This is a genomic window from Pedobacter sp. SAFR-022, from assembly GCF_051965375.1.
Classification (GTDB): Bacteria; Bacteroidota; Bacteroidia; order Sphingobacteriales; family Sphingobacteriaceae; genus Pedobacter.
In genome coordinates, this window is the sequence record NZ_JBQCME010000001.1 from 576,715 (window position 1) to 634,385 (window position 57,671).

Genomic DNA, 57,671 nt, shown 5'->3' on the forward strand with positions numbered 1-57,671 from the left:
TTAGCCTGCTGGGCTTTCTCCCAGATCGGCTGTGCCCTTGCAGGCTCATCTTTTAATTTTGTATTCTGAAAAGCAGTGAATAATTGCTCTACACTTGTATTAACGTTGTTCTTTGAAGTTTCCAAACTGTCGTTGATGTTTTTGAAAGCATCCAGAATGGTATCTGACACGTTTAATGCAAGCATGGCAAGCAATACCAAATACATGATATTGATCATCCGCTGCCTTGTTGTTTCTTTTCCTCCGGCCATGTTTATTAAAGGTCTTTGTTATTAATTAATAATTAAGGACTAATTATACACGTGGCTGGTTCATAGCAGACAGCATATTGCCATAAATGGCATTTAATGAAGCTAGGTTTTTAGCAAGTTTCGCAACTTCGTCTTTAAACATTTTCGAATCTTCCATCGACTCGTTAAAGTTATGCATGGTGGTAGATAGGTTCTGGTAGAACGTATTCATCGATTTCAAATGTGCACTTGAATCCTGAAGTTCCAACTCGTATACGGCGTTCAATGCAGACAGGTTCTTCGCTAGTTTGTTCACCTGCTCATGGTAAGCTCTTGCCTCACCAGTGCTTTGGCCCATTTCAACCAACTGTGCAGTTGCTTTATCGAATGCAGTGTTCAGGTTATCAAAGCTGGCAGTTGCCGACTTGATTTTTGAAGTGTATTCTGTCGTTGCAGATGATGCATCAGCAACGTTCGAAATTGCGGCAACTTTATCGCCGAAAGTACGTAAGCCATTTCCAAGGCTTTCGATAAGATCTGGTCCAACGTTTGCGTTTCTAAGCATGTTGTCTAAAGCTGCAGTTGTAGGTGCACTCTGCGGGACGTTTACTGCTCTTGCAGATGCTTTAGGTAGCTCACCCGCATACTCTGGACTTAGTTCAGGATAAACCTTCTCCCATGCTGGCTCCGGTGTAGGTGGAAAGAAACCCGTTAAGAAGAATAAGAAAGCCTCTACGCCTAATCCTATCCCGATCATGTAATTTCCCCAGATTCCGCCAATGTGTAGGATTTTAAATAATGCGCCAATGATTACGATACTGGCTCCCCATGAAATTGCAGTATGTAACCAATCAAATTTTTTCTTTGCTGCCATGTTCTTGTTCTAGATGGTAATTTTAGTTGTGATGATTTGTGTTTTTACTTGTAGTTGATGTCAGTTCCTGCATAAGAAACCACACATCTGAAGCCAATGTAAGAAGTTGCGTTGTCCTGGTATTCGTAGGTACCTACGGAGTTCTGAAGGAAGAAACCTATGTCCTTCCATGAACCACCTCTAACCACTTTACGCTTAAGGTATTTGTTATCCTCAGGTCTTGCCACGTAAGTGTAGTTCGGGTTGAAGTCCAGGAGCATGGTGCCGGCCGACTTATTATAAGCGGTCAGTGTCCACTCCGACACGTTTCCGGCCATGTTATACAGGCCGTAATCGTTCGGGAAATAAGAATGTACGTTCACGGTATATAAACCGCCGTCGTCAGAATAATTACCACGACCAACTTTGAAGTTCGCCTGCATACATCCTTTAGCATTACGGATGTAAGGGCCACCCCAAGGGTATTTAGTTTTTACATTACCACCTCTTGCAGCATATTCAAACTGCGCTTCTGTAGGTAAGCTATAGCTTAATCGGGAATTGTAAGGCATATTGCGTTGCGCGGCAACAGACTGGAATAAGCGTGTGCGCCATACGCAGAAAGCGTTTGCCTGCTCCCAGGTTACCCCTACAACCGGGTACTCATCGTATGATGGGTGATTAAAGTAACCGATAACCATTGGGTCATTCTGCGAATAGGAGTAATCTGTTTTCCAAACCAAAGTATCCGGATAAACACTTACCGATGGAAACTCATTAGGTTTATTTGGATCTGGTGCATCTACATAACTTTCAATGAAGTCACTACGCTTAGCATTAGGGTTGTTTTTAGACTTCGCTGCAAGATCCATGTTCACCACCTTATAGGAATAGCGGAATTTCCTTACATCAAGTTCTGCCCTACCGAATAGTGCATCATCCCCGCTGTAATACATATCTGCAAGTTTGCTCGCATAACCGCCGTTTTTGTTGCTCCACAAGCGTGAACCATCGCCAACTTTCTTCCAGTTGATGTTGCGCTGACCATTGTTAGCGCCTTCACCTGCTGGTGCGGGCATATACAGATCAGGTGCACCTGAAGGACCTAAGCTGGTTATTGCGACAGAGTCACGTACATAATTCACAAACTGACGGTATTCTGCATTGGTGATCTCGGTTTCGTCCATGTAGAAGGCGCTGAACGATACCATGCGGCTTGCAGGAGCCTGGCTGCCGGTGATGTCTTCATCCGAGCCGCCGATTAGTGTGCGGCCCGGTGGAACATAGACCATTCCAAGTGGCACGCGGTTGTTTTTGAAATTCTTATTGTAAACCCCTACTAATTCGCCCTGCCCGCCTTTTCCGCAGCTGGTCATTAGCATGGTTAAAATAATAAAACCAAAGTAAAGTTTTCTCATATGTTACTGAAAGAGTAGATCGGGTTGATGATTTGGTAGTCGGTATATCTTATCAAACTTAACAAATCTTTTTATCAAAAAACAATAACACAAACAACCTGCCAAAAAGAAACCTTACTTATTAGACTTCTTGATGTAGTTTTCGATCGCCATGATCATAGATGGCGCTTCCGGTGTTGGTGCAGCGATATCCACAATTAGACCTGCCTCAGTTACAGCGCGATGCGTGTTGACGCCAAAAGCAGCGATTCGTGTATTGTTTTGTTTAAAATCTGGGAAATTTGTGAACAGGGATTGTATACTTGATGGACTGAAAAAGCCAATGATATCGTAAAATACTTCAGCAAGATCAGACAGGTCACTCACTACAGTTTTGAATAATACTGCAGGGGTGAAATCATATCCATTTTTCTGAAGAAAGTTCATGGTATCCTCCGTTGCAACGTCTGAACAAGGATAAAGGAACTTTTCAGATGCATGTTTCTTTAAAACTTCGGCTAAATCTGAAGCTGTTTGTTTACCAAAAAAGATTTTACGCTTGCGGTATTGGATGTATTTCTGCAGATATAATGCTGTAGATTCTGATATACAGAAGTACTTCAAATCTGCTGGCACATCATATCTCATTTCTTCACAAATACGGAAGAAGTGATCAACAGCATTTCTACTGGTAAACACGACCGCAGTGAAATCTGCAAGGTTAATTTTGTCTTTTCTAAAGTCTTTGGCTGGTACACCCTCAACATGAATAAATGATCTGAAATCAATTTTCACGTTGTACTTCTTCGCTAAATCAAAATAAGGAGATTTATCTGTTTCAGGTTTAGGCAAAGTGATCAAAATGCTCTTTACTTTACGTAACCGATCTTCTCTGTTTTCTTGCATGTGTATCTGGTTTCCTTATAGTCCAATTGCCTTGATTACTATTAATATAGGGCAAATTTCAAGGGCACAAAAGTACAAAAATAAATAGACTTTTGAAAAACGATTGTTTGATAATATGTTATATCCCGCACGGACAAACTGGAAAATAAAAGCAACCGTTACCAACATTGCCGCAGCAGAGATAAAGTACATACCATAACGTAGCGGTGCCAAAGCAAAGGCAACCACCAGTGGAATAAAGATCAACGAGATGTTAAAGTAACTGAGATATAGCACCGTAATGTACTCGTGAATCAGTTTTTGGATGAAAAACAGATGTCCGAGTCCACGTAGAATAAAGATCTTAAGGGCGAATAAAACAACGATCAGCACAGAGATCGTTACGAAAAATTGCAGCCCCCCGGCACCATACGAAATTTGGTAATACTGTGAAATCAGGTATAAAAACATTCCCAGTGTGAAGCCAAACTGTATAAATAAGAACAGAAATGGCCATGATGTAAACAGGTTATCTTCCTTATACAGGTTGTTCAAAACCCGGTTGCTATAGAAAGCCTGAATCATATCCCCCAGTTGTTTATGAAAGGAGATCCGGAGTATGCCGAAAAGCAGGAGCAAGAACAGCATGAAAGCAAGCACCCAGGGTTCGCCTTTGGGAACTGGCCGCCCAAGCTTATAAAAGCTTTCCGCCTTCCCTTTTCCCGTTAAGTCATACCAGGCTTCGCCTTTTTTGATGGGTCGGGCATTTGCCTTTAGGATACTGTCAATGATCATATGCCGGTCAAGCAGCGAATCTGGAAGAAGCCAGGTATGCCGCATGATGGAATCGGTAACAAAGCGCTGCCGCGCCAGCATCGCAGAGTCCCGCTGACGCTTCGGTATTACCTGGACCAAACTTACACTACTGTCGGGCCTGGATTGCTGCAACCGCTGCGGAACAGTTTGTTGAACCGGCGTTTCAACCTGTCCCATGGCTACAATGGAAGCGAATGCAAAAAACAAGAAAATAGCCAGCAGCGGTTTAAACATCGTACAAATCTAATTCTAAATCTACTATTAACTGAACAATTCTAATAATTCGGCTTTGCCGAGCGTTTGCAGCAAATTACCCTCGGTTTTAATGATATCTTCCACCAGGCGCTGTTTACGCTGCTGCAACTGCATGATTTTATCCTCAATGCTATCCGGACAGATCAACCGAACGGCAACCACATGTTTCTGCTGCCCGATCCGGTAAACACGGTCGATCGCCTGCTGCTCCGCAGCAGGGTTCCACCAAGGGTCGATGAGGTACACGTAATCTGCTTCAGTAAGGTTCAGCCCGGTACCGCCTGCCTTAAGACTGATCAGGAACACCCTTACCTCCGGATTTTCACTAAAGCGTTTCACTTCAGCCTCCCGCTTTGTGGTTTGTCCCGTTAGGTAGCTGTAGCCGATCTTCCGCTGCTGCAGCTCAGTTCTGACCAGGTCCAGCATCCCCACAAAAGAAGAAAACACCAGGATCTTGTGTTCCCCCGACTTGCCTTCAATTTCTTCCAGGAGCGTATCGATCTTTGCAGAGGCATTACCGTAAAAAACATCATTACTGATCAAGGCCGGGGAGTTACAGATCTGCCGCAAGAGCGTCATCCCTTTAAGAATGTGCATGGTTTGTCCGGCAAGCTCGTCCGACTTCTGCGACATCAGGTAGTTCCGGTATTCGAGCTTATAAGAATCATAAACCTTGCGTTGCTCCTCGCCCATCTCGCAGTAGATCACCATTTCTGTCTTCTCGGGCAGCTCTGTCGCCACCTGTTTTTTGGTGCGCCGCAGCAGAAATGGCCTGACCATCCGCTGCAGTTCATTCGCTTTACGGGTATCATTGAATTTATCGATCGGTATCACGTACTGATCTTTGAAATGCTTTCGCGTGCCCAGCAAGCCGGGGCAGGCTAAAGAAAACTGTGCATATAAATCGAAGGTATTGTTCTCCAATGGGGTACCCGTCAACATCACTTTGCTCCGAGACTTCAGCAAGGCAATTGCTTTATACCGCTGGGAATTTGGATTCTTGATGGTTTGGGATTCATCCAGAAAGATATAGTTGAAGCGGAAATGTTTCAGGTAGCGCACATCCTGAAGTATGGTGCCATAAGAGCTAAGTACCACATCATAGCTGTCGAACGCGTCGACATCTTTATCCCGGTCTGCACCATAAATGGTATGTACCCTCAGTGCGGGTGCAAATTTCCTTATTTCCGCTTGCCAGTTAAAGACCAGCGTTGCCGGTACTATGATCATGCTCGGTACCGAGGCACCCTTTTCCTTTTGCAGCAGCAGAAAAGCGATGATCTGGATGGTTTTCCCCAGGCCCATATCATCTGCCAGACAACCACCGAATCCAAACTCATCGAGGAAATTTAACCAGTTCAAGCCCTCTTGTTGATAGTGGCGCAAGCTGCCCTGAAATGTTTCCGGAACCTCTACCTGGCCGATCACGTTGAACTGCGCTAACTTGGTACGGAAGTTCTGAATTTCCATACGCAAAGGTGCCCTGAGCATTTCATCTTCATAGAGCGAATCAATACTCACGATGTTTACTTTCGGTGTACGAACCACCTCCTCCACAACTTCACCCGCTTCAAGATAGGCGGATAGTCGGGCTACCCATTCCTCCGGCAATACACCCATGGTGCCGTCACCAAGCTCTACGAACTTGCTCTTGTTGCGAAGTGCTTTTGCCAGATGTTTAAGGCTGACCTGCTGCTTACCATAACTGATCTTTATCCCTGTTTCAAACCAATCCAGACCGGAAATGACTTCTATAGAAATCTTTGCACTGTTGGGGTTCAGCTTATTGTCTTTGAGATCATTAAAGCCCAGAACCTTAATTTCCTGCTGCTGCCAATAGGCAAAAGCATTCAAAAACCAGCCTTCATCAAGAAAGCGTTTTTTATGCAGGTAATAACATTCCTGGGCCTCCTGCTCCAGGAAGAGTGGATGCTGGTGCCGCAGCATCTTGAGGAAAGCGTCTTCCATAACTTCATCCCGCTGTACGGTGAATGGAATACCGGTACTATCCAGGGCATATATCTGCTGTTGAGAAAGTACAGGCACTTCCACGTTGCCATAGCGGATCACGGGGGTGATCAGTACATAATCTCCTGAATCGGAAAGGTAGATCAGCCTTTCATTCCTGGTGTCGAAATTATTTTCCTGTAGCTGCTTCTTCGTAGCTGGTTTCAGGTAGGCATAGTTAACCTTCACCTTGCCTTCCAGCTTCGACAATATCGTTCGCTGAAACTCATCATAGGCTTCCTCGGGGAAGTAGAGCCGGTTGTTGTTCCGCTTAAAAACTTCAATCACCTGCAGGTAGTCGAGATTGTCGATCAGCTGCATCACCCCATTGTACAGGAAGAAATATTGAAATTTGATGTTCAGCAGATCCAGGTTATAGGCTTTTTCGCCTATATAAAGTCGTGCTCTAATCTCATAGAAGGCTTTTCTAAGCACTACTTCCAAGCGCAGATCGAGCTTATACATCCCCAGCTTAACCTTTACGATAGCGCGGATATTAACATTTGCCGATTGCTCTGGATCATGGTAGTAAACATCTAATCCCAGTGGATTTTTCACCAATGCTCTAAGCCCTTCCATGTCGGCTTCGGTATGCTCGGCATCATAGCTGCTCCGCAGTCTTGCAATCGCCGCATAAAACTTCAATTCGTCAGGATCATTGACCTTCCAAATGAAATCAAGTGGATCGATAAGTACCAGCGGATTTTTGAGTTTTCCATTACTGCCCAGCGTCGCTTCATAGATCTCTGCCACGAAGTGGGTGTAGTACTTGTGTTTGCGCAGCAGCAGGATACGCTGTTTACCCTCCGGCTGTTTATCCGTAAGCGGGGGTTGCCAGGCCGTTCGGGCCAGCAAGCGGGTTTTAAGGTTACTGAGTTCAGGGAGCAGTGGATCTTGTTCTGGCATAAGGTGTTGAGCAAAAGTAAGGATTCTCCAGATTATTGATCGCTTAAGCCTGAGCTGAATCGTCACAGTTTTTCTCTAAATCAGACACAAAGTATTAACTCTATATTAACAGAAGGTTAATTCTCGTTTTAGTTATTGAATTTGTAATGAATTAATCGCTTTTAATGGTTCAAAAACAAGGCTTTAGGCATGACATCAACGCCCTGCGGGCGCTTGCAGTAGTTTCGGTGTTATTTTACCACTTCAATGTACCTTTTTTCAATGGAGGCTTCTCCGGAGTGGATGTCTTCTATGTCATTTCGGGCTATCTGATGACTAAAATCATCCTGGAAGGTTTTGACCGGAATCAATTTTCATTATTAACTTTCTACAAGAAAAGAGTGCAGCGGATTGTTCCTGCGCTGACCTTTCTGGTTGTCGTAGTACTTGCCTGCTGCTTTTTCACCTATATGCCTGATGACTATCAGGAAGTTGCCAGGAATGGCTCGTTCAGCCTGTTATTCATCTCCAACATTGCCTATAGTTTTGTAGGCAGTTACTTTGGAAACTCTGCCGATAACAACATATTCTTACACACCTGGTCGCTGTCTGTGGAGTGGCAGTTCTACCTGCTCCTTCCCCTGGTGCTCCTGTACTGCAACAGGTATCTTAAGAACGACCGGAAAAAGTACTTTAACCTCTGCCTCATTGCTATCATAGTGATTTTTGCAGGCACGCTGGTCGTAACCAGGTACCGCCCGAACATGTCGTTCTACATGTTACCGACCAGATCATGGGCGATGCTGGCCGGTGGATTAGCATTTTTAACCCAGGTAAACCTGAGCAGTAGAGCCAGGAAAATGCTGTCGCTTTCAGGTTTTGTCGTGCTCCTGACCGGAATGATCTTCCTGCACAAGAGTATGAAATGGCCAGGTCTTTATACCCTGATTCCGGTTTTTGCCACCTATTTGATCATTATATGTAAAGTCAGCGACTTCAAATTGATCAGAACACCAGTGGTTCAGTTTATTGGCAAGATCTCCTATTCGCTGTACCTATGGCACTGGCCAGTCTTTGTAATTGGGAACTACCTGGGTGCTACCTCAACGCCTGCCAATGCCATTTACGGGATACTCCTATCCATTCTGCTGGGCTACCTGTCCTATCGTTACATTGAAACGATTAGCATTAGCAAAAACAGGTATATTCTGGCAACAACAGGCTCCTTTGCAGCAATCGCTTTTATAGCATCCCTGAATTATTTAAACCCGGTCGTTTTCAAAAAAGACACCGTGATTATTGCAGACTATGAAGCCATCAACAAATCAAAACACCAGAAGCAATTTGAAGTTGATTCCTGTTTTATCAGATCTGTATCCACTGGACTGAATACCTACAGTAAACAGAAATGTCTGCCCTTTCAGAAAGGAAGAAAAAACGTGCTGCTGCTGGGGGATAGTCACGCGGCCCAGTTCCACCAAGCGCTGAAAGCACACTTCGCAGCTAAAGGTATTAACCTCGGCCATGCCTCCGCGGCGAGCTGTTTACCATTAAAGACCAAGGAAGGACCGGGTCCGGGAAATTGCGAAGAGCTACTGAACTTCATCTATGACGAAATGTTACCTAGCCATGCAGGCGATATTGAAAGTGTAATCTTAAGCGCTAACTGGGTGGATAATCCCCATGGAAAAGAACAGTTATTGCAGGATCTGAAAGGTACCATTGCATACCTGGACAAGCTCGGAATAAAATCCATTGTACTTGGACAAACGGAAACCTATAAAATTGACTACTCCACCATTGCTGCGCGAGAGCATGAATACGGGATTCAGACCAGTGAAAATTATCTGGATAGGGAAACTCAGGAGATTAACAGCTACCTGAAAGCAGGCTTAAAACACAAATATATTGACCTGTTTCGCCTGAACTACTTTAAAAAAGTTTCTCCAGAACGCATCCCCTACATGTTTGATCAGAACCACCTCACCACTTATGGGGTTCAGCAGTTGCTTAATGGCACGGTGTACAGGAATAAAACTTTCATACAGGAAATTGATCATTGATCATCGAAACCTTTGTGGCGATCAGAAATGCTAAGCTGCGGCTTTATTTCTAAAAATCTGATTCGTATTAAATACGATAACGGCCAGGAAAATAAGTCCGTAGGCAGACAGTTGAAGAAGGCCCAATGGTTCATGATAAACCAGGCCTGATAATACAAATGCAATAATCGGATTGATGTTTAAAAGCATTCCGACCGTCGATGAACTCAGGCCGGTTAGCGCGTATAGATTTAGCAGCAACGGTACAATGGTGTACAACACCGCAATAATCTCCACATAAAAATAGAAATCAAACGCGGAAGGTATAGCGCCGGAGAACGATGAAAAGAATGGAAGCAGGATCAATGCCGAGAGCAGGATATGAAAATTCAGGATCAGAAACTTATCAAATCCCTCATTCCTTTTCTGGCTTACCAGGTAGCAGGCATAACTTAAACCGATGATGATACTGTAAAACATCGTTAGCAGACTATTATAAGACAGCAATAAGCATCCGATGCAACTCAATGCAACAGAGAGCCACTGTACGCGTGTTAATTTCTCCCGTAAGATGAAAAATGCAAGTAGCGTGGTTAGGATCGGACACACCAAATAGGCCAATGAAGTAGCCCGTACACTGACATGGTTCATTACATAGATGAAGGAAAACCAGTTAATTGCCAGGAAGACGCTGCAGGCAACATTCAGCCCAAGCATTTGCCTTTTTCGCTTTAGGGGTAATGCCCTAAACAGGGCAAGGTTATCATTGATCTTTTGCCTTTTAAAAAGCAGGGAGATCAACGACATGATCGCTGCACAACTGAATACCCTGTAAAAGAGAATATCTAATGAAGCATATGCATGCAAGGGTTTTAATACCAGCGCGAAAAAGCCCCAGATGGAGAATGCAAGTATAGCGGCTAAATAATGTTTGAGATTGATATTCGGCTTCATGTTATCCTCTCAATATTTCGATCAGGTCATTGTTGATATAGTACACATCTCTGCCGTCTTTCGAGTATCCAAGTATTTCGGCTTCTACAAGTTCTCCGAAGTATTTTGTCAAAGTGGTTCTGGATGTTACCCTCAAAAGATCCCCAATGAGTTTTGGCCTGATATAAGGTTGGCTGAAAATCATTTCATTCACTTCTTTGTTGTACCATTTCATTTTAGACCTTCCATGGACTAATGTCGCTTCCATTTGACTAGTGATACTTATTACCAGTTGGTTGGTGAGTTCTGCTGTCTTCTCCACAGCTTCCAGCATATAAAGAATCCATGGTTTCCAGGCCCCCCGTTGTGTCACACCGCTTAAGTGATGGTAATAATCATCCTTATGGGTCATGATATACTTAGACAGGTAAAGGACAGGCATCTCTAGCAATCCTTTGTCAACCAGGTATAATAGGTTAAGTACCCGGCCTGTCCTGCCATTACCGTCGGAAAAAGGATGTATGGCTTCAAACTGGTAATGTGCAATACACATTTTTAAAAGCGGGTCAGTTGAATATTTCGTATCGTCATTAAGGTACTCGATCATATTGTCCAGTTTTGCCTCTACCAATCCGGCACCTCTTGGTGGAGTATATATCACTTCACCAGACCTGAATTCACTTTGGCCCCTTCTTATTACCGTTAGCGTCTGCGCCGGCCTGATGCCCGATATTGAACCCTTGATCTGCCTGAAGGTACGAAGTATACAGTCCTTATCAATCCTTCTTTTTTCTTTAACGATTTTATAGCCCTCCCACAATGCTTCCCGATATCGAAGAACTTCTTTTGTTGCTGGCTTAATATGCTCCTCTCTTAGCGTCTCAGATACAGCTTTATATAGCTCGTCTTCCGTGGTAAAGATATTTTCTATTGCCGTAGACGTCTGCGCCTCCTGTAAAGCAATGGTGTTGACTAGCATGGTCGGATTAGGCAAACGGTGAATATTAGCGTTTGTGGTTGCAAGTGCACGAGTGGAGGTAACTAATTTTTTTAACACATCTATATCGTCTGCTATCTCTTTTTGAGGAGGTAAAAGCGGCAGGTCATTAAAGGGCTCTAGTCTATCGTATGCCATTTGTTCAAATTAAGGGTAGATGCTGGACATATCACTAAGGTATATCTTTTTACTGGACATAAATGCATCAAATGTTCATTTTCTTGAGAAAAACTGAACACATTGCCAATGGTTGACTAAATTTTACCAATCAATTAGATTGCCGCCCTTACCGCATAAGCTTTCCCGAGCCAATAGTCTTATCTTTGCAGCAACTCCAAAATACATGGCCGGAATCTACATCCACATCCCTTTCTGTAAAAAAGCTTGCACCTATTGCGACTTCCACTTCTCCACTTCCATGAAATACATGGATGAGATGGTCGACGCCATCTGTGCGGAGCTGCTCCTGAAAAAGGAACGCCTGGCCGGCGCACAAATCGGTAGCATTTATTTCGGCGGTGGAACACCTTCCGTGCTTACCGCTGCTGCCTTACATAAGATCTTCAACACCATCACCCAGCACTTTACTGTCGCCCACGATGCAGAGATCACGCTAGAAGCGAACCCTGATGATCTGGATGCTAAAAAGATTGCTGAGCTGCGCCAATTGCCGGTAAACCGCTTTAGTATTGGCATACAATCTTTCTTCAATGAAGACCTGATCTGGATGAACCGGGCACACAATGCGACTGAAGCAGAGACTTGCGTGAAACGCAGTCAGGATGCCGGATTTGAAAACCTGAGCATCGACCTGATCTACGGCTATCCGCTACTCACGAATGAAAAGTGGCAAAGCAACATCCAAAAAGCGCTTGAGCTGGAAAGCCCTCATATCTCAGCCTACTCGCTCACCGTTGAACCCAGAACTGCCCTGGCAAGTGCCATCAAACGCGGGAAGCAAGTTCCTTTAAACGATGAACAAAGTGCAGATCAGTTTGAAATGCTGATCAACAAAACCGCTGCAGGTGGTTTTGAACACTATGAAATATCGAACTTTGCCAAACCAGGCAAGTATGCCGTACACAATACCAATTACTGGCGTGGCGTGCCGTATCTGGGTATCGGTCCCTCGGCACATGGTTTTGACGGTACCAACCGCTACCTGAACATCGCCAATAACGCACAATACCTAACGGCGCTGAGCGACGGTAAACTTGCCGAAACGGTAGAAGAACTGGATCAGTACGACCGATTTAACGAGTACATGATGACTTCGCTGCGCACCATGTGGGGCGTGGACCTGAACAAGATCAAAAACCAATATGGGCCTGCCTATTTGCAGGACACCATGAAGAACATTCAGCCTTTTATGGAGCGCAACTGGCTGCAACTTGAAGCAGACACCGTAAAGCTTACCCATGATGGTAAGTATTTTGCGGATTACATTGCTTCCGAGCTATTTCTGATTCCCGAAGACCATTTATAATCTCTATAGACTAAGACCATGAAGAATACTGTTGTTTGGATTACAGGCGCATCCTCCGGCATCGGAGAAGCACTAGCATACAATTATAGCGCAAAGGGCGCCAAGCTGATCATCTCTGCCCGTAACCGCGATGAACTGTTCCGTGTAAAGATGGCTTGTAAGAACCCTGCGCTGGTGCATGTATTATCCTTCGACCTGGAAAACACGGAAATGCTGCCTCAAAAAGCAGCGGACGCGATCAGGATCTTTGGCCGTATAGACTTGTTGATCAATAGCGGTGGCATCAGTCAACGCAGCCTGGCTATCGACACAACCCTTGCCACGGAAGAAAGACTCATGCGTATTAACTTCTGGGGAACGGTTGCATTAAGTAAAGCTGTACTTCCAACGATGATCGCACAAGGGGGCGGACATATTGTATGCATCAGTAGCTTAGTCGGCAAGTTTGGTACCCGCCTTCGCTCTGCCTACTCCGCGTCTAAACATGCGCTGCATGGCTATTTTGACTCCTTACGTTCTGAGGTATTTGATAAAAATATTCACATTACCATTGCCTGCCCCGGCTACATCAAAACGAATGTCACCATTAACGCCTTAACTGCTGATGGCACACCACAAGGCAGCATGGATGAAGCACAGGCAAATGGCATGTCGCCGGAAGCATGTGCCGCAGAGATCGTGAAAGCCATAGATCAGAAGAAAGAAGAGGTCTATATCGGTGGCAAAGAAGTAAAAGGTGTTTTGTTCAAAAGATTACTCCCAGCACGCTTTTCAAAATACATCCGCAAAGCAAACGTTACCTAGCCTGCCAGATCAAAGGCCTTCTTCATGTAAAAGCGGACTTCTTCATTGATGTCCGCTACCTCCATAATTCGCACATGATGATTATAGGTGCTTTCTCCAGGTAAAGCGCTGATCTTCCGGAAACACAGGTTATCCTCATAGGGTTCCTTAAAAGGGAGCAGCAGGTCGATAAAGCCTTTCCCAAACTGAATGATGTAAGAAAAGTTCCTTCTTCGCCGAAAGCCGACCATCGTTTTCGTGGCATAAGCCTCTACCATCCCGATCTCATCAAAGGCTTCAAGCAAATGAAAGAACAGCATACGACTATGTGGCGACTTCCTGCTGAGGAATTCCGACAGTTGAGGGTCCTGAATGCTGATGTTTGCCATACCTGGTGATAAACTTTCCAACGAAGTTAAAGTTATTCCAGTTTTGTACAAGACCAAATGTTGAGCAGGCACAAACAAGGGCTTGGCAGGGGGTTGACCTGTCGCTAGCCTTGTCAAGGCCTTGTCAACCCCCTGTCAACCCCTTGTCAACGCCGCGATAAAGCTGGATCATTTTCAATCGCATTTTAATGATGTTTCATCAACATTTCCGCTGTTTACAGAAAAGATATTTAAGTTAACTTTGCCTTTACACACAGTTTTAAAATATGAGCTTTAAACTTAAGCCTGTTGATACGGTTGAACAGATCAGTCCGGCCGACTTCAAGAAAAACTATCTGGAAGCAGGCAAACCACTGATCATAAAGGGACTTACAAAATCCTGGCCTGCACGGGAAAAGTGGACGACAGCATACCTGAAGTCTATTGCAGGTGATGTTACGGTGAACCTGATGGACAATTCTAAAGCAGATCCAAGCAAGCCCATCAATGCCTCAGTAGCAAGCATGAAGTTCGGCGATTACCTCGATCTGATTAAATCTAAACCTACCGAACTTCGAATATTCTTGTTTAACCTTTTTAAACATGCGCCGAGCATGGTCGATGATATTGTGATCCCAAAAGATCTGACCGGCGGATTTATTGAAAGCATGCCGACCATGTTCTTTGGTGGTTCCAAATCTGTGACTTTCCTGCACTACGATATTGATCTGGCGCACATCTTCCACACGCATTTTGGTGGCAGAAAGCACATCATCCTCTTTGATAACAAATGGAAAAGGCGTTTGTATTGCATCCCTAATGCAACCTATGCCTTGGAAGATTACGATGTAAGCAATCCGGATACGAAGAAGTTTCCAGCCTTGGAAGGTGTTGAGGGCTACGAATTGTTTTTGGAGCATGGCGATACCTTGTTCATGCCTAGTGGCATGTGGCACTGGATGCGCTATGTGGATGGCTCTTTCTCCTTGAGCCTGCGTGCATGGGACAGATCCCTGAAAAGAAAAGCACAGAGTGTCGGCAACCTGGTGGTTAAAGGTGGTATAGACAGTGTAATCAAGATGATCTTTAAAGCACCATATGCAAGATGGCGCGAAAAGCTGGCCATTAAACGTGCGGAACGTGCTTTGGCCAAAAACCTGCCCCGCTAGTTCATTGAACCTGAACTGCTGTGATCGGAAACGATCTTCCAGCCATCTTTAAACTTTTTGAAGATCAGGGTGAAATGTCCTTTGGGCTCATCCTGATCTCTTTTCAAGTGAAAAGCGCCCATTACAAACGCGGTATCGCCACAGATCAGTTCCACCTTTTTGATGGTAAAAGTTAGCTTTCCCATACCACTTTTGCCCGGGTAGTTTTTCTTGTAATTGGCTTTTACGGTCTCGTAGCCGTAGGTGGGACCATTGCCGCCCACAAACATCAGCGAGTCGCTTTTTAAATAGCCTTCCATAAAGCGGTCGACATCCCCTTCATTCCAGGCCTGTTCCTGGGTATGCAGCACCTTCAGGATCGCCTCTTTGTCCTGACTTTTTACCTTACCAGCAAATAAGCACAACAGCGCCGTAAACAGTAATAATTGTTTCATGGTGTTTAGTTATAAATCAGGCTCAATGTACGGAATATCAATACTTTTTACCAGTATTCGAATTTATCAGGCAACATAAATATGACAGGGCTCTTATTATTTCCGCCTTACAAACTTTTACCTTAGAAACTTCGTTTGTTTTACCATGAGAGGATATCATTTTTCCGATTTCGTTCCCGGTGATTCACCTCAGAAAGGTGGATTCGAGGAACTATTAAAATTGTTCACCCAATTGCTCAACTATACTGCCGGAGATCCCGGTGAAACCCTGGCCTGGATGAATGAGTTGGATAAGAAATACAACTTAACTAACAATGAATATGGCATGGGTGATTTTATTGATGAACTTAAAGAGAAAGGTTACATCAAGGAAGATCCTTCCGGCTCCATCAGCATCACCGCAAAAACGGAACAGACCATCCGCAAATCTGCCCTGGAAGAAATCTTTGGCAAGCTGAAAAAGGCAGGTAAGGGTAATCACAACAGCAACATTTCGGGGCTTGGTGAAGAAAAGAATGCCGACCGGCGCGAGTTTGCCTTCGGCGACAGCCTGGACCAGATCGACATGACTGCATCCATACAGAATGCGCAGATCAATCATGGTATCGGGAACTTTACGCTCACAGAAAGGGACCTGGAAGTAGAGGAAAAGGACTATAAAACGCTAACCTCTACGGTGCTGATGATTGATATTTCGCACTCCATGATCCTGTACGGCGAGGACCGCATTACGCCAGCTAAAAAGGTGGCTATGGCGCTGGCCGAGCTGATCCGGACACGTTACCCGAAAGATACCCTGGACATCGTGGTATTTGGTAATGATGCCTGGCCAATTGAAGTGAAAGATCTGCCCTATTTGCAGGTGGGCCCCTACCATACCAATACCTATGCAGGGTTGGAGCTTGCAACCGACATCCTTCGTAGAAGAAAGACGCACAACAAGCAGATCTTCATGATCACCGATGGCAAGCCGACCTGCCTGAAGGAGAACGGCAGATATTACAAGAACAGTATGGGGCTGGACAGAAAGGTGATCAACAAGACCCTGAACATGGCGGCGCAATGTAAGCGGCTGCAGATTCCGATCACCACCTTTATGATTGCAAAAGATCCATACCTGCAGCAGTTTGTACGTGAATTTACGCAAACCAACGGCGGAAAAGCCTTTTACAGCTCCTTGAATGGACTTGGAGAATATATATTTGAAGACTACATTAAAAATCGAAGAAAAACATTCCGATAAAGACCTGACCACATGAATCACGAATCTATAACAACGCTCGGCCAGTTGAAGGCCACAGACTACCAATCACGTTCGGTCAAAGATGAACTACGCAAAAACCTGATTACCCAGCTGCAGAATAAAGAAGCTGGCTTTGAAGGCGTACTGGGCTATGACGAAACCGTAATTCCAGAGCTGCAAACTGCAATTCTTTCCCGACATAACATCCTGCTGCTGGGTTTACGCGGACAGGCAAAAACACGTATTGCCCGTTTGATGGTTAACCTGCTGGATGAGTACATCCCTTATGTAATTGGCAGTGAGATCTTTGACGATCCTTTGAATCCGATTTCACTATATGCACGCGATCTGATTGCGGAAAAAGGTGATGATACCCCGATCCAGTGGCAACACCGCTCGGAACGTTATACCGAGAAGCTGGCTACGCCAGATGTAACGGTAGCGGATTTGATCGGCGATGTGGATCCGATTAAGGCGGCTACCATGAAGCTGACCTATAACGATGAACGTGTAATCCACTTTGGATTGATCCCACGTGCACACCGCAGTATCTTTGTGATCAATGAGCTTCCGGATTTGCAAGCACGTATCCAGGTGGCATTGTTTAACATGCTGCAGGAAAAAGATATCCAGATCAGAGGTTTTAAATTGCGTTTACCTCTGGATGTGCAATTCGTGTTTACCGCCAACCCGGAAGATTATACCAACAGGGGTTCCATTGTAACGCCGTTAAAAGACAGGATTGAGAGCCAGATCCTCACCCACTATCCAAAGAACATCGCCATTTCCCGTAAGATCACTTTCCAGGAAGCGAAGTTAACGCAAGAGCAACGCATGATCGAAGTAGATGGTCTGCTGAAAGATCTTGTGGAGCAGGTGGCTTTTGAGGCACGCCGCAGTGAGTTTATTGACCAGAAGTCTGGTGTATCTGCCAGGTTAACGATCTCTGCTTATGAAAACCTGGTGAGCACTGCAGAACGCAGGATGCTGATCAATCGCGAAAAAAGCACCTTTGTGCGTTTATCTGACTTCACGGGCATTATTCCTGCAGTTACCGGAAAGATTGAGCTGGTTTATGAAGGTGAGCTGGAAGGGCCGGCCAATGTGGCGAATAGTCTGATTGGAAAAGCCATAAGAACGTTATTTATCCGTTACTTCCCGGATCCGGAGAAAGCTAAGAAGAGCAAGAAAGTTAATCCTTATGCCCCGATCGTGGAATGGTTTACCGAAGGTGGCACCTGCGACTTGTCGGATTCATTGAATGCGGCGCAGTATAAAAAGGAGCTGAGCAAGGTGAATGGCTTGCAGGATCTGGTAAAAACCATGCATCCGAAGCTAAGCGCCAACCAAAGCCTGTTGATGATGGAGTTTGTGTTGCACGGTTTGGCAGCCTTCTCGCAATTGAACAAGGAGTTCCTGGATAACGGCTTCGGCTTCTCGGATATGTTCGAAAGCTTGTTCAACGTGGATATGGATGATGAGGATGATCTAGATTTTAGATAATATGGGGAGAATTGCTGTACTGATTCCCCTGTGTTTACTTCTGATTGCATTTGACTTCTACTTCTACAAGGCGGTTTTAGCTGTCTTTAAAAACTGGAAGCCCCGTACCCGTAAGATCTTCGGCATTGCATGGTGGACCTACAGTCTGCTGCTGATCGTAGGGGTATTTGCAGGGATATTTTTAAACTTGTTTTTAACGCTTCGTGCAATAATCCTGGTCGCTTTCTTTCTAACCTGCGGAAGTAAGTTCGTGATGCTGCCTTTCCTGCTGATCGATGATCTGCGCAGGCTGGTGATCAAAACTTTCAGGCGCAAGAAAGAAGTTGCGGTGAAGGAACCTTTGCCTGGGAACACGATACCACGTTCAGAATTCTTGGTGAAAGCCGGGCTTGTGGCTGCTGCAGTGCCATTAACGTCCTTAAGCTGGGGCATTATTTCGGGGGCATACGATTATCAGGTACGTCGCCGTAACCTGTACCTGCCGAATCTGCCGAAGGCATTTGACGGCTTGACCCTGGGCCAGATCACCGACATCCACTCGGGTAGTTTCTACAATAAAAAAGCGGTGAATGGCGGTATCGATATGTTGCTTGCTGAAAAGCCCGACATGATCTTTTTTACCGGCGATCTGGTGAACGATATGGCGACGGAGATGCGCGACTATCAGGATAGTTTTACGCGGGTAAAGGCGCCACTAGGGGTTTATTCTTCGCTGGGTAACCATGATTATGGCGACTATCACTTCGGCAAGGGGCCATCGGCCGCTAAGGCCAAAAACCTGCAGGATGTGATAAAAACGCATGAGCTGATGGGTTGGGACCTGCTGATGAATGAACACCGCAGAATTAAAGTTGACGGTGAAGAGATCGGTGTTCTGGGTATTGAAAACTGGGGCATGGGCCGCTTTCCGAAATACGGGCGCATGGATCTGGCGGTGAAGGATACGGATGATCTGCCGGTGAAGCTGTTGCTTTCGCACGATCCTTCGCACTGGCGTAACCAGGTATTAACGGAATATCCGCAGATTGATGCGATGTTTAGTGGACATACTCACGGTATGCAGTTTGGTGTACGTGCCGAAAACATGCAGTGGAGCCCGGTACAGTACATCTATAAAGAATGGGCAGGCTTGTATCAGGAAAAACATCAGCAGCTATACGTGAACGTAGGCTACGGTTTTCTTGGCTATCCCGGCAGAGTGGGTATTCTGCCGGAGATCACCATCTTTACTTTAAAAAGGGCGTAAACGTCCTTAAAAAGGCTTAGGCGCCGTTAAATCGGTAGCCTACGCCTCTTACTGTTAACAAGAGCTGCGGATTATCCGGATTCAGCTCTATCTTCTTTCGAAGCCTTACAATATGCATATCCAGGGTGCGGGTGTTTACATCAGAGTTATAACCCCATACTTCCAGCATCAACGCGTCGCGGTTGATCACCTTATTCGGGTTCCGTAGGAAATATAACAGGATCCTGTTTTCCAGGATGGTTAGCTCGATCTTTTTGCCCTGGCGGTATAGCGTGTGAATGTTCGGATGGTGCTCCATATCGCCAAAACGGTGAATCTCTGAACGATCGTTATTGATCAGGAACTTCACCTTGCTTTCCAGCATGGCAACGAGTACATCCATATTGAACGGTTTACTTACGTAATCGGAAACACCGAAGTTGTACGCATCAATTTTATCTACGTCCTGCGCTTTGGCGGTCATCATGATGATGAGCCCTTCGTAGCCCTGATGACGTACGCTTTCGCATACTTCAGAACCCTGCTTGCCAGGAAGCATCCAATCTAACAATACAATATCCGGTTTATCTGTAAGGATGGTCCTTTCTGCAGTTTCGCCGTCACCAACCTCCAGCACTTCGTAGCCTTCAGCTTTCAAGCGGTGAACAACTAAGAAACGCAGGTTTTCATCATCTTCAACAATTAGTATTTTAACCCCTTTAGACATCTTATTATTCGTTATATGGTAGTATAATTTTAAACTCTGTACCCTTATTTACCTTGCTTTTTACACTGATCTCGCCCTTCATGAAAACCACGAGTTCCTTGCAGAAAGCAAGTCCTAGCCCCACGCTTCCATTTTGGTTATACTGATTCTGCACGCGGTAAAACTTTTTAAATATATTATTTATTTCCGGAGCGGGAATACCTATTCCCTTATCTGTAAAGCGCAGCACGATCTTACCTTTGATCTGCCTGGCACTTACATGCAGGTACTTCTGGTCCGGAGAAGAGTATTTGTAGGCATTTTCTGCAAGGTTATCGAACAGACTTCCTAATAACACCGGGTCGGTGGTAAAGTTCTTAAAGCCACTCACTTCGTAAGTAAAATGGAAGTCAGGGTGTTTAAGTCGGTGCGATTCAATGGTACTCTCAATGAAATCGACAATATTCACCTTCTCCTGGTGTAGCTGGATGGCCTTGTTTTCGATCTGCGTGAAGGCCAGCAACTTGTTCATCAGGCCATTGAGCTTATCCGCTTCTTCATCCAGAATACGACCATACATTTTCTGCTCTCTTTCGGTTAAAGCGGCCGCACTCCGGATGTTGTTTCCGGCAATTTTAATTACGCTTACCGGCGTTTTAAACTCGTGGGTGAGGTTATTCACGAAGTCGTACTGCAGCTTGTACATTTTCTGGTTGATGTTCAGGTTCCGGTAGATCAGGAAACCGACCAGTACCAGCACGCCGTAGAAGATCATCAGTACGATTGCGATGGGCAGGAAGTAGCGGAAAATGGCTTTGTCGACAAAACTCTGGGCCGAAATGAAGTATAGCTTGTAATCGGAAAATGGCCCGGGTAGCGTGATCTCTGTCGTGACGAACTGTGAGGAGGTATCCAGCGGATCGTAGGTTAAAGGCTCAATCCGGATGTTCTGGTAGAGCTTTGGATTGGAGTTGATGATCTGGATCTTGCTGGGATCCAGGTAAAAGGTAAGCATGTCCTGCTGGTAAACCGGCGATGTGGATAGCTTGCGCTGCATCATCTGCTTATAAACCTTTAGGTCCTCAAACCTGGGGATGTTGAGGTAGGTGATCTTGTTAGAACGTACCACACTGAAGTTACTGAAAAGCTCATCCGCTGTTGGCGCCCTTGCGGTGTCGAGCGTTTCGATGTAGTTGATCAGCTTAATGGCGAGGGTGTTAAAATCATCACCGCGCATGGCGGTAGAGGGATCGTTCCTGGAAAATAGCTTTACGGAATCCATCGGAACCAGACTACCAAACTGGTAAATGTACTTTGGCCCCATGGCGAAGTGCCCGGTGTTCAAGCCGTCACGTACCGAGCTGGTGGAAACCTCTGTATCGTAGAAGATTACCTTGGAAACAAAGGGATATTGCAAGAGCAGGGTATCTACAAACCGGGATGTGGTTGCAGAATCCAGGTATCCATTATAGTAAGATATCTCGGGAAGTTTATTCTGGAAGAACTCGTTATAGGGCTTGATACTCGCCTCGAGCACATTGACCTTCTCGGATACAAATTCGTTTTCGATGAACTTCTTGCTGAAGTTGTAGGCGAGAAATAAAGACAGCACGAAGAATACAGAGATCAGAATAAGAAAAGTTATGATCAATGAAAAATTCTTACGGTAGCCGCTATTCTTATCTGCAGTCATTTACCGCTAAGCTATTTCTTTTTCAGGTTGATATCAAGAAATTGTTCCAGGGCAAGGTACAATTGCTGCCTGCTGTGTTCATTTCCGAGTGGAGAGCTTTCGCTGCTTTTTTCAAGATAAGTGATGTCGACCTTGCGCTTCTTCAATTCTTTCACGAATTGCTCTACTTCCCCGGAGTTTATCCTCGGGTCATTTGCGCTTTGGGCGATGAACACCGGCACATTGAATTTCTCCGCATGGAACACCGGCGATACCTGGCGCATGTATTCTACATCGGTGACTGGATTGCCGACGATGGTATAATACATCTGTAAGTTGGATTTAAGGTATGGCGGCACCGACTTCAGGTAACTGAAGAGGTTGATGACGCCGGAATTAGAAGCCGCACAGGCGTACATACCGGGACTGGCGAAGATACTGTTCAGCGCGATATAGCCACCCAGTCCGGTGCCATATATGGCAATCCGCTTGGCATCAGCAATACCTTGTGAGATGAGCCATTTTACCCCATCGTTGATGTCGTTGTTGATCTTTCCGCCCCATTGCTTGTAGCCTGCCGTCATAAAGGCCTTACCATAGCCCGATGAGCCTCGGTAGTTGATCTGGAACACGGCATAGCCACGGTTGGCGAGCAGTTGCACCTCTGGATTGTATCCCCAGGTGTTACGTGAACCAGGTCCATTGTGTGGCAGCACGACTACTGGCAGGTCTTTGGCGGGTTTGTTTAGCGGTAAGGTTAAGTAGCCGTTAATCTTCAGACCATCTCTGGAAGTATAGGAAATAGGCTTCATTTCTGCCAAATCCTGTTCTTTGAGGGAAGCGTTAAAGTCGCTCAACTTTTTGATCTGTCCTTTGTTGGCGAAGTACAGGTAGTAAGATCCTGGATTTTTGTCGGTGAAGGTTCTTACAATGAACAGGTTTTCGTTCTTATCACGATCGAAGATCCGGTATTCCGTGCCCGGTAGCAGCTTGTCCAGCTTACTGTAAAACTGCTTCACGGTATCATCCAGGTAGAATTTTTCCTTTTTCCAGGTTTCGCAAATTACAAAGCCCATCCCCTTTTTTCTTCGGGAATACTGGGCATCTACCACATTGAGGGTATCGTTTGCGAAGAGCACCCTGGTTTCTTTACCGGTTTTGCAGTTGAGCTCCACCAGCGCGTTTTTGTCGCGGTTCATGTTGGAGATGGCGTAGATCACGTTTGGCTGCGTCTCGGAGAAAGAGATCGGCTTGATGGTGGTGGTGAAACTGTTCGTCTGGATGGCCGTAAATGGTTCACTTTCTTTTTCCCGGTACAGCAGGGTCTCATTTACCCCATCGCTGGATATTGCTAACCGGAGCTGTCCTCTTGCATCCGTGATCCAATCGGTAATGTTCCCAGGGTTTTTAACGGCCATCTCCATCTTGCCGTCACGCACGTTCAGGCGATAAACATCAAAAACGGTAGAATCCCTCTTATTGGAAGATACCAACAGGTATTTGTTGTCGATGAGCTGGTCTTTAAGCACCCGCAGGCGGCTTTTCTCATTCTCATTAAGCTGTCGCTCATTGCCACCTGTTTTGTCGATGATAAACACCGAAGATTGCTTGTTGTTGTCCTGGCTCTCCTTGTAATAGATCAGTTCATTATCACTCACCCAGGAGTAGTAGCCGATGACATGATCATCCAGCCGGGTGATCTGTGTCGTGCTGCCATCTTCCAGACGCTCCACAAAGAGCTCCTGCTTCTTGTTGATCAGCTTCAGGTAGGACAGGTTTTTACCATCCGGCGAGATGGCGAAAGCAACCCGCTCCTGTGACTTGAAGAAATCGTTTACAGGAATTAATTTCCCAGTCTGTTGCTTGCAGGCAAACAGCAGCGGAAATAACAGGCATATATAAAGTATAAATTTAGTCCTCATTAATAGTTCAAAAGTACGGAACACCATTATCCGTTGCTGTTATACACCAACATTGTTACCTGTTGTGTCTGCCCGGTATTTTTCAAAATAAGGATATTTCTTTCAACTTAAATGTCGATTACGGTAACAATTAAAATACCATGACCATCGATATCCATCAGGATATAATTCTGTGAGCCGATATCTGTACTTATAATTTTATCTTTGTTTTATGCTATTATATAACATCACCATCATACTTGAAGAGGCTGCAGCTAATGAATGGCTCGCCTGGACGCAGGAGGCCTATATACCTGCAATTATGGCCACGGGTAAGTTTGCTTCCAACCGCCTGCTTAAGGTGGTGGATTCTCCAAACGAAGGGGTTACCTACTGCCTGCAGTTTGTGCTGGACAGCGAAGCTGACTATGAAAGTTACAAACTGGAACATGCTCCTGCGATGCAGGAAGAACTCAATACCAGGTTTAAAAACCGCCATGTTTCTTTCCAAACCTTGATGGAATACGTGGGATAGATCATAAAAAAAGGTGAACCCATTGATTCACCTTTTTCTTTTTTCTTTTGCCATTTGGCAAAAACTTAGCCTTGCTATTGCTTGATCAAGTCGTATAACTCATCCAATTTTGGTGAAAGTACGATCTCGATACGGCGGTTTTTGCTTCTACCCTCTGCTGAGGCGTTACTCTCTAGCGGTTGGAACTCGCCTTTACCGGTCGCGGTCATTCTAACGTTTTCTACCTTGCCCGTTTCGGTAAGGAAGCGCACTACTGAGGTAGATCTTAATACGCTTAGATCCCAGTTGTCTTTGATCTGGCCTAGGTTATTCACTTTTTGGTTGTCGGTGTGCCCCTCAACAGCGATGTTGATCTCCGGCTGTTCTTTCAATACAGCAGCAAGCTGTGTTAAAGCCTGACGGCCTTTTTCATCGATGATGATACTACCGGAAGGGAATAATAGCTTGTCGGTAAGTGATACATATACTTTTCCGTTTTTAATCTCCACCGTTAAACCGCTTTTGGTGAAGCCAAGTAAAGCTTGTTGTAACTTTTCTTTGAGCTGGTTGGTAGCCTCATCACGTTTACGCAATACCTCTTCCACTTCTTTTAAACGCTGCTCACGTTTTTTAAGGTCTGCAGAAAGCTTGTTGATCTCCGTTGAGCTATTGCTGCGCAGCTTGGTGTAATTGGCATCCATCTCGTCGTATTTCGCTCTTAGATCGGCTAATTTACCGTTTAGATCTGCGGTGTCTTTACGCAGCTTTGATATCCGGTTTTCAAGACTTTCATTGCTTTGCTGTGCACCAGAAAGACCTGTATTTAAAGAATCCTGTCTGGCAAGTAGTCGCCTGTATTCCTTCATGGACATCACTTTACAGGAAACAAATGCGCTACAAAATAATAGAACGGCTAAAAGCGTAGTGATTTTTCTCATTTGATGTGGTTGAGCCTTGCGGCGGTTAATAAAATTGGGTTCCGTTCAGATCCTGGTCTAATCATGATGTTAAATCAGGACCTGCAAACGATATCCACGCCGGTACTAGCTTGCAATGGCGGTTCTCAAAAATAACATAAATGGATAGATTTGCTTAAAAGCTTCATGTATTTTTTCAGTGATATCCGCTTTGAAGAAGTCTTTATCGGCGATTGGATAAATTGCGGTAAGGCTTTTTAGCTTAAGCACATCGATCAGGGGATGATTTGTGGGATAACCTTTAGGAGCCTTCTTGAGCGAATCCGTTTCATCAAGCTTGAAAAGCGATTTAAACCCATCGTTATTGATGATCTCTAAGAATTCATCCTGGTTGTAATCAATCTCTTCACGGATTTTTTTAAGATCTTCTGCACCTGGCATCCAGTAGCCTGCTGCAAAGAAGCAATTTCCCGGTGCTAAGTTGATGTAATAACCGGGCTCGTTTCCATTCTTTCCGATCACGGAAAAATAGATCCCAAAATTATTCTTATAAGGTCTTTTGTCTTTACTAAAGCGAATGTCCCGGTAGATACGAAGCAGGTGTTTCTTCGGCAGACTATCTTTTGGAAATGCCGGATCCACGGTGGCCAGCAGCGGAATCAGCAAGCTGATAAAATGAAGGACGTCAGCTTTAGCAGCTTCATATTCATCCTTGTGCGCAGCAAACCAGTTGCGGTCGTTATTTTCGATTAACTCTTTTAGAAAATTAAGCGTCTCCGGCCGGATCATAAGGGATTGCTGGTGCGTGGCTCTTTGTATTTGCGGTACCACAGGATACCTATTCCACCCATTAACAGGAAAGGTGCAGCCAAAAGGCTAAGTACACCGGCGTTAATTCCTTTGGTCTGTGTATTTCCATTCTCGATACCTTGGTCAGCATTGATCGAGCACATGGCACATTGAGCAGTACTCACAGGAATATTTACGGCAGTCAAGCTGAAAACGAGAAGGATGAGCAGCAGCGCTTTTTTCATAACTGTAGGCTTGAGGTGTATTGCGTTATTCTAAAATCAAACGACCAGTAGCAGTGGCCATTGATAATAACAAATATAAGTACTAAACGATTGGGGAAATTAAAAATTGTAATATGGTGAAATCATCAGGTAAACCAGCACGCCAGATACGGCAACGTATAGCCATACCGGATAGGACCATCGCACAATCTTTCGGTGCTTTTCGACCTGCATATTTAAGCCCCTGAAGAAGCTCACCAGAATTAATGGCAGAACTACGATGGCGAGCAGAATATGGGTTAGCAGAATAAAGTAGTAAACATACCGTACGGCCCCTACTGCAGCGGCTTCAGTTGCCGACAACAGACCATCATGGTCTACATCCCCAAACTTGGTATCCTTCACGTAAAGGTGAAACAGAATATAAAAGATCAGGAAGATTGCGGAGAGGATGAAAGTTATGATATTGGTGATCTTGTGGGCCGGTATATTCTTACGACGAATGAAGATCAAGGATAACACCAACAGCACCGCGCAGGTAGCGTTTATGCCTCCGATTACGTGCGGTAAGATATATAGAAACGAGGGAACGGTAGTTGGTGGTGGTACAAGCTTCAACGCAATTACAACGATGAGCACAACTGCTGTTACAATCCATACCAGCCTTAAAAATAGTTTATCAGTTAGATTCATTTTCTTGTGTTAGTAATTATCTGCCGTCTTTCATGTTACGGAGCTCTTCGGTAATGAGCACCCGGATCTCGTCGTCGAGTTTAGATAAGGCTAGCTGATTAGTAGCTTCGTAATAACCGCGGATGCGGCGTTGGGTGTCTAGCAGTACGAACATGTTGCTGTAGATGAACTTTGGCTTGCCATTTTCCATTACTTTGTGCGCATCTACGAAGAGTTGCTTGTTGAGCAGGTCAAAAACCTGTGTACTATCACCGGTTAGCAGATCCCATTTGCCAGCTTTGGCACCAATGGTCTGTGCATAATCTTTCAGCAATGCTGGTCGGTCATTTGTTGGATCGATACTGATGCTTACAAACCTCAGGATTTCATTGTCGCCATAGTTCGCTAGATAGGCCTTCACGGCCTTGTTAGTGAAATCTACGCCATAGGTGTTCCCAGCAGTATGAAATAAGCTTAAGATAACCACCTTCCCTTTATAGGCATCCAGGCTAATAGAATCGCCAGCCTGATTTTGCAGCTGGTAGTTCTGCACCTGATGATAAATGGTGTCTGGGATTTCTTTACCACGAACACTATGAAAGGTATTTGCAACCACTTTAGGACCGAAGAACGGCAGCGGTTTGTATCGATTTTTACCTTTATCCTGTAGTAAATAATACAAAAATCCTGGTACCGCTAATATGGTTACCAGGATTAAGATCTTCTTTATTGGAAATAATTTCATTATTGGAATGGCATATGCAACTGTAGGTAACCACCTTCAATCAACAAGAGCACAATGAAATAGATAATAAATATAAAGGTTACGGTAAGCGATAGTTGCAGTCCCAGTTTCTCATATTTCAAGTGCATGAAGTAGGCTACAATGTAAAACGCTTTTAAGATGGTCAGGGCAATGTAGATGATGTTACCAACCATGTGGGACATATAACCGTGAGGCAATACCCAAAGGGCGATGAAGAATTCTACAACGGTGATCAATAAAAGGATCCCGAATACCTGCCAGATCTTTTTCTTAGTTAGACCCTCATGCTCGCCGTGAGCATGGCCATCAGTAGTATGTATGTGTTCGGACATAATGTTTTATAAATTAGATTAGATAGAAGAATGTAAATACGAATACCCAAACAAGGTCAACGAAGTGCCAGTATAAACCAACTTTCTCCACCATAAGGTAATGTCCGCGTCTTTCAAATACACCTGCAATAGTCATGCAAAGGATGATCACGTTAAGTACAACACCAGTAAATACGTGGAAACCATGGAAACCGGTGATGGTAAAGAACAGGTTTGAGAATTGCTGTGTAGCTACTGTAGAAACCTCGCCATCAAAGAAGTGCTGTAAGTGTTCAGCAGGAGGAATTTCACCCCAGCCAAAGCCTTCATGGAACAGGTGTGTCCACTCTAATGCCTGACATCCCAGGAACATGAAACCACCGATCACGGTTGCAACCATCCAGCCAATAACTTCTTTCTTGGAATTTCTGTGACCTGCCTCTACTGCAAGTACCATGGTTACAGAGCTCATGATCAGAATGAAGGTCATGATACCTACGAATACCAATGGTGCGCCGCTATCTGTTACACCAGGGATAGACTGGAAAACCAAATCAGGATCAGGCCAGGTAAATTTTGAGAAACGTTGAGCACCATAGTAAACTAATAATGCGGAGAAAGTAAAGGCATCTGATAGTAAGAAAAACCACATCATTATTTTGCCGTACTCTACTGACCACGGTGAACGGCCACCGCTCCACGGAGTAGTTTTTACCTGATCTAATTGTGATAATGAATCCATTTTAAAGTTTGTAATAGTTTGTTAAAAAGTCTAACTGTTCAAAAGTAAAAAAACATACAGATATATCCATAATATATCTATAAAATGCCAGAATATGGAAGAAACCTCCATTCTGAACTGTAAACGCTCTGTAGAAATCTCTCCGTAAACGCCCAGAAGTGTACTCAAAATCAATAACAAGCCTGCGAAAATATGCAGCAAGTGAATTCCTGATACGATATAAATCAGGGAAATTGCAGCGTTATTGTTCACCAGAAATGCACCGCTCTGATATAGACTTACCCAGGCTTCCACCTGCAGATAGCCAAAAACTATCCCAAGTAACAGCGTTGCCCAAAGGAATGTTTTCTGCGAACTCACCTGACCGTTCCTGAATGCGCGTGCCGCCAAGAAAAGACAGATGCTGCTGACTAAAAGTACTGCGGTGCTGTAAAGAAACATGTCTGGCAACACCAAACCATGACCCTTTGACTTAGAAGCCGCAAATACAATGTAATAACTCGTCCAGCCTGCAAACATGATGGTAGACGAAACGACGAATAACCAGATTATAAACTTCTTAGCTTTATAATTGGAATTCGCCTCTTGATGATTAAGTGATTGTACCATGTATTATTTTATTATAAAATCAAACAAAAGTGCCAGCTGTGCCACTGGCAAATAGATAAACGAAGCAAACATGACCTTTCTTGCACTCTCCAGGTCCTGTTTTAAAAACAGCTTTAGCGCAGTGTACATAAACCATACTCCAATGGCAACCGAAATAATCGCCACATAAATACCTCCAAAACCGTAGAAGGTTGGCATCAGGCTCACTGGGATTAGAATGATCGTACTGAGCAGCGTGATGAAGGCACTGATCTTGTCGCGTTTTGTTGTTGGAAGTAAACGGAAACCTGCTTTCTTGTAGTCGTCGTCCAATACCCATGCAATTGCCCAAAAATGCGGGAACTGCCATACGAACTGTACCAAAAATAGAATAACGGCAACCTGATAGTCTATAGGCAGGAAGTTCGTTGCATGACCCAGTGCGGCTAGGTAGCCGATCAGCGGCGGTAATGCGCCGGGAATAGCACCAATAAAAACAGCGATGGGCGACTTCCGCTTCATCGGCGTATAAGCAAATGCATAAAGGAGGATGGAAAATACAGAAAGTAGTCCTGTCTCCAGGTTTAATTTACCTAGAAGCCAGGTGCCGAACATCCCCATGAGTAAGCCAGAAACCAGGCCCTGCCCTGTAGTCATCCGGCCTGCAGGCATCGGACGGTCTTTGGTACGCGTCATCAGCTTATCCAGATCCTTTTCAATGATCTCATTGAAGCAGTTTGCAGCGCCAGTGACAAAAAATCCGCCAACAATCAGGATCAACCAGTTTCCCCAGGCAATACCATCAATCTCGCCCCTTGCAACCTGCATCTTAGAGCCCATCAGAAAAGTGACCGAAGCTGAAAAAACAACAAGGAAAGTCAGTCGAAGCTTAATTAGTTTTGAGAAATCTGCGAAGAATTGTTTCAATGTCTGTAATGTTATTGATTGTAAGTATTAGCCCGGTAAACAAGCAGATACAAGTAGTATTGTAAGGTGAATAATGTAGTTGAAAACAAAATATGCATGGCCTGAGCGAAGGGCGGCAGCGCAAAGTTAGACAATAAAAAGCCAGTTACCATTTGAACAAGCAAAACAATTATAATGGAATTGCTAACTTTTATTGCCGTTGCTTTCCCCCCGAACTTGTCCATCACAAACTTGTAGATCAGTACACAAAGTACAGATACAATAATGCCTAAAGTCCGGTGGTTATCAAAAAGACTTCCAACCTTACTCACCCAAACCGGACGGTTCTGATAGTCCAAACTTTTGGAAATAAAATCAATCTGCTCCCGTACCTCCGTACCAAGCACGATCTGGTAAACGTTTACTGCTATGGCTACAAAGATCAAGACTTTCAACCAGCCAACTTTAGAGATAACCACCACAGGCGCTTTCAGGCGCTGATTAGCGTAATCGTAGGTATACACCAGGATGGCCAGTAGCACAAGTGCCAGCAACATATGGACGGTTACCACCCAGGCAAGAAGATTTGTGGAAACCACGATAGAGCCCAACCAGGCTTGAAACACAACCACGAACAGGTTGATTATGCTAAGCACGAAAATCCTGGTCGCAGTCTTCCTGTAAATGCAAGAATAAGCAGCAATTGCCAGCAATAATAACCCGGTTATAGCGCCGGTAAGCCTGTTGATGTATTCTGTCCAGGTCTTCGAAGCATTGAATGATTCCGGTTGAACCAGGGTCTTATCCTCGCGAATTTTCTTCGCCAGTTCTACCTTCCCAAGCTTCTCCAGGGAGCGGGCAAAACGTTCGTTCTTCTTTACCCTTTCTTCGATGTAGTGGTGCTCATAGCCCAGCGGCAGCTGGTCAATAGATGTCGGTGGTATATACTGCCCAAAACACTTTGGCCAGTCGGGACAGCCCATTCCGGAGCCGGTACTTCTAACAATTCCTCCTGCGAGAATCAGCAGCAGTGTAAATATAATCGTGAAGCGGTTTAGCCTGACAAATCTTCGTTCAGATTTTGAAATCATGCTTGAAGTGGGGTTAAAAAAATTGAGGTATCTGTATGAGTATAGACTCAAGCAGATACCCCAAAAATATGTTTCAAAGACTATTTGTTGTTAGTCAACTTTTTCGCGCTCGGCTTTCTCTTGCTTAGCCATCCATTCTTCCTGGATACGCTCTGCCTCTGCATTACCGTCAAAATCGTGCGGTACGTTAGAGCTCATGGTTTGAGAGAAAGGCACAGTCTGCGGAATGAAATCTTCCTCAGCACCTGGCTTACTGTAATCATAAGGCCAACGGTAAACGGTTGGGATCTCTCCTGGCCAGTTACCATGTAAGTGCTCAACCGGAGTGGTCCATTCCAAAGTATTCGCACCCCAAGGGTTTTGTGTAGTACGTTTTCCTTTGAAGATCGAATAGAAGAAGTTGAATAGGAATGCAACTTGTGCCAATGCAGCAACAATTGCAGCCCAGGTAACCAATACATTCACGGTAACCCATTTCTGCATAAACTCGAATTCAGTAAACGCATAGTAACGACGTGGAACACCATCAAGTCCTAAGAAGTGTAATGGGAAGAATACCAGGTAAGCACAAGCAAATGTAATCCAGAAGTGAAGGAACGCTAATTTAGGGTTCATCATTCTTCCGAACATTTTAGGAAACCAGTGGTAAACACCGGCAAGCATACCGAAGATCGCCGCAGAACCCATTACCAGGTGGAAGTGAGCAACTACGAAGTAAGTATTGTGAAGGTTAATATCCAAAGATGCGTTTCCTAAGAAGATACCAGTTAAACCACCAGAGATAAAGAAAGAAACCATACCGATTGCGAACAACATCGCAGGAGTAAAACGGATGTTACCTCTCCATAGCGTCGCCAGATAGTTAAAGGTCTTAATCGCAGATGGAACCGCAATAATCAAGGTGGTGATCATAAACACACCACCAAGTAGCGGGTTCATACCGGTTACGAACATGTGGTGACCCCAAACGATGAACGATAACACCATGATACCGATCAAAGAGTAAACCATCGCATGGTAACCAAAAATTGGTTTTCTGGAGTTTACAGCGATAACCTCAGAAGAGATACCCAAAGCAGGCATAATTACGATGTATACCTCAGGGTGACCAAGGAACCAAAATAAGTGTTGCCAAAGGATCGGAGAACCACCTTCGTTAGGTAGTACCTGAGAACCAATAACAATATCAGAAAGGTAGAAACTTGTACCGAAGCTTCTGTCGAAAATCAATAATACAACACCAGCTACCAATACCGGGAAAGACAAGATACCCAACACCGCAGTTAAGAATAAAGCCCAGATGGTTAATGGCATTTTCCAAAGGTCCATACCTTTAGTACGCATGTTTAAGATCGTACTTACGTAGTTGATACCACCAATAAGCTGGGATGCAACGAACATAACCATACTGATCAACCACATGGTCATACCAGTACCCGATCCAGAGATCGTTTTAGGCAAAGCAGACAGTGGCGGATAGATCGTCCATCCAGCACTCGCAGGACCAGTTTGTACAAAGAATGAACCCATCATGACCAAACAAGCACCTAAAAACAACCAGTAAGATAACATGTTCATCAATGGCGATGCCATATCACGTGCACCAAGTTGTAAAGGAATCAGTAAGTTACTGAAGGTACCAGATAAACCGGCGGTTAATACAAAGAATACCATGATGGTACCGTGTATGGTTACCAGGGCGAGGTAAAACTCGGGTTTAATTCGACCACCCTCAGCCCATTTTCCTAAGAAAGTTTCCAACAAAGGAAAACTTTGGTCAGGCCATGCTAACTGCAGACGGAAAAGAATGGACAGGATCATCGCAATTACAGCCATGATGATACCAGTGATCAAAAACTGCTTGGCGATCATCTTGTGATCCTGACTAAAAACATACTTTGTTAAGAATGTTTCTTTGTGATGTTCATGCCCGTGAGCATCATGACCATCATGTTTATGCGTATCGTGTAAAGTTATCGTTGACATAATATTACTATCCAGTATGTTAATTTAATTTGGCCAAATCAGTTTTTCTAACCGCACCGCTGTCAGTTCCAAGAGAATCCGGACCAGGACCAGGAGTCGGTGCAGGAGCTGGTGCAGGAGTCGCAGGCTCAGCAATCACAGGCAAGTTAAATTGCTTTCTTAAGTCATTGTTAATGTAAGTAGGCTGTTGCGTAATCCACTCATCATATTCTTCCTGACTAACAACCCTAACGGTACGTTGCATATTGTAGTGTCCTGAACCGCAAATTTGCGAACAAAGCAATACATATTTGAATGCAGGATCATTGGTTTTAGCCTGCATGTCTGTAGTCGTAATGGTTGGTGTGAACTCAAAGTAAGTCATCATACCCGGGTTCGCTAGAATCTGAACACGGAAATGTGGCATATAAAAACCGTGGATAACATCCTTAGAGTTGATTGCGAAACGAACTGGTTTGTTCACCGGGATTACAATCTCTTCAGCATTCTGGTCATCAAGGTTGTTTTTATCCTTGAAGTCGATACCTAAAGTATTCAGACCAGTAACCATTTTGTAGTTCTTCACACCTACAACACCATCAGCTCCCGGATACCTTACATACCACGCAAACTGTTGTGCAGTAACTTCAATGTTTAATGGCTTGTTGTTTGGATCCACAACCTTGTAAAAGATCGTTCTCCAGGTGATGAAACCCATTACAACCAACACCGACAATACTAAAGCTGGAATAATGGTCCAGATTTTCTCGATGGTATTGTTATGCGGGTAAAAGTATGCCCTTCTGTTTGCGTTGTATTTGTAAAAGAAAGAAAAAAGAAACAGTAGAATGTGGGTACCGATGAACACGATGGTGGTAATGATCAAAGTGATGTTGAACATCTTGTCGATCTCCGCACCATCTACCGAAGCGGCTTCCGGCAGGATCATCTTGCCGTGAACCGTGTATTCCCAGTATACGCCATATAGACCTACAATCAGGAACAAAAGGAATAATACCGCATTGACACTATCCCAGTTAATACCTTCAGGTTTATCTTGTGCAGTACGGGTCAATTCATAAACCCGGAGTGCCTTTCCAACTATAGCTACAAATAAGCATAGCAACAAGAATAGCAGGACATAGAATAACGTAGATTTATAAATAGGCCCCATGTCCACAGTTTTGGCCGTAGTTGCAGCAGCAGCGGCGGCTTCCTGTGCAAATACACTGGTGGTATTTACAAATGCAGTTAACATAACCGCCAGACCCGCAAATGTCTTTTTACTTATTAAATTTTTTAGACTCATTTTCTTAAAAGTAGTATGTTGTACTTCAAGTACTATAATATATTTATTCTTAAAATGAACACCTTACAAATGATGATTCAAACTCTCCTCTAAGAACGGGTGGTTCTTAGCGACTAACGGCTGCTTGCTTAAAGCACTTAATACTGCAAAGGTAAACAATCCAATAAAACCAGCTGCTATACCTACTTCAATAAATCCAAAACCATTGTGGCTTTCCACAGATCCAGGCATAATCATTTGATATAAATCTACCCAGTGGCCACAAATAATAAGGATGGATACGGTTAAAAGTACATTTTCACTACGCTTATTGTCTCTGTCCATTAACAAGAACACCGGTACAAGGAAGTTTAATAGTAAGTTCAGGTAGAACCAAAACTTATAGTATTCAAGACGTTTGTAGAAGTAAACAGTCTCTTCGGGCATGTTTGCATAGTAGATCAGTAAGAACTGACAGAACCAGGTATAGGTCCAGAAGATCGAGAAACCGAAGATAAACTGTCCCAGGTTATGCAAGTGACTGTTGTTCACCCATGGCATGTAGCCTGATTTCTTTAGTAAAATCAAAATCACAGCGATGATTGCCAAGCAGGAAACCCACATCGAAGCGAAGTTATACCAACCAAACATGGTAGAGAACCAGTGTGCCTCAATAGACATGATGGTGTCAAAAGCAAAGATTGGCGTCGTGAACCCATAAAGTGCAAGGAAAACTACTGCGGACTTAAAGTTCTTGTTGTAGTAGTTCAAGCCACCCTCTAAATCCTCATTCACAGAGTTCTTAGCAAACATTACGGCAAAGAAGCTGTAAATGGCTAAGAAAACAATTTCACGGGCCATGAAGAACGGTATGTTCAAGAAGTCTGATTTACCAGCAATAAGTTTATCATAATGCTCGGAGCTTGGATCGGTAAGTCCTGGTGCATTCCAGTGGTGGTACAAGTTATGGGTGTATAGACCAGCACCAATTACCAGAACCAAAACTACAGCAGCTAAAGGCAGTGTTCTTGCCATTGCTTGCGGTACACGAAGAATCGAAGCCGACCATCCAGCCTGTGCAACATATTGCAAGGCCAGGAAAAAAGCGCCCGACATGCAAACAAATGCAAAGTAGTAGGCCATTAATAACAGGTTTGCAAACGTCCTTTCATGAAGTTCATGATCGGAAAGACCATATCCAATTGCAGCCAATCCGATAACGATACCAATAATGCTTAACATTTTTGGTTTGCCCGTAAATTCGAACTGCTCAGTAAAATTATAATTATGAGTTCCCATTTATCTCTTGCTTTTCTATTATTTATTTTTGTTGTAATCTCTGAACCCACATCACCACTCTCCAACGCTCTTCAGGAGTTAATTGCGAGGCATGTGAACCCATGTTATTTAAACCATACATAATGGTATGGTAGATTTTACCTGCACTAAGGTCTTTCATCAGTCCACCTCTTGAAGATGCAGCATCACCGTGGTATGAAGGTACACCACTGTACTTTTCGATCTTCACCAGGTGGCCTTTTCCATCACCTTCCTCACCATGGCAAGGGCCACAAAATACAGTGTAGTATTTTTTACCGGACAACAGGTTTTGGTCATTCGCTTCCAATGGATTAACAAGCTCGCGACCGGCAGCTTCATAACCTTCTTTGGTATTTGCGTATTCGTAACGTACAAAACCAATTGGCTCGGTGTTAGGTGGCGGCGTTTGTGCTGTCATGCCGTTTGCAAAGTTCTTGTTCGGCTTATCATAGTCAGGTGCCAGCGGATCATACATGTTTCTCGCAAACTCCAGGCCGGTGCTCCGCTTGTTATCACATGAAGAAAGTGATGCAACAAAAGCTAAGGCAAAAAACGCGGCGTAAACTATCTTATTTTTATTCATAGCTAACATACTTTCTTTCGTTATATTTTATCTCTAAAGCGCCTGCTTCTTTTAATAAATTATCTATTTTACTGTGTTCCGGATTCTGTGCAGCATCAATCGCAATGATAAATCTGTCGTCCGTTGCTCTTAGGTCCATCACTCTAGGTGCTCTTCCCGGGAACATGTGTGAGGACGCATAGTAGGATCCAACCAAACCAAACGCACAAAACAGAATGGTTAACTCGAAAGTAATTGGAATAAAATCCGGTAATGCAAAGTGTGGCTTACCACCGATATTAATAGGCCAGTCCACTGCTGCAGCGTAGTACACGAAAGACAGCATGGTGATGGTTCCGGTAATTCCGAAGAAGAATGCGGCGATATCCAGTCTTGATCTTTTTACACCAAGTTTGGCTTCAATACCGTGGATCGGCATAGGCGTATACACATCATGTATCTTTATGTTGTTCTCCTGCAACTTATCAATGCCATGCATCATTTCGTCAGGATCACCAAAACTGCCTAATATATATTTGATATTACCCATTGTTATAATTTTGCGTATTGTTCTTGATTAACACTATCAAACTTCTCTAAAGAGTCTACGTATTCTGCTACGTATTCCTTGCTAACATGACCTTCTTTGATCTGTTCCATTTTCGACTGCTCACTTGCTGTTTTCAGCAGTAATTTCACCTCTGCCATCGCAATTGAAGGCATAACCCTTAAGAACAACAGGAATAAGGTAAAGAATAAACCAATCGATCCAACGAATACCGCCACGTCAACCCATGTTGGGTAGAACATCGCCCAGCTAGACGGAAGGTAGTCACGGTGTAATGAAATCACGATGATCACAAAACGCTCGAACCACATACCGATGTTAACGATGATTGATAGTACCCATGACAATGGAATGTTTGTTCTAACCTTTTTGAACCACATTAACTGGGTCATCAGGATGTTACAGCCATACATCATACAAGCAGCCCACCAGTAAGGACCGGTAAACCTGGTCATAAAAGTATATTGTTCGTATTCTACTTGTGAGTAGTAAGCAATAAAGAACTCTGTTAAGTAAGCCACACCTACGATAGATCCGGTAACAAGGATAATCTTGTTCATCGACTCAATGTGGAACATGGTGATGTAGTTTTCTAAGCCCAGTACTTTACGGGTGATCAACAATAGCGTTTGTACCATCGCAAATCCCGAGAAGATCGCACCCGCAACGAAGTATGGCGGGAAGATCGTGGTGTGCCATCCTGGAATCACGGATGTTGCAAAGTCCATGGATACAATCGTGTGTACAGAAAGTACAAGTGGCGTTGCAATACCTGCAAGGATCAGAGACACCGCCTCAAAACGCTGCCAGGTTTTTACGTTACCTGTCCATCCAAAAGAAAGGATAGAGTAAATTCTGCGTCTTACACCTACAGCACGGTCACGGATGGTTGCAATATCCGGAAGTAAACCAGTGTACCAGAATAATAATGATACCGAGAAGTAAGTCGAGATCGCGAACATATCCCACACCAGTGGTGAGTTAAAGTTAACCCATAATGAACCGAACTGGTTTGGTAATGGAAGTACCCAGTATGCTAACCATGGTCTACCCATGTGTGACACAACGTAGGTTGCCGCACAGATAACCGCGAAGATCGTCATCGCCTCTGCCGAACGGTTAATGGAGTTCCTCCAGTTCTGGCGGAAAAGTAGTAGTACCGCTGAGATCAGTGTACCGGCGTGACCAATACCAACCCACCAAACGAAACCGGTGATGTCCCATGCCCATCCTACTGTTTTGTTCAGACCCCAAGATCCGATACCATTCCAGAAGGTGTAACTTACAGCAAAGACCCATAATAACGCGCCTAATGCTGAAATGATAAATCCTATCCACCATGCCTTGTTCGGCTTGTTCTCTACCGGTGTTAAAATATCGTCTGTGATCTTAGCAAACGTGATATCATTACCGGTGATTAATGGCTCTCTTAATATTGATTCCTTATGTCCTGACATAATTTATTTTCTTTAATATCAGCTTACGCTTGTATTGTTGTACCTGTATTTCTAATTTTTGTCATGTATCCTACTCCAGGCTGCGTGTTAATCTCTTCAAGCACATAGTAAACACGCTCACTGCGTAATGCTTTTGAAACTTCAGATTCTGGATCGTTGCCATCACCGAAAATGATCGCGTTTGCCGGACAAGCTTGCTGACATGCCATTTTGATGTCGCCATCTCTTAAAGCACGTTTCTCCAACTTCGCTTCTAATCTTCCGGTTTGGATTCTTTGAATACACATTGAACATTTCTCCATAACCCCTCTTGAACGAGCAGTTACATCTGGATTCAGAACCAATTGTGTAAACTCATTGTTCAGATAATTATCGAAACGTGAATCATTCCAGTAGTTAAACCAGTTGAAACGACGTACTTTATACGGACAGTTGTTCGCACAGTAACGGGTACCAACGCAACGGTTGTAAGCCATGTGGTTTAAACCATCTGAAGAGTGTACGGTAGCAAGTACCGGACAAACTGTCTCACATGGTGCGTGCTCACAGTGCTGACATAACATCACCTGGTGAACTACAGAAACATTGTCCAGGTTGTCAAGTTCCTCTACTTCATGTTCCTCAGTTACTTTTCTGTCACCATCATTTACCGTATAGTAACGGTCAATCCGGATCCAGTGCATCTCTCTGCGTTTTCTAACCTCATCACGACCAACAACAGGAATGTTGTTTTCTACGTTACAAGCAACGATACATGAACCGCAACCGGTACAAGCATTTAAGTCGATCGCCATAACCCAGTTGTGTCCAGGTCTTTCAAACGTATCCCACATATCGTAGGTCTTATGCTTCTCACCGTGGTTACCAGATCCTGCAGCAGGATTCTTAACGAATTCCTGGAAGGTTGCTTCACGGATGATGTTACGTCCCTCGAAAGAGTGGTGGGTTTGCGTTTGAGCAAGCTCATGTCTGCTACCAGTCTTCTCGGTGGTCACGTTTGCCGCATACTGACGGGTACCATTGTTGAACGAAAGGAAAGGATAAGCATTCTGACCCACCGCATTACCAGCAGCACCTGCTTTAGACCTACCGTAACCTAATGCGATAGAAGCAGTACCGATAGCCTGACCAGGCTGGATCAAAACAGGAAGCTCTACAGTATAACCGTTTGCAGCTTTAACAGAAACAACGTCAAATTCGTTGTAACCTAATTTCTCTGCAAACTTAGGTGCCATTGCAATGTAGTTATCCCAGGTTACTTTGGTAACTGAATCTGGTAACTCCTGCAGGTAGGCGTTATTAGCAAAACGACCATCACCAATTGCATTGTTCTCATAGATATGCAACTCGATGTCTTTTGCAAGTGCTTTGCTTGTATTTAAAACAGATGGTACTACAGAAGCAAGCGACATGTTGAAGGTGTATGTACCAGCTGGCTTTGGAACCGCTGCATACACTACGCCAGACTGTAACACATCGTTCCAGCTCTTACCAAATAAAGGCAGTACATTTTTCTCCCAGTTGTTACGAACATACTGGTAGTATTCTACAACAGGATTGTTAGACCAGATCAATAAGCTCTGCTCTGCCTGTCTTGAATTGAAGATCGGGTTAATGGTAGGCTGAACGATGGTATAGTATCCGTCGTAAACACTTGCATCACCCCATGACTCCAGGTAGTTTTGATTGATTGCAATAACATCACAGAAAGCAGCAGTCTCATCAGCTCTGTCAGCGAAAGAAACTTTCAATGGAACTTTCTTCATGCCGTCAGCAAATGCCTTAGCATTGAAAGAATCGTAAGCAGGATTTGCGTTCAATACGAACACCGCACCAACTTCTCCTCTGTTTACTTCGTTAACGAATTCTGCATAAGCAGCATCGTTACCTGCATAGCGTCTGCAAGGTGTATCTAAATCGATGGTTGTACCATAACTTCCAATAGCGGAGTTGATAGCATTAACCAGAATTTGTGTTGAAACATCATTAGAACCACAAACAACCAGACCGCGGCCTTTCATTTGTGCAAGCTCCTTACCAGCTAACTTAATTGCTTTCTCCGCAGCAGTATTGTTTGGCAATACACCACCAGCAAGGTTATTTCCGGTAATCGCATTATATAAGGTAATCAAAGCAGGACCTTCTTCCGACAATTTAATTGGAAGACGTGTATCCGCGTTGGTACCAGTTAGGCTCATGCCAGCCTCAAACTGAATGTGGCGCGACATTTTACCTTTTGATAAGCTGGTGTTGTTCCTGTTGGATACATACTGTGAAGTAAATTCTTCACCGCTGATCCAGGTACCAAGGAAATCGGCACCGAAACTTACGATCAGATCCGCTTTATCAAAGTTATATTTTGGAAGAACAGCTTTACCAAAGCTATTCTCATTTGCCTTAATGATACCAGTATAAGAAACCGGATCATATTGGATGTGTGCAGTGTTCGGGTATGTTTTGATGAAATCCGCGATCACCGCAAGTGTTGACGGGCTGTTTACGCTCGAAGAAACAATACGGATCTTTTTACCAGATGCCTGAACTTTTGCAAGTTCCGCCTTAACATAAGCATCAACTTTAGACCAGGTAGTTTCCTGGTTCTTCAGTACTGGTGCTTTTAATTTAGAGATGTCGTACAGATCCAACACAGATGCCTGCGCTTGTGGGTTGGTACCCTGGCTGTAAACACCAGCATTTGGATTTGGTTCAATCTTAATCGGACGACCTTCTCTGGTTTTCACCAATACACTCTGTCCGTTAAAACTAGATACATAATAGTTAGGTATTCCAGGAATTACATCTTCCGGCTTTACCAGGTACGGAATAGACTTGTGAACAGGCGCAGGCTGACAAGCAGCAAGCGTTACTGCACCAAGACCGAAACCAAGCGCCTTTAAAAAGTCGCGGCGCGGAGTTACCGTACTTAATCCTGCTTCATTTAAAACATCTTCTATTGGAAGGGGCTCAGCAAATTCGTTTTTGTTGCTTTCAACAAATTCGGGAGTGCTTTTAAACTCCTCTAAGCCTTTCCAGTATTTTTTATTGCTTTCCATTTAAGCTATATTACTGTTAATCGAACGTTCTTAACTAAACTCTATTAATAATGACATTTACCACACTCCAGGCCACCAAGAGCAGCTGGGGTAATTTTCTCGCCTTTTTTGATTTTCTCATGCGCTTCTATAATCTTAGTATAGTAGCCATTGTCCTTAACGTCCAGCTCGGCTTCCCTGTGGCAGTTAATACACCATTTCATCGTCAAAGGTGAATATTGATAAATTTCTTCCATGGTATCAACCGGACCGTGGCATGCAAAACATACTGGCTCATTTGGTTGTAAACCTTTTTCTTTACGGATCGCTTGCTCACCTACCACAACGTGTTGTGAGTGGTTGAAGTAAGCGAAATCTGGAAGATTGTGAACACGAACCCACTCAACCGGCTTCTCTTTAGATTTATCGTACGACATTTTATCTGCATCGTAACCTAGAGCATTATAGATCTTCTGAATTTCCGGAGAAATGTTTCCATCGTTGTTGTCTCTGCCCTGAACCGCTTTGTGACAGTTCATACATACATTCAATGACGGAATGGTTGCATTCTTAGACTTGAATGCACCAGAGTGACAGTATTGACAGTCAATCTGGTTAACACCTGCGTGTAACTCGTGAGAGAACTTGATCGGCTGAACCGGTTGGTAACCCGTGTGAACACCAGTATTCCACATACCCATCCATCCGAATGTACTTAGCGTAGCTACGATACACAGGATAAAGAAGAAGATAAACTTCTTGTTTTTAAACAACTGACCGATACCTTGTAATAAAGGCACCTTTTCAGCTTCTACAATGACAACACCTTGTTTCTGTAGAATCAGGCGCTCAAGCATCTTGATTGCGCGGGCTAATACCACCAACACAACAATAGAGATCAAGATCACTGCGATCACCCCTGCAATAGAGAAGCTAGACACTTCCTGTTGTGCAGCAGCACCAGCAGCGTCACCCTCTTTCTTAGGCTCACCTGCTTTTACATAAGCAAGAATACTTTTAATCTGAACTTCAGTTAAAGTCGGGAATGCAGTCATCTCCGCATTTGGATTCCATTTCGAAGCTTCAATAGCTTCTTTATCTCCAGATGCAATTAATGCAGGCGCGTTGTTGATCCATTTGATTAAAAATGCTTCATCTTTTGAACCTACGATCGGCTGTAATGCAGGACCAACTAAATCACGATCTAAAGCGTGACATGACGTACAACGCTCCTTAAAGATTGTCCTTCCCTCTGTAACATCTTGTGCTTTTGAACCAGAAACTATTAAAACAGATAGAGCCGTAAACATGAATGCGGACTTCCAAACTCTTCTAATGATCAATGAGATATTCCTCATAATGAGTATTTTAATGCTTTTAATTAAAACTGTATGATTGATCTTGATATTTAATCGAATGCCTAACTATCAAAACGTGAACAAAAGTAAAGTTTATTAGTATACCAATGACAAATTAATGACAGCATTTTCAATTTATAATCATTCTAAACTAGGCCATAAAATGCCTTTAAAGCACGAAAATCAGCAATTTTTTGTACTTGCTGATTTTCGCAACGCCTGAAAACCAGGCGCTAGAATTTGATATTTTGAATTACTTTTTTAGTATCCATGCGAATATTAAAGGCACTACAATTGTCGCATCAGACTCCACAATAAACTTCGGTGTATTGATGTCTAATTTACCCCAAGTGATCTTTTCATTCGGTACAGCACCGGAGTAAGAACCGTAAGATGTAGTCGAATCTGAGATCTGGCAGAAGTAACTCCAGAATGGAATATTCGGCATCTCCATATCCTGATATAACATTGGAACAACGCAGATCGGGAAATCGCCGGCGATACCGCCACCAACCTGGAAGAAGCCAATGCCCTTACCAGCACTGTTGTTGATATACCAGTCTGCAAGCCATCCCATATACTCGATACCGCTTTTCATGGTGCTGGCTTTTAACTCCCCTTTCATCACGTACGACGCGAAGATATTACCCATGGTAGAGTCTTCCCAGCCCGGTACTACGATCGGAAGATTTTTCTCGGCAGCTGCAAGCATCCATGAATTTTTTGGATCAATTTCATAGTATTGTTCCAAATCACCACTCAACAGCATCTTGTACATAAATTCATGCGGAAAATAGCGCTCACCAGCATTGTCAGCGTCTTTCCAGATTTTATGTATGTGTTTCTGTAACCTACGGAAAGCTTCTTCTTCCGGAATACAGGTATCGGTAACACGGTTGTAGTGGTTCTCTAAAAGATCCCACTCGTCCTGCGGACTAAGGTCTCTATAGTTTGGAACTCTTTTATAGTGTGAATGTGCAACAAGGTTCATGATGTCCTCTTCCAGGTTTGCACCTGTACAGGAAATAATGGCTACTTTATCCTGACGGATCATTTCAGCTAGTGAAATACCCAACTCAGCAGTACTCATTGCACCCGCTAGGGTGATCATCATTTTTCCACCTTCCTCTAAGTGCTGCTCATATCCTTTCGCAGCGTCCATCAAAGCGGCAGCGTTAAAATGAAGATAATTGGTTTCTAAAAATTGTGATATAGGTCCTCTAGTTGTACTCATTCTTGGTCTTTTTATTAAAGTGCAAAAATAGACAATATTTTTTAATAGTTAAGCCGGGCATATACCTGCTTTTCAATAATTTATACTTAGACTTTTAATTTGAAATCCTGACGAGCCTGCCCTTTCTTGAAAAACACCAGTCCAATCCAGAATAAATCGACTGTAACGGTCACCTGCGGATGTGCCTTAATCTCTGCCCAGGCTTCTTTCATACCTGCACTCCAGTAAATGTCGTCGAAGATCAACATGGAGTTTTCGTGAACCTTGGGTAAACACCATTTGAAGTAATTCAAAGTTGCATCCTTGCGGTGGTTCCCATCAATATAAACAAAATCCAGCTGTTGCTGAGCATCCAGAATACCTGGAAGGATATGATCGAAGTTACCAACCTCCAGTCTGATGTTCTCCAGCTGCAGTTCCTCGAAGTTCTTTCCAGCTACCGCGGCGGTTTGTGGGCAGCCTTCAATCGTAATCACTTTTGCCTTGGGAGCAGCTTTAGATAAATAGGAAGTCGTAATGCCAAGACAGGTGCCTAACTCAATGATCAGCTTGGGCTTGTTGAATTTTGCAAGTCTGAAAATGAGCTGTGCCAGCGCCGGACTCTTGAGGGCATTCTTCGCAATTTGTTTAACTTTTTTGGTCCGATCCTTGTTCAAATGAGATCCGGCACCAAGGTCTGTTACCTGAACCATGGAATCATCTTTCAATAGTCGTTTACGCTGTGCCTCGATGATATGATAATCTTCATACTGACGTTTATCATAAATAACTTCATCAGCAAGTTTATAAACAAATGGAGAATGTGTACCATGCCTGCTTTTGGCGCTGAGGCGGTGTAACAGATAGTCCTTAAAAAAAGTAAAAGCCATGGCCGCAAAAGTAGGGCAAACAATTCAAATAGCATACTATGAATAACAGTACAGAAATTTACGCCTTAGTGAAACTGCTTGACGATCCCGATCCTGAAATATTTGAACATGTAGAAAAACGCTTGGTAGAACATGGAAATGAAGTGATCGAGTACCTGGAGAATGTCTGGGAAACCGCACCGGATGCCACCCTGCAGCAGCGCATTGAAAATGTGGTGCATCAAATCCAGTTCAATACCGTTAGAGAAGATCTAAATCTCTGGTACCAGAGCGGCGCCTTCGACCTGCTTAAAGGTGCGCTCATTGTAAACCGCTACCAGTTTCCGGATCTGGATGAGCAGAAAATAATCAATCAGATCGAGGAAATTAAAAGGGAGATATGGCTGAACCTCCAATATGAAATGAGTTCTATCGAAAAGGTTAAACTCATCAACCACATATTCTATAATGTATATGGTTTCCGCGGAAACACCACGAATCATACTGATCCACAAAACTCCTACCTGAACCAGGTGCTGGAGAGCAAGAAAGGTAACCAGATCTCACTGGCACTGATTTACTCCACACTTGCCCAGAAACTGGACATACCTATATATGGTGTAAATCTGCCGCAGCATTTTATTCTAGGTTATCTGGATGAAAGCAAACGTGAGGAGCATGATTTTGGCGTATTGTTCTACATCAATGCTTTCAATAAAGGTGCAATATTTGGAAAACATGATGTTGACCAATTCCTTCGCCAGCTTCAGCTCGAGCCCCTGCCGGGTTTTTATGCACCTTGCAGCAACGTGGAAATTATCAGAAGAATCATCAGGAACCTGATCTCCTCTTATGAGAATCTGGGCGCTACAGAGAAAGTTGCCGAGTTGAAGGAACTACAGAACATCTTAAACAATACAGACCTGTAATCTTCATCATTTAATGCCCTGATCAGCAGGTAGCATCAAATAAGCTGGTATTATTTGGAGCTGCTCGCTTTAGCAGCTAACTGAATAGCTTCTCTAATGCGCAGATAAGTTCCGCAACGACAAATGTTCCCGGCCATAGCATCGTTGATGTCTTGTTCTGAGGGGTTCTTGTTTTCCCTAAGCAGCACCGCGGCCGACATGATCTGTCCAGCCTGACAGTACCCGCATTGTGAGACATCCAATTCCAGCCAGGCCTTCTGCAATGGGTGGTCGTTGGCTTCTGATAAACCTTCTATCGTTACGACTTTCTTGCCCTCAGCGCGACTGGCTTTTGTAACGCATGAGCGAACAGCCTCACCATCCAGATGCACCACGCAGGCGCCACATTGGGCAACCCCACATCCATATTTTGTGCCAACAAGACCAAGGTGATCCCGCAATACCCATAACAAAGGGGTATTTGGATCCAGGGCTAACTTGTAAGTTTTTTTATTGATATTTAAAGTGATCATGGTTGAAATGACAGTTTAAAATTGCTGAACTAAACGTTGATTTTAGATAAACCAAAGGGCTGCTGATAGTGGCGTTTGCCGGACGCCTTATAAAGTGCATTTGCTACGGCTCCAAACACCGGAGGAAAAGGTGGTTCACCAAGCCCAGTAGGGTCTATATCATTTTGCACAAAGGAAACATCAATTGATTTCGGGACCTCATGCATTCTGATCAGGCGGTAACTGTCAAAGTTTTGTTCCTGAACCACACCTTCCTTATGTGTCAATCCACCATAAAGGCTATTACCAATGCCATCTACCACTGCGCCTTGAACCATGTTTATCGCCGCATCCGGATTAACTACAATGCCACAGTCCACCACGCTGAAAACCCGCTCCACATAGGGATGGCCATCCTTTAACACCAGATCCACGACGTGTGCCGCATAGGAATTATGACAAAAGTAAGCGGCAACCCCACGACTATATGGTTTAGCAGCTCCATTATCCCATCCGGATTTCTCCCGTACCAACTTCAGCACCCCGGCATACCGATCTGCATCATATTCATTGTTCTTGCCTACCGGATTTTCTTTTGCTCTTTTTAATAGCTCCAACCTTAAATCAATCGGATCCTTGCCCATGGCCTCTGCAAGCTCATCCAGAAAGCATTGTTCAGCCGCCGCGTTGAAATTAGATCTTGGCGCCCGGAATGCACCTATGGTAATATTAGACGGTATTTCCCAGCTTTCTGCAAGGTAATTGTCGACCGCACCAGCAGGAAAGCGGTTGGCGTGAATGGCATGTTCAGGAATCCCACCACCTTTGACATGGAAAGCAATTAGATTCTTATTGGCGTCTAAGGCGGCCCGGTAAGTAGCAGTATACATTGGACGGTAAATACCATATGTGGTATCATCCTCACGGCTGTAAATTAACTTTACCGGCGCTTTTGCTTTTCTGGAGATCAGCGCAGCTTCCACTAGGTAGTGTCCATAGGCCCTGCGGCCAAACCCTCCCCCCATTCTGGTCATCTGGATCTCGATTTTCTCTGGAGGAAGATTTAAAACTTTGGCCAGTGTAGGTTCGGTCCATCCCGGCGCTTGTAAAGGACCTACAAGCAGTGCCTTGTCCTCCGTCACATGGGCGAAGAAATTCATGGGCTCCATACAATTGTGCGCCAGGAACGGTGCATCATAAGTCCGCTCGATGATCTCTGCTGCATTCTTAAATGCTGTTTCCGGATCACCGTCTCTTCTCAACTGCTGAGCGGGCCGCTTAGCATATTCCCGCATTTTCTGCAGCTGGGTCGTTGTATGCTCAAGTTCTCCTGGAACAACAACCTCTCTTTTCCCGTCCCGGCCAGCCATGGTATTTTTAACATCTCCGACAGGCATCCATTCAACGACCAGTTTTTTGCGGGCGTTCATAACCTCCCAGGTGGTTTTACCCACAACTACGATCAGGTCATTAAAGGTTCGCACATCGAAGCCACCCTGTTCAAAGCCCTCTTCGTATACCTTTATGGTAAATACATCTTTTATGCCCGGCATCTTAAGTGCAGCTGTCGCATCATAAGATTTATGCGTCAGGCCAAATGCTGGCGGATGATGTATCATGGCAATCAGCATACCTTCATGCTGATAATCTAAGCCAAAAAGCGGCTTACCGCTGATGAGTTTTGTTCCTTCTACATTTTTCTGAGACTTCCTGACAACATTAAAATCTTTTACCTCTTTTAGCTTAACACCCTTAGGAGCCGGAATTCCAGAAGCTTTGGCTGCGAAATCTCCGTAGGTAGCTTGCTTACCGCTCTTATCATGATAAAGCATTCCGCTCTTTGTCGTAACTTCTTCTACCGGTACTTTCCAGGCTTCTGCCGCAGCAAGTATGAGCATCTGACGTGCTGCTGCCCCCGCTTCCCGAAGCGGCTTCCAGTACATCCGCATGGAATTACTGCCACCAGTAAACTGCGGACCCAATTTTACATTGTCATGCGGACCCATCTCCACAACTACTTTCTTCCAGTCCAGGTCCAGCTCTTCAGCTACAATCATGGGGAGTGAAGTCATCACATTTTGTCCGAACTCTGGATTTGGACAGAGGATTGTGACTACGTTCTTAGGACTGATCTTAACGTAACCGTTAATTTCAGTCCATTGTTCCGCAACTTGCCCGGCTTCATGATGTGGAAGTGCAAATTTGGCAAGGCCGCTGAAATGGATCAATAGCCCGCCGCCTGCTAAGAGCGATGATTTTAAAAATGTGCGCCTGCTATTATTTGTTTTAAGGTTTTCCATTTAGAATGTCTTAACGATGCTTTAAATGATTATTTCTCCTGGGGTGCAAATGCACCAGTGCTTAGCCAGGTGGTCCAGGCTTTCTTAAATTCAGCGTGGCTCAGTGGCGGAAGAGTACGGCCCTCGCCCATGTTCCAGCCCGCCAGTACCAGGTCGTCATCAGCATGCTCAATGAGTTTTTTAATGTCCTTATGCCCATTCTGCTCCGGATCGACCAGCTGTTTAGCAAGCTCATAAGGTGATCTGCCTTCAAAAACCATTTTCATATCTGCCGGTGGTAAATGCCAATCCGGATTTCCAGGAGGCGTATGCAGGCCCGGCGTGTTTGTTGGCTGATGACAGTTCATGCACTTCATCGCATACACACCTTTCCCATCAGCCCCCCTTTTTGGCAGCATCGAATGAAGGTGACTGTCATCACCCTGCAACGGTACGTCACCCGCAGGATGGCAATTCATGCAACGTGGACTCATCAGTACAGCATAGACCTTTTCAAAGGCCTTAACTGAAGCAACACTATCTTTTACCACGATAGGCTTGCCTTCCAAGACCTGCTTTTTGTCCCCAATTGCTGACCCAAAGGCCATAAAGCCCACGATTAGCAATAGCACGGCCATGACCAGAATTGACCTTAATGTGCCTTTATGCTTGCGTTGGTTAAGTTGTTTTGCAATCATATCTGTTGAGATTGTTGTTTAATATACCTGATTTAGCGATCATACTCATGCATGCGTACCAACTTCAATTCTTAATGTTGGGTTTAATTCACCTGAATGTAGTTAAGTAATGATTTATTTACCACTGGAAAGTTCCGGTGGTAACGGCTTTTTCTATCAGATCTGTTCTTGCTTTAACCGGGTCGACCTTACCCAACGCTGTTCCATCTTCCTAAATTTCCATTACTCTAGCTTCATTCGGAGCATAGCCCGGCCATTCCGGAACTCCATTTCCATTTGGATTACCAGTCTTAGCGAAGTTTACCCAGTACGTATTCATCATCTTAGCCACCTCTTTATCTTTAGGTGCTATTGTCGCTCCATTCCAACTGCTAAGATTGTCAAATACATAGGGGATTTCTGAGGCATGTGCCGCCCCAAATCGCATGCGTTGTTTCATCGAAGGAGATACGTAAGAAAAAAGGTACACATAGGATGGAACTTTTTTCAAAGCAAATGCTTTTGCCGTAAAACGCGCAGGTTCCGCCCATACCTTGTCTGTGATGACCATCGTTCGCATTTTAGCAAAATCAGTAGTCCCGTCAGCGTCATAAATGGCTTTGGCTTCATCTGCCCTGTCGCCAAATAATTCGAATAGTTCTGCTTTCGAGTTTGCGTTGATGAATCCAGCTTCGATCTCTGCACTATTTGAGCCAATGATCAGCGGCACCTTCGGTACGCGACCTGCAACATAGGCGCTTTGAGCTGTTTCAGTTACCAATTTACCATCCAGAATAGGTCCGGAGTAAGTAGGTGCTCCACCTGGGCCATCCGTTTCCTGTCCACCATCTATGATATCTTCAACACTCAGGCTACGTAATTTAACAAGCGCTGCTGCATCCGTACCTTCAATTCCTTTTTTCTTAGCGAAATTAACACCTATTTGCTCAGCCGAAACCGGGTAATATCTATCAACATTTTCCTTGTTAATGGGGCGCCCGGTCAGCACTCCGTCACGACCACCTCCAGATTGCACAATTGCTTTATGGAAAAGGCCGCTGGCGCTTGGAATCGTTAGCAGCGATTGCACAGATACACCACCTGCAGATTCCCCAAAAATGGTCACATTCTTCGGATCCCCACCGAAAGCAGAAATATGCTCTTGAATCCACTGAAGTGCTGCAATTTGATCCATATAAGCGTAATTGCCTTTAAACTCATCTTGCCGCTCATCGCTAAGCGCCGGGAAAGCGAAAAATCCCAAACGACCAAGGCGGTAGTTGATGGTCACGAGTATTACCCCTTGTTTAGCAAAGTTTACCCCTGAATACCCAGGTTGAGCACCGCTTCCAAACACAAAAGCGCCGCCATAGATCCAAACCATGACCGGCAGTTTAGCGTCAGACGAGACATTTGCCGGGCGCCAAATATTTAAAAATAAGCAATCTTCCGACGATGTCGCAGCAATTTTATTTCCACTGCGAGGGAATCCCATTTGTGCAGGATCCGTTCCGAACTTTGTCGCAGCCCGCACACCCTGCCAGGCCGGAAACGGTTGGGGAGGGCGCCAACGATTCGCTCCTACCGGTGCAGCAGCATAGGGTATTCCTTTAAAAACCGAAACATCTCCTTCGATCAGGCCTTGCAAAATCCCGGCACGGGTACGTACTGTTGGAGGAGCCTCCTGAGCATGAGCTGACCAGCCGATAAATAGAACCAGGCCCAATAGAAAGTTTTTCATGAGAGTTGGATTAGATTTGAGCTGTAATTACTATTGCTTACCCGCTTGCAGCTTAACTGGTCTGGCGAGCCTTGAAAACGTGAGCGAACCCATTTTCCATTTTCCATTTTCCTGAATGTACACCTCTGTAACCATGAAAGGATTGATGACCTCATTGCCACCCACGACGGCGACCAGATCTATGTCGTTCAAAAGGATCGCGGTATTACCAATCATCTTAACCGAAGCAGTATAGACCTCAGCTTTTTTGTAATGAATATTTCCTGACTTAATGACATCCAGCTCTCTTTCGGTTCCCCAGCTGCCACCCATATGTACAAACATGGCCTTGGAATGGAACAATAAACCTAGCGAATCCACATTCTTGTCAGCCATCCATTGCCATTTCTTTTTTGAAAGATCCAGCAGTACTTGTTCCGTCCTGGTTGGAGCGGCTTGATTGCCCGCAGGCGCCTGTGCGATAGAGGTATAAACACCGCCAATGAGAATCAACAGTGTAAAAAAAACATTTTTCATAAGATTATATTGGTTAATGAAGGTTGCTTGTTAATTGAGAATCCGGTATTCATTCGGTGTGTGCCCTACTCGTTTTTTAAAAAGCCGGATGAAATGCTGCGGATATCTAAACCCAAGTTCATAAGCAATCTCACTTACCGAGCGGTCACGTTCAAAAATCTTATCCTTGGCAACATCAATAATTTTTTCCTGTATAAATTCCTGTGCGGTTTTTCCCGTTTCCTTTTTAATAAGGTCTCCAAAATAGTTGGCTGAAAAATGAAGCTGCTCTGCACAATACGCTACAGACGGCAGTCCAATGGTATAAGGTTTTTCTGATTTAAAGTATCCGTTTAACAATTCCTCAAAATTTTCAAGAACACCTTTGTTGGCTGTTTCTCTTGTAATAAACTGACGATCATAAAATCGATCGCAGTAGTTAAGCAACAACTCAACTGTAGAAGCAACTAGCTTTTTACTGTGTTTATCTATCGACTGCTCAAGTTCGCTTTTAACTTTCTGGAATAAATCTAGTATCAACTGCCGCTCCTTAGAGGAAAGGTGCAAAGCCTCATTGGTGTGGTAACTGAAGAAATGGTAATCGCCAAGCACTTTCGCCAATGAAGTTCCCCGGATCAGATCTGGATGGAATACCAGACCATGGCCCATAGGCTGGTATACGTCTACTTTATTCTCAACATCTATCGTTTGTCCAGGTGAAACAAAAACCAATGTGCCTTCCTGATAGTCGTAATTGTGACGACCATACTTTAAGTCACCACATTTTACATCCTTTAAGAAGATACAATAGAGATCGAAGTTCATCTTAGAACCAGTTCTTTTATTAGCCTTTGAAAAGTCAATCACACTCACCAGTGGGTGCAGTGTTTCATGGTTGTTAAAGCTATTATATTCACTGATTGTCTTAAAGTTATATTCTTTTTCCATGACTGATTTGTCTGTTTATACAAACATAAAAAATTCAACGAGGTTGTTACTAGAGCAGAATTCCGATCAGTAAAAATGGTAGTAAAAGCAGGAATTTATATACCATTCCCGCTCATTACCAAGGGGATATTTGTAGAAGGTAATTAATTAAACCGGATGAGGAATGGAATCAGTTAAATTAAACAACGGCATTGAGATGCCCATTTTGGGTTTTGGAGTCTTCCAGGTCACAGATCTCGCGGAGTGTGAGCGCAGTGTATTGCAGGCTATTGGAAGCGGATACCGCCTTATTGATACTGCTGCTTCCTATACAAATGAAGTGGCGGTGGGAAGGGCAATAAAGCAAAGTGGGGTGCCAAGATCGGAACTCTTTATCACCACTAAACTTTGGATACAAGCTGACGGATATAATGGGACCATGAAAGCCTTTGAAAACGCTCTGAAGAAGCTGCAGCTTGACTATATGGATCTTTACCTGATCCATCAGCCTTTTGGTGATGTTTATGGAGAATGGCGGGCAATGGAAGATTTATATAAAGCAGGAAAGATCAGAGCTATAGGCGTAAGTAATTTCCATCCGGATCGGCTGATCGACCTGATGCTGCACAACGAGGTCGTACCTGCAGTTAACCAGATTGAAACCCATCCCTTTCATCAACAGATTTCTGCCCAGCAGTTCTTGCAAGAACATAATGTTCAAATAGAATCCTGGGGACCGTTCGCGGAAGGTAAGAATAACATCTTCCATAATGAAGTACTTGGAGCTATCGCAGCCAAGCATCATAAAACGATTGCTCAGGTGGTGCTCCGCTGGCTCACCCAGCGCGGCGTGGTTGCCATTCCCAAATCTGTTCGAAAAGAAAGAATGGAAGAGAACTTTAACATCTTTGATTTCCAGCTCAGTAACGAGGAAATGGAAACCATTAAAGCCTTAGATACCAATACCAGCAGCTTTTTTGACCACCGCGATCCTGCAATGGTAAAGTGGTTGGGCGAAAGAAAACTGGATCAATAAACATTTAGAAACAAAAAAATGGAAAAAAGAATATTAGGTAAAACTGGGCTGGAAGTATCCGCACTTGGACTGGGCTGCATGGGCATGAGTTTCGGGTACGGACCGGCAGCAGATAAAAAAACAGCTATCGATTTAATTAGAACAGCCTTTGAGCGCGGCGTCACTTTCTTCGATACAGCCGAGGTTTATGGCCCTTATACTAATGAGGAGTTGCTGGGCGAGGCACTTTACCCATTTCGCAATGAGGTCATAATAGCGACCAAGTTTGGCTTCAAAAACGCAAAGACCAGTGAAGGACTTGACAGCCGCCCGCAAACCATCAGGGCAGTTGCTGAAGCTTCACTTAAAAGGTTGCGAACTGATCGCATTGACCTGTTCTACCAACACCGGGTGGATCCCAATGTGCCAATAGAAGATGTCGCTGGGACGGTTAAAGATCTAATCCAGGAAGGCAAGGTACAGCATTTTGGACTTTCCGAGGCAGGAGTTCAGTCCATCCGAAAAGCACATGCTGTACAACCGGTTACGGCTTTGCAAAGTGAATACTCGCTTTGGTGGCGTGAACCTGAAAGGGAAATATTACCTCTTCTAGAAGAACTTGAAATCGGCTTTGTGCCATTCAGCCCGCTTGGTAAGGGCTTTCTCACCGGCAAAATCGATGAAAACACCAAATTCCACGAGCATGATTTTCGAAATACGGTACCACGTTTTGCGGAAGAGAACCGGAAAGCTAACCAGGTGCTGGTGGACCTGCTAATTACGATCGCTGAAAAGCACCAGGCGACGAATGCCCAGATAGCGCTTGCCTGGCTGTTGGCGCGAAAACCATATATTGTTCCCATACCAGGAACCACTAAATTACATCGCCTGGAAGAAAATATCGCTGCTGCCCGTGTTCAACTATCTACACATGATCTAAATGAAATTGAAGCTGCAGTATCTCAAATTGAAATACAAGGCCATCGATATTCGCAGCAAAATCAAAAGATGATTGGCAAATAACGCTATGACTGATGAAGAAAATTATGGAAAGAAGAAAAGCAATTTTAGCGCTAAGCATCGTTTTATCACTTTCTTCAGCATGCAAGGTTTTCAAACCCCATGCTGAAGAAAGTGCCTTGATAATCAAGACGCAGGGCAGCTTTGCTATTGGTGGAACTCAGAAAAAAGAACCTGGAAAGTTCAACCTGAATGATGCCCTTAAACCTGCTGGACAAACCTATCATGGTGATCATGCTTATGTCTTTTACCAAATACCGGTTCGTCCAAAAAAGTATCCAATGATCTTTTTACATGGCGCCGGACAGTCCAGGAAAACCTGGGAAACTACACCGGATGGTCGCGATGGTTTCCAGAATATTTTTTTAAGAAAAGGTTTTGGCGTTTACCTGCTTGATCAACCACGACGTGGTGCTGCAGGACGGAGTATGATTGCAGCAAACCTGGCGCCGGTTGCAGATGAACAATTTTGGTTTGCCCAATTTAGAATAGGTAACTACCCGGAATATTTCCCCGGCGTGCAATTTCCTGAAGACACTGCGGCATTAGAACAGTTCTACAGGCAAATGACCCCAAATACCGGTCCGTTCGATGCCAATGTGATCTCGGATGCGATCTCGAACCTGCTTGAAAAAATTGGAGGGGGTATTTTAGTAACACATTCCCAGGGAGGCGGCCCGGGCTGGAGCACAGCAATTAAAAACGACAAGGTAAAAGCTATTGTCGCCTATGAGCCCTACAGTGGCTTTGTCTTCCCTAAAGGTGAACTCCCCAAACCCATAAAATCAAGTGGATTGTTTGGAGCCCTGAATGGCACTGAAATCCCCTTGTCTGATTTTATGAAGTTGACGAAATTGCCCATCGTTATTTATTACGGCGATAACATTGCAAAGGAACCAACCACAGTATGGAACAAAGATCACTGGCGGTCAGGACTTGAAATGGCAAAAATTTGGGCGGCAACCATCAATCAACATGGAGGTGATGCAAAAGTAGTGCACTTGCCTGAGCTTGGAATCAATGGTAATACCCACTTTCCATTTTCAGATCTGAATAATGTCCAAATCGCTGATTTGCTGTCGGACTGGTTAGAAGAAAAAGGCCTTGATCAGTAACATTGGTTACCATCTCCGTAATCTATCTACAGTAAGCGCTTCAAATCACATGATATTTGTGATTAACGAGGAGTTATGAAAACATTAATCAAATTCAGCACGCTGTTAATAACCATCATGTGTATAGGCTGTGGTTGTTTAAGGGCTCAGCATTCAGTGCTCATTGTTTATCTATCAAGGACAAACAACACCAAGGCAATTGCAGAGATCATTCAAAAGCAGGCTGGCGGAAAGTTGGTGTCTTTAGAATTAGAAAAGCCATATCCGAAGAACTACAGGGCTATTGTGGACCAAGTAGCAAAAGAAAACAGCACGGGCTACTTGCCGGCACTCAAGACTAAAATCGACGATATTACACAGTACGACATCATCTTTGTAGGCTTTCCGACCTGGGGCATGCAACTACCGCCCCCGATAAAAACCTTTCTGAGCAGCTACAATCTAAAAGGAAAAACGATTATCCCATTCAACACCAATGCAGGCTATGGCATCGGGAGCACTTTTCAAACCGTAGAAGCGCTGGCACCAGACAGCAAAATCCTGGAGGGTTTCTCCATCAAGGGGGGAATAGAACGTGACGGGATTCTTTTTGTGATGAAAGGCGAGAAGGAAAAACAGGCAAACTTACAGGTGCGAAACTGGCTGAAAAAAATTGGAATTAAAAAATAGTTCAAGCATATGAAAAGGTTTAACATGCAGGCAATCTGCATAATTCTGGTACTTACCATTTCGCTCTTTTCGAAAGTCAAGGCGCAGGCTCCGCAAAAAGAAAATTCGCTGACTGCAAAACAGCAAAGCCTGATCGCCATTTCTGCGCAAACTGCTAAAGGCGACCTAACGGCCTTGAAAGGAAATTTAAATACCGGGTTAGACGGGGGACTGACGGTAAACGAAATCAAAGAAGCCATATTGCATAGTTATGCTTATTGTGGATTTCCACGAAGCATTCGTGGCTTGCAAACCTTAATGACAGTTTTAGACGAACGTAAATCCAAGGGCATCAATGATGTCATGGGTGCTGAAGCATCGGCAATTACGCCCGAAGGAAACAAGTTTGATCGCGGTAAAGCAATATTAGAAAAGCTAACCGGTGTAAAAGAAATCGGCCCTAAAAAGGGCTATGCAGCTTTTGCACCAACCATGGAGGTCTTCCTTAAAGAACATCTGTTTGCAGACATTTTTGAACGGGATGTGCTCAGCTATAAAGACCGTGAACTGGTGACGATATCTGTGATCAGCAGTATCGGGGCTGCTGAACCGATGCTACGCTCCCACTTAAACATCTGCCTTAATCTTGGTTTAACAGCGGGCCAATTACAACAGTTTATCGACGTTGTTAAGCCCATTATTGGCAAAGAAAAGACGCTGGCTGCGAAAAACGAGTTAAGCGAAGTCCTGAAAAACAAAAACTGATAGCTGAATGAAAAGAATAAGCACGATCCTAGCTATGGCATTATTCATTGTAAACTGGACATCAATTCCTGTCAAGTCTCAACAAAGGCATAAACAGAATCCTTATACATTGGTATATGAAGGAGCAATTACTAAAAATGAAAATGGAAAGGTGAATATTCACCCGGTTAAGTACAAGCTTAACGGAATCGAAATCGTTGCCAACGTCTACACTCCTGCAAACTATACGGCTGAAGGTAAACATTCAGCCATTATCATCGCACACCCGAATGGCGGGATTAAAGAGCAGACTGCAGGCCTGTACGCTCAACGTCTAGCTGAAGCTGGCTATGTAACTATAGTTGCCGATGCGGCTTACCAGGGTGGGAGTGGCGGAGAACCACGTCATACGGACAAACCGGCAAATCGGGTCGAAGATATACATGGTATGGCTGACTACATCAGTCGATATCCGGGTGTTGAACCCAGCAAATTAGGCGTTCTAGGAATTTGTGGTGGTGGTGGGTACACTTTGAAAGCCGCACAGGGAGACAAACGATTTAAAGCGGTCGCTACTTTAAGCATGTTTAATTCTGGCGAGGTAAGGCGAAATGGATTTCAGCATACTCAGGTAGCTACTATTCAGGA

Annotated in this window: 54 protein-coding genes (2 of these 54 only partly in view); 15 read left to right on the plus strand and 39 right to left on the minus strand. The window is 44.2% G+C overall.

All coding sequences use genetic code 11. The features are described from left to right. The 6 genes from gldM to ACTHQF_RS02535 form a co-directional block, all read right to left on the minus strand. A protein-coding gene (gldM, locus tag ACTHQF_RS02510; protein WP_440428269.1) for a type IX secretion system protein PorM/GldM crosses the window boundary here: on the minus strand, positions 1–251 show its 5' end (the start). Its footprint begins 1,288 nt before the window's first position; the window shows 251 of its 1,539 coding nt (coding positions 1–251); it begins with the start codon at positions 249–251; the stop codon falls past the left edge of the window. A gap of 43 nt (positions 252–294) precedes the next feature. Then, the gene (gene gldL, locus ACTHQF_RS02515) at positions 295–1,104 is read right to left on the minus strand and encodes a T9SS inner membrane protein PorL/GldL (RefSeq protein WP_440428270.1); all 810 of its coding nucleotides are present in this window, start codon (positions 1,102–1,104) and stop codon (positions 295–297) included. 44 nt (positions 1,105–1,148) lie between these two features. Beyond that, positions 1,149–2,501 carry an SUMF1/EgtB/PvdO family nonheme iron enzyme gene (locus ACTHQF_RS02520; protein WP_440428271.1) on the minus strand — a complete coding sequence of 451 codons (1,353 nt, stop codon included), beginning with the start codon at positions 2,499–2,501 and terminating at the stop codon, positions 1,149–1,151. 114 nt (positions 2,502–2,615) lie between these two features. Further along, positions 2,616–3,386 (minus strand): uroporphyrinogen-III synthase, encoded by a 771-nt coding sequence (locus ACTHQF_RS02525; RefSeq protein ID WP_440428272.1) that lies wholly within the window; start codon positions 3,384–3,386, stop codon positions 2,616–2,618. A gap of 15 nt (positions 3,387–3,401) precedes the next feature. After that, on the minus strand, positions 3,402–4,415 hold the full coding sequence (locus tag ACTHQF_RS02530; RefSeq protein WP_440428273.1) for a DUF4271 domain-containing protein: 1,014 nt from the start codon (positions 4,413–4,415) through the stop codon (positions 3,402–3,404). Positions 4,416–4,442: 27 nt separating this feature from the next. Then, a complete protein-coding gene (locus tag ACTHQF_RS02535) occupies positions 4,443–7,349 on the minus strand; it encodes a DEAD/DEAH box helicase (protein WP_440428274.1) in 2,907 nt (968 codons plus the stop codon). A 164-nt stretch (positions 7,350–7,513) separates the two neighbouring features. On the opposite strand from ACTHQF_RS02535, the gene ACTHQF_RS02540 reads away from it, so the two are divergent. Continuing rightward, the gene (locus ACTHQF_RS02540) at positions 7,514–9,391 is read left to right on the plus strand and encodes an acyltransferase family protein (RefSeq protein WP_440428275.1); all 1,878 of its coding nucleotides are present in this window, start codon (positions 7,514–7,516) and stop codon (positions 9,389–9,391) included. A 30-nt stretch (positions 9,392–9,421) separates the two neighbouring features. Here ACTHQF_RS02540 and ACTHQF_RS02545 read toward each other — a convergent pair whose 3' ends face one another. After that, entirely contained in the window at positions 9,422–10,324 is a 903-nt protein-coding gene (locus ACTHQF_RS02545) for an EamA family transporter (RefSeq protein WP_440428276.1), read from the minus strand. Between the two features lies 1 nt (position 10,325). After that, positions 10,326–11,438, minus strand: a complete 1,113-nt coding sequence (locus ACTHQF_RS02550) for a Fic family protein (RefSeq protein ID WP_440428277.1) — start codon at positions 11,436–11,438, stop codon at positions 10,326–10,328. A 205-nt stretch (positions 11,439–11,643) separates the two neighbouring features. Here ACTHQF_RS02550 and hemW point away from each other — a divergent pair, with 205 nt between their 5' ends. After that, positions 11,644–12,786 (plus strand): radical SAM family heme chaperone HemW, encoded by a 1,143-nt coding sequence (gene hemW / locus ACTHQF_RS02555; RefSeq protein ID WP_440428278.1) that lies wholly within the window; start codon positions 11,644–11,646, stop codon positions 12,784–12,786. Positions 12,787–12,804: 18 nt separating this feature from the next. Beyond that, a complete protein-coding gene (locus tag ACTHQF_RS02560; RefSeq protein ID WP_440428279.1) occupies positions 12,805–13,590 on the plus strand; it encodes an SDR family oxidoreductase in 786 nt (261 codons plus the stop codon). Here ACTHQF_RS02560 and ACTHQF_RS02565 read toward each other — a convergent pair. After that, positions 13,587–13,979, minus strand: coding sequence for a DUF5655 domain-containing protein (locus ACTHQF_RS02565; protein WP_440428280.1), 393 nt, complete (start codon positions 13,977–13,979; stop codon positions 13,587–13,589). The two genes, ACTHQF_RS02560 and ACTHQF_RS02565, sit on opposite strands and share 4 nt — an antisense overlap. Positions 13,980–14,224: 245 nt before the next feature. Between ACTHQF_RS02565 and ACTHQF_RS02570 the strand changes: the two genes are divergently transcribed. After that, positions 14,225–15,106 carry a cupin-like domain-containing protein gene (locus ACTHQF_RS02570; protein WP_440428281.1) on the plus strand — a complete coding sequence of 294 codons (882 nt, stop codon included), beginning with the start codon at positions 14,225–14,227 and terminating at the stop codon, positions 15,104–15,106. Here ACTHQF_RS02570 and ACTHQF_RS02575 read toward each other — a convergent pair. After that, positions 15,103–15,540, minus strand: coding sequence for a YybH family protein (locus ACTHQF_RS02575; protein WP_440428282.1), 438 nt, complete (start codon positions 15,538–15,540; stop codon positions 15,103–15,105). The genes ACTHQF_RS02570 and ACTHQF_RS02575 overlap by 4 nt on opposite strands. A 145-nt stretch (positions 15,541–15,685) precedes the next feature. Here ACTHQF_RS02575 and ACTHQF_RS02580 point away from each other — a divergent pair, with 145 nt between their 5' ends. From ACTHQF_RS02580 to ACTHQF_RS02590, 3 genes are read left to right on the plus strand one after another with little or no spacing between them, the layout of a single operon-like run. Then, positions 15,686–16,783 (plus strand): vWA domain-containing protein, encoded by a 1,098-nt coding sequence (locus tag ACTHQF_RS02580; RefSeq protein WP_440428283.1) that lies wholly within the window; start codon positions 15,686–15,688, stop codon positions 16,781–16,783. A 12-nt stretch (positions 16,784–16,795) separates the two neighbouring features. Then, positions 16,796–18,286: a sigma 54-interacting transcriptional regulator gene (locus ACTHQF_RS02585; protein WP_440428284.1), complete on the plus strand. Its 1,491-nt coding sequence runs from the start codon at positions 16,796–16,798 to the stop codon at positions 18,284–18,286. A 1-nt stretch (position 18,287) separates the two neighbouring features. Continuing rightward, positions 18,288–19,532, plus strand: coding sequence for a metallophosphoesterase (locus tag ACTHQF_RS02590; RefSeq protein WP_440428285.1), 1,245 nt, complete (start codon positions 18,288–18,290; stop codon positions 19,530–19,532). 16 nt (positions 19,533–19,548) lie between these two features. On the opposite strand, the gene ACTHQF_RS02595 is transcribed toward ACTHQF_RS02590, so the two are convergent. From ACTHQF_RS02595 to ACTHQF_RS02605, 3 genes are read right to left on the minus strand one after another with little or no spacing between them, the layout of a single operon-like run. After that, on the minus strand, positions 19,549–20,238 hold the full coding sequence (locus ACTHQF_RS02595) for a response regulator transcription factor (protein WP_440428286.1): 690 nt from the start codon (positions 20,236–20,238) through the stop codon (positions 19,549–19,551). Positions 20,239–20,242: 4 nt separating this feature from the next. Next, complete coding sequence (locus ACTHQF_RS02600) at positions 20,243–21,910, minus strand: sensor histidine kinase (RefSeq protein ID WP_440428287.1); 1,668 nt, start codon at positions 21,908–21,910, stop codon at positions 20,243–20,245. 11 nt (positions 21,911–21,921) lie between these two features. After that, a complete protein-coding gene (locus ACTHQF_RS02605; protein ID WP_440428288.1) occupies positions 21,922–23,811 on the minus strand; it encodes a prolyl oligopeptidase family serine peptidase in 1,890 nt (629 codons plus the stop codon). Positions 23,812–24,022: 211 nt separating this feature from the next. On the opposite strand from ACTHQF_RS02605, the gene ACTHQF_RS02610 reads away from it, so the two are divergent. Further along, on the plus strand, positions 24,023–24,325 hold the full coding sequence (locus ACTHQF_RS02610) for a DUF4286 family protein (RefSeq protein ID WP_440428289.1): 303 nt from the start codon (positions 24,023–24,025) through the stop codon (positions 24,323–24,325). A 74-nt stretch (positions 24,326–24,399) separates the two neighbouring features. Here the strand turns inward: ACTHQF_RS02610 and ACTHQF_RS02615 are convergent, their stop codons facing one another. The 20 genes from ACTHQF_RS02615 to ACTHQF_RS02710 all read right to left on the minus strand — a co-directional run bounded on the left by ACTHQF_RS02615 (position 24,400) and on the right by ACTHQF_RS02710 (position 44,963). After that, positions 24,400–25,242, minus strand: coding sequence for an OmpA family protein (locus ACTHQF_RS02615; RefSeq protein WP_440428290.1), 843 nt, complete (start codon positions 25,240–25,242; stop codon positions 24,400–24,402). Positions 25,243–25,347: 105 nt separating this feature from the next. Then, the gene (locus ACTHQF_RS02620) at positions 25,348–26,010 is read right to left on the minus strand and encodes a DUF2461 domain-containing protein (RefSeq protein WP_440428291.1); all 663 of its coding nucleotides are present in this window, start codon (positions 26,008–26,010) and stop codon (positions 25,348–25,350) included. Further along, positions 26,007–26,255, minus strand: a complete 249-nt coding sequence (locus ACTHQF_RS02625) for a hypothetical protein (RefSeq protein ID WP_440428292.1) — start codon at positions 26,253–26,255, stop codon at positions 26,007–26,009. Before ACTHQF_RS02625 ends, ACTHQF_RS02620 begins: the two co-directional genes overlap by 4 nt. Positions 26,256–26,354: 99 nt before the next feature. Continuing rightward, positions 26,355–26,927, minus strand: coding sequence for a DUF420 domain-containing protein (locus ACTHQF_RS02630; RefSeq protein WP_440428293.1), 573 nt, complete (start codon positions 26,925–26,927; stop codon positions 26,355–26,357). 16 nt (positions 26,928–26,943) lie between these two features. After that, the gene (locus ACTHQF_RS02635) at positions 26,944–27,651 is read right to left on the minus strand and encodes an SCO family protein (protein ID WP_440428294.1); all 708 of its coding nucleotides are present in this window, start codon (positions 27,649–27,651) and stop codon (positions 26,944–26,946) included. Then, positions 27,651–28,004 carry a cytochrome C oxidase subunit IV family protein gene (locus ACTHQF_RS02640; protein ID WP_440428295.1) on the minus strand — a complete coding sequence of 118 codons (354 nt, stop codon included), beginning with the start codon at positions 28,002–28,004 and terminating at the stop codon, positions 27,651–27,653. The genes ACTHQF_RS02635 and ACTHQF_RS02640 overlap by 1 nt, the downstream gene beginning before the upstream one ends. Before the next feature lie 13 nt (positions 28,005–28,017). After that, positions 28,018–28,725, minus strand: coding sequence for a cytochrome c oxidase subunit 3 (locus ACTHQF_RS02645; protein WP_440428296.1), 708 nt, complete (start codon positions 28,723–28,725; stop codon positions 28,018–28,020). A gap of 30 nt (positions 28,726–28,755) precedes the next feature. Further along, positions 28,756–29,334, minus strand: a complete 579-nt coding sequence (locus ACTHQF_RS02650; RefSeq protein WP_440428297.1) for a cytochrome c oxidase subunit 3 — start codon at positions 29,332–29,334, stop codon at positions 28,756–28,758. Between the two features lie 3 nt (positions 29,335–29,337). Next, complete coding sequence (gene cyoE, locus ACTHQF_RS02655) at positions 29,338–30,240, minus strand: heme o synthase (RefSeq protein WP_440428298.1); 903 nt, start codon at positions 30,238–30,240, stop codon at positions 29,338–29,340. Positions 30,241–30,251: 11 nt separating this feature from the next. After that, on the minus strand, positions 30,252–31,310 hold the full coding sequence (locus tag ACTHQF_RS02660) for a COX15/CtaA family protein (RefSeq protein ID WP_440428299.1): 1,059 nt from the start codon (positions 31,308–31,310) through the stop codon (positions 30,252–30,254). Between the two features lie 90 nt (positions 31,311–31,400). Next, entirely contained in the window at positions 31,401–33,296 is a 1,896-nt protein-coding gene (locus ACTHQF_RS02665; RefSeq protein WP_440428300.1) for a cytochrome c oxidase subunit I, read from the minus strand. Positions 33,297–33,315: 19 nt separating this feature from the next. Next, entirely contained in the window at positions 33,316–34,584 is a 1,269-nt protein-coding gene (locus ACTHQF_RS02670; RefSeq protein WP_440428301.1) for a cytochrome c oxidase subunit II, read from the minus strand. Positions 34,585–34,647: 63 nt separating this feature from the next. Continuing rightward, a complete protein-coding gene (locus tag ACTHQF_RS02675) occupies positions 34,648–35,862 on the minus strand; it encodes a quinol:cytochrome C oxidoreductase (protein ID WP_440428302.1) in 1,215 nt (404 codons plus the stop codon). 22 nt (positions 35,863–35,884) lie between these two features. Beyond that, entirely contained in the window at positions 35,885–36,466 is a 582-nt protein-coding gene (locus tag ACTHQF_RS02680) for a c-type cytochrome (protein WP_440428303.1), read from the minus strand. Further along, on the minus strand, positions 36,459–36,995 hold the full coding sequence (locus ACTHQF_RS02685; RefSeq protein WP_440428304.1) for a DUF3341 domain-containing protein: 537 nt from the start codon (positions 36,993–36,995) through the stop codon (positions 36,459–36,461). Before ACTHQF_RS02685 ends, ACTHQF_RS02680 begins: the two co-directional genes overlap by 8 nt. Positions 36,996–36,997: 2 nt before the next feature. Beyond that, positions 36,998–38,470, minus strand: coding sequence for an NrfD/PsrC family molybdoenzyme membrane anchor subunit (gene nrfD / locus ACTHQF_RS02690; RefSeq protein WP_440428305.1), 1,473 nt, complete (start codon positions 38,468–38,470; stop codon positions 36,998–37,000). 23 nt (positions 38,471–38,493) lie between these two features. Next, positions 38,494–41,523, minus strand: a complete 3,030-nt coding sequence (locus tag ACTHQF_RS02695) for a TAT-variant-translocated molybdopterin oxidoreductase (RefSeq protein ID WP_440428306.1) — start codon at positions 41,521–41,523, stop codon at positions 38,494–38,496. 44 nt (positions 41,524–41,567) lie between these two features. Further along, positions 41,568–42,860: a c-type cytochrome gene (locus ACTHQF_RS02700; protein ID WP_440428307.1), complete on the minus strand. Its 1,293-nt coding sequence runs from the start codon at positions 42,858–42,860 to the stop codon at positions 41,568–41,570. Between the two features lie 253 nt (positions 42,861–43,113). Beyond that, positions 43,114–44,094, minus strand: a complete 981-nt coding sequence (locus ACTHQF_RS02705; RefSeq protein ID WP_440428308.1) for a deoxyhypusine synthase family protein — start codon at positions 44,092–44,094, stop codon at positions 43,114–43,116. Between the two features lie 86 nt (positions 44,095–44,180). Beyond that, complete coding sequence (locus tag ACTHQF_RS02710; RefSeq protein WP_440428309.1) at positions 44,181–44,963, minus strand: O-methyltransferase; 783 nt, start codon at positions 44,961–44,963, stop codon at positions 44,181–44,183. Between the two features lie 38 nt (positions 44,964–45,001). On the opposite strand from ACTHQF_RS02710, the gene ACTHQF_RS02715 reads away from it, so the two are divergent. Further along, on the plus strand, positions 45,002–45,871 hold the full coding sequence (locus ACTHQF_RS02715; protein ID WP_440428310.1) for a transglutaminase-like domain-containing protein: 870 nt from the start codon (positions 45,002–45,004) through the stop codon (positions 45,869–45,871). A gap of 50 nt (positions 45,872–45,921) precedes the next feature. Here ACTHQF_RS02715 and ACTHQF_RS02720 read toward each other — a convergent pair whose 3' ends face one another. From ACTHQF_RS02720 to ACTHQF_RS02745, 6 genes are all read right to left on the minus strand, one after another. Next, complete coding sequence (locus tag ACTHQF_RS02720) at positions 45,922–46,383, minus strand: (2Fe-2S)-binding protein (protein ID WP_440428311.1); 462 nt, start codon at positions 46,381–46,383, stop codon at positions 45,922–45,924. Between the two features lie 29 nt (positions 46,384–46,412). Further along, positions 46,413–48,662 carry a molybdopterin cofactor-binding domain-containing protein gene (locus ACTHQF_RS02725; protein WP_440428312.1) on the minus strand — a complete coding sequence of 750 codons (2,250 nt, stop codon included), beginning with the start codon at positions 48,660–48,662 and terminating at the stop codon, positions 46,413–46,415. Positions 48,663–48,691: 29 nt separating this feature from the next. After that, positions 48,692–49,339, minus strand: coding sequence for a hypothetical protein (locus tag ACTHQF_RS02730; protein ID WP_440428313.1), 648 nt, complete (start codon positions 49,337–49,339; stop codon positions 48,692–48,694). Between the two features lie 211 nt (positions 49,340–49,550). Then, positions 49,551–51,059: a carboxylesterase/lipase family protein gene (locus ACTHQF_RS02735; RefSeq protein ID WP_440428314.1), complete on the minus strand. Its 1,509-nt coding sequence runs from the start codon at positions 51,057–51,059 to the stop codon at positions 49,551–49,553. Positions 51,060–51,089: 30 nt separating this feature from the next. Continuing rightward, positions 51,090–51,575, minus strand: coding sequence for a nuclear transport factor 2 family protein (locus ACTHQF_RS02740; protein WP_440428315.1), 486 nt, complete (start codon positions 51,573–51,575; stop codon positions 51,090–51,092). A gap of 30 nt (positions 51,576–51,605) precedes the next feature. Further along, on the minus strand, positions 51,606–52,502 hold the full coding sequence (locus ACTHQF_RS02745; RefSeq protein ID WP_440428316.1) for a helix-turn-helix domain-containing protein: 897 nt from the start codon (positions 52,500–52,502) through the stop codon (positions 51,606–51,608). Between the two features lie 163 nt (positions 52,503–52,665). Between ACTHQF_RS02745 and ACTHQF_RS02750 the strand changes: the two genes are divergently transcribed. The 6 genes from ACTHQF_RS02750 to ACTHQF_RS02775 form a co-directional block, all read left to right on the plus strand. Continuing rightward, positions 52,666–53,517 carry an aldo/keto reductase gene (locus ACTHQF_RS02750; RefSeq protein ID WP_440428317.1) on the plus strand — a complete coding sequence of 284 codons (852 nt, stop codon included), beginning with the start codon at positions 52,666–52,668 and terminating at the stop codon, positions 53,515–53,517. Between the two features lie 18 nt (positions 53,518–53,535). Next, positions 53,536–54,519, plus strand: coding sequence for an aldo/keto reductase (locus tag ACTHQF_RS02755; RefSeq protein WP_440428318.1), 984 nt, complete (start codon positions 53,536–53,538; stop codon positions 54,517–54,519). 23 nt (positions 54,520–54,542) lie between these two features. After that, positions 54,543–55,631: an alpha/beta hydrolase gene (locus ACTHQF_RS02760; protein WP_440428319.1), complete on the plus strand. Its 1,089-nt coding sequence runs from the start codon at positions 54,543–54,545 to the stop codon at positions 55,629–55,631. Positions 55,632–55,706: 75 nt separating this feature from the next. Further along, positions 55,707–56,300, plus strand: a complete 594-nt coding sequence (locus ACTHQF_RS02765) for a flavodoxin (protein ID WP_440428320.1) — start codon at positions 55,707–55,709, stop codon at positions 56,298–56,300. A 9-nt stretch (positions 56,301–56,309) separates the two neighbouring features. After that, positions 56,310–57,044 (plus strand): carboxymuconolactone decarboxylase family protein, encoded by a 735-nt coding sequence (locus ACTHQF_RS02770; RefSeq protein WP_440428321.1) that lies wholly within the window; start codon positions 56,310–56,312, stop codon positions 57,042–57,044. A 7-nt stretch (positions 57,045–57,051) separates the two neighbouring features. Further along, a protein-coding gene (locus ACTHQF_RS02775; protein WP_440428322.1) for an alpha/beta hydrolase crosses the window boundary here: on the plus strand, positions 57,052–57,671 show its 5' portion. The gene runs 439 nt beyond the window's last position; only the first 620 of its 1,059 coding nucleotides appear in the window; the start codon lies at positions 57,052–57,054; its stop codon lies off the right edge, out of view.

Coding starts and splice junctions, on each gene's coding strand:
- gldL (WP_440428270.1), bottom strand. CDS start 1,104: ATGGCAGCAAAGAAAAAATTTGATTGGTTACATACTGCAATTTCATGG.
- ACTHQF_RS02520 (WP_440428271.1), bottom strand. CDS start 2,501: ATGAGAAAACTTTACTTTGGTTTTATTATTTTAACCATGCTAATGACC.
- ACTHQF_RS02525 (WP_440428272.1), bottom strand. CDS start 3,386: ATGCAAGAAAACAGAGAAGATCGGTTACGTAAAGTAAAGAGCATTTTG.
- ACTHQF_RS02530 (WP_440428273.1), bottom strand. CDS start 4,415: ATGTTTAAACCGCTGCTGGCTATTTTCTTGTTTTTTGCATTCGCTTCC.
- ACTHQF_RS02535 (WP_440428274.1), bottom strand. CDS start 7,349: ATGCCAGAACAAGATCCACTGCTCCCTGAACTCAGTAACCTTAAAACC.
- ACTHQF_RS02540 (WP_440428275.1), top strand. CDS start 7,514: ATGGTTCAAAAACAAGGCTTTAGGCATGACATCAACGCCCTGCGGGCG.
- ACTHQF_RS02545 (WP_440428276.1), bottom strand. CDS start 10,324: ATGAAGCCGAATATCAATCTCAAACATTATTTAGCCGCTATACTTGCA.
- ACTHQF_RS02550 (WP_440428277.1), bottom strand. CDS start 11,438: ATGGCATACGATAGACTAGAGCCCTTTAATGACCTGCCGCTTTTACCT.
- hemW (WP_440428278.1), top strand. CDS start 11,644: ATGGCCGGAATCTACATCCACATCCCTTTCTGTAAAAAAGCTTGCACC.
- ACTHQF_RS02560 (WP_440428279.1), top strand. CDS start 12,805: ATGAAGAATACTGTTGTTTGGATTACAGGCGCATCCTCCGGCATCGGA.
- ACTHQF_RS02570 (WP_440428281.1), top strand. CDS start 14,225: ATGAGCTTTAAACTTAAGCCTGTTGATACGGTTGAACAGATCAGTCCG.
- ACTHQF_RS02575 (WP_440428282.1), bottom strand. CDS start 15,540: ATGAAACAATTATTACTGTTTACGGCGCTGTTGTGCTTATTTGCTGGT.
- ACTHQF_RS02580 (WP_440428283.1), top strand. CDS start 15,686: ATGAGAGGATATCATTTTTCCGATTTCGTTCCCGGTGATTCACCTCAG.
- ACTHQF_RS02585 (WP_440428284.1), top strand. CDS start 16,796: ATGAATCACGAATCTATAACAACGCTCGGCCAGTTGAAGGCCACAGAC.
- ACTHQF_RS02590 (WP_440428285.1), top strand. CDS start 18,288: ATGGGGAGAATTGCTGTACTGATTCCCCTGTGTTTACTTCTGATTGCA.
- ACTHQF_RS02595 (WP_440428286.1), bottom strand. CDS start 20,238: ATGTCTAAAGGGGTTAAAATACTAATTGTTGAAGATGATGAAAACCTG.
- ACTHQF_RS02600 (WP_440428287.1), bottom strand. CDS start 21,910: ATGACTGCAGATAAGAATAGCGGCTACCGTAAGAATTTTTCATTGATC.
- ACTHQF_RS02605 (WP_440428288.1), bottom strand. CDS start 23,811: ATGAGGACTAAATTTATACTTTATATATGCCTGTTATTTCCGCTGCTG.
- ACTHQF_RS02610 (WP_440428289.1), top strand. CDS start 24,023: ATGCTATTATATAACATCACCATCATACTTGAAGAGGCTGCAGCTAAT.
- ACTHQF_RS02615 (WP_440428290.1), bottom strand. CDS start 25,242: ATGAGAAAAATCACTACGCTTTTAGCCGTTCTATTATTTTGTAGCGCA.
- ACTHQF_RS02620 (WP_440428291.1), bottom strand. CDS start 26,010: ATGATCCGGCCGGAGACGCTTAATTTTCTAAAAGAGTTAATCGAAAAT.
- ACTHQF_RS02625 (WP_440428292.1), bottom strand. CDS start 26,255: ATGAAAAAAGCGCTGCTGCTCATCCTTCTCGTTTTCAGCTTGACTGCC.
- ACTHQF_RS02630 (WP_440428293.1), bottom strand. CDS start 26,927: ATGAATCTAACTGATAAACTATTTTTAAGGCTGGTATGGATTGTAACA.
- ACTHQF_RS02635 (WP_440428294.1), bottom strand. CDS start 27,651: ATGAAATTATTTCCAATAAAGAAGATCTTAATCCTGGTAACCATATTA.
- ACTHQF_RS02640 (WP_440428295.1), bottom strand. CDS start 28,004: ATGTCCGAACACATACATACTACTGATGGCCATGCTCACGGCGAGCAT.
- ACTHQF_RS02645 (WP_440428296.1), bottom strand. CDS start 28,725: ATGGATTCATTATCACAATTAGATCAGGTAAAAACTACTCCGTGGAGC.
- ACTHQF_RS02650 (WP_440428297.1), bottom strand. CDS start 29,334: ATGGTACAATCACTTAATCATCAAGAGGCGAATTCCAATTATAAAGCT.
- ACTHQF_RS02660 (WP_440428299.1), bottom strand. CDS start 31,310: ATGATTTCAAAATCTGAACGAAGATTTGTCAGGCTAAACCGCTTCACG.
- ACTHQF_RS02665 (WP_440428300.1), bottom strand. CDS start 33,296: ATGTCAACGATAACTTTACACGATACGCATAAACATGATGGTCATGAT.
- ACTHQF_RS02670 (WP_440428301.1), bottom strand. CDS start 34,584: ATGAGTCTAAAAAATTTAATAAGTAAAAAGACATTTGCGGGTCTGGCG.
- ACTHQF_RS02675 (WP_440428302.1), bottom strand. CDS start 35,862: ATGGGAACTCATAATTATAATTTTACTGAGCAGTTCGAATTTACGGGC.
- ACTHQF_RS02680 (WP_440428303.1), bottom strand. CDS start 36,466: ATGAATAAAAATAAGATAGTTTACGCCGCGTTTTTTGCCTTAGCTTTT.
- ACTHQF_RS02685 (WP_440428304.1), bottom strand. CDS start 36,995: ATGGGTAATATCAAATATATATTAGGCAGTTTTGGTGATCCTGACGAA.
- nrfD (WP_440428305.1), bottom strand. CDS start 38,470: ATGTCAGGACATAAGGAATCAATATTAAGAGAGCCATTAATCACCGGT.
- ACTHQF_RS02695 (WP_440428306.1), bottom strand. CDS start 41,523: ATGGAAAGCAATAAAAAATACTGGAAAGGCTTAGAGGAGTTTAAAAGC.
- ACTHQF_RS02700 (WP_440428307.1), bottom strand. CDS start 42,860: ATGAGGAATATCTCATTGATCATTAGAAGAGTTTGGAAGTCCGCATTC.
- ACTHQF_RS02705 (WP_440428308.1), bottom strand. CDS start 44,094: ATGAGTACAACTAGAGGACCTATATCACAATTTTTAGAAACCAATTAT.
- ACTHQF_RS02710 (WP_440428309.1), bottom strand. CDS start 44,963: ATGGCTTTTACTTTTTTTAAGGACTATCTGTTACACCGCCTCAGCGCC.
- ACTHQF_RS02715 (WP_440428310.1), top strand. CDS start 45,002: ATGAATAACAGTACAGAAATTTACGCCTTAGTGAAACTGCTTGACGAT.
- ACTHQF_RS02720 (WP_440428311.1), bottom strand. CDS start 46,383: ATGATCACTTTAAATATCAATAAAAAAACTTACAAGTTAGCCCTGGAT.
- ACTHQF_RS02725 (WP_440428312.1), bottom strand. CDS start 48,662: ATGGAAAACCTTAAAACAAATAATAGCAGGCGCACATTTTTAAAATCA.
- ACTHQF_RS02730 (WP_440428313.1), bottom strand. CDS start 49,339: ATGATTGCAAAACAACTTAACCAACGCAAGCATAAAGGCACATTAAGG.
- ACTHQF_RS02735 (WP_440428314.1), bottom strand. CDS start 51,059: ATGAAAAACTTTCTATTGGGCCTGGTTCTATTTATCGGCTGGTCAGCT.
- ACTHQF_RS02740 (WP_440428315.1), bottom strand. CDS start 51,575: ATGAAAAATGTTTTTTTTACACTGTTGATTCTCATTGGCGGTGTTTAT.
- ACTHQF_RS02745 (WP_440428316.1), bottom strand. CDS start 52,502: ATGGAAAAAGAATATAACTTTAAGACAATCAGTGAATATAATAGCTTT.
- ACTHQF_RS02750 (WP_440428317.1), top strand. CDS start 52,666: ATGGAATCAGTTAAATTAAACAACGGCATTGAGATGCCCATTTTGGGT.
- ACTHQF_RS02755 (WP_440428318.1), top strand. CDS start 53,536: ATGGAAAAAAGAATATTAGGTAAAACTGGGCTGGAAGTATCCGCACTT.
- ACTHQF_RS02760 (WP_440428319.1), top strand. CDS start 54,543: ATGGAAAGAAGAAAAGCAATTTTAGCGCTAAGCATCGTTTTATCACTT.
- ACTHQF_RS02765 (WP_440428320.1), top strand. CDS start 55,707: ATGAAAACATTAATCAAATTCAGCACGCTGTTAATAACCATCATGTGT.
- ACTHQF_RS02770 (WP_440428321.1), top strand. CDS start 56,310: ATGAAAAGGTTTAACATGCAGGCAATCTGCATAATTCTGGTACTTACC.